At 63.8% G+C, this 53,644-nt stretch carries 61 protein-coding genes, 1 tRNA gene and 2 pseudogenes; 28 read left to right on the top strand and 36 right to left on the bottom strand.

Annotation, left to right across the window (positions count from 1 at the left end; all coding sequences use genetic code 11):
- Positions 1–48 precede the first annotated feature (48 nt).
- From ACFQ2S_RS01225 to ACFQ2S_RS01255, 7 genes and pseudogenes are all read right to left on the bottom strand, one after another.
- Positions 49–663, bottom strand: a complete 615-nt coding sequence (locus ACFQ2S_RS01225) for a hypothetical protein (RefSeq protein ID WP_386072050.1) — start codon at positions 661–663, stop codon at positions 49–51.
- A gap of 153 nt (positions 664–816) precedes the next feature.
- Positions 817–1,101, bottom strand: coding sequence for a hypothetical protein (locus ACFQ2S_RS01230; protein WP_386072052.1), 285 nt, complete (start codon positions 1,099–1,101; stop codon positions 817–819).
- Between the two features lie 95 nt (positions 1,102–1,196).
- Positions 1,197–1,331: pseudogene (locus ACFQ2S_RS01235) on the bottom strand (DUF3955 domain-containing protein); the annotation flags it as partial.
- Positions 1,332–1,487: 156 nt separating this feature from the next.
- The gene (locus ACFQ2S_RS01240; protein WP_386072054.1) at positions 1,488–1,958 is read right to left on the bottom strand and encodes a hypothetical protein; all 471 of its coding nucleotides are present in this window, start codon (positions 1,956–1,958) and stop codon (positions 1,488–1,490) included.
- 50 nt (positions 1,959–2,008) lie between these two features.
- A complete protein-coding gene (locus ACFQ2S_RS01245) occupies positions 2,009–2,788 on the bottom strand; it encodes a hypothetical protein (protein ID WP_386072056.1) in 780 nt (259 codons plus the stop codon).
- 116 nt (positions 2,789–2,904) lie between these two features.
- Positions 2,905–3,216 carry a hypothetical protein gene (locus tag ACFQ2S_RS01250; protein ID WP_093164042.1) on the bottom strand — a complete coding sequence of 104 codons (312 nt, stop codon included), beginning with the start codon at positions 3,214–3,216 and terminating at the stop codon, positions 2,905–2,907.
- A 975-nt stretch (positions 3,217–4,191) separates the two neighbouring features.
- Entirely contained in the window at positions 4,192–5,394 is a 1,203-nt protein-coding gene (locus ACFQ2S_RS01255; protein ID WP_386072057.1) for a serine hydrolase domain-containing protein, read from the bottom strand.
- A 413-nt stretch (positions 5,395–5,807) separates the two neighbouring features.
- Here ACFQ2S_RS01255 and ACFQ2S_RS01260 point away from each other — a divergent pair, with 413 nt between their 5' ends.
- Positions 5,808–7,067 carry a tyrosine-type recombinase/integrase gene (locus tag ACFQ2S_RS01260; protein ID WP_068318140.1) on the top strand — a complete coding sequence of 420 codons (1,260 nt, stop codon included), beginning with the start codon at positions 5,808–5,810 and terminating at the stop codon, positions 7,065–7,067.
- A 27-nt stretch (positions 7,068–7,094) separates the two neighbouring features.
- On the opposite strand, the gene ACFQ2S_RS01265 is transcribed toward ACFQ2S_RS01260, so the two are convergent.
- Positions 7,095–7,691 carry a hypothetical protein gene (locus ACFQ2S_RS01265; RefSeq protein WP_068318143.1) on the bottom strand — a complete coding sequence of 199 codons (597 nt, stop codon included), beginning with the start codon at positions 7,689–7,691 and terminating at the stop codon, positions 7,095–7,097.
- Between the two features lie 700 nt (positions 7,692–8,391).
- Between ACFQ2S_RS01265 and ACFQ2S_RS01270 the strand changes: the two genes are divergently transcribed.
- On the top strand, positions 8,392–8,646 hold the full coding sequence (locus tag ACFQ2S_RS01270; RefSeq protein ID WP_068318147.1) for a helix-turn-helix transcriptional regulator: 255 nt from the start codon (positions 8,392–8,394) through the stop codon (positions 8,644–8,646).
- A gap of 11 nt (positions 8,647–8,657) precedes the next feature.
- Here the strand turns inward: ACFQ2S_RS01270 and ACFQ2S_RS01275 are convergent, their stop codons facing one another.
- Positions 8,658–8,900 carry a hypothetical protein gene (locus tag ACFQ2S_RS01275; protein ID WP_156461663.1) on the bottom strand — a complete coding sequence of 81 codons (243 nt, stop codon included), beginning with the start codon at positions 8,898–8,900 and terminating at the stop codon, positions 8,658–8,660.
- Here ACFQ2S_RS01275 and ACFQ2S_RS01280 point away from each other — a divergent pair.
- The 7 genes and pseudogenes from ACFQ2S_RS01280 to ACFQ2S_RS01310 all read left to right on the top strand — a co-directional run bounded on the left by ACFQ2S_RS01280 (position 8,894) and on the right by ACFQ2S_RS01310 (position 13,774).
- Positions 8,894–9,304 carry a VRR-NUC domain-containing protein gene (locus tag ACFQ2S_RS01280; RefSeq protein ID WP_386072059.1) on the top strand — a complete coding sequence of 137 codons (411 nt, stop codon included), beginning with the start codon at positions 8,894–8,896 and terminating at the stop codon, positions 9,302–9,304. The genes ACFQ2S_RS01275 and ACFQ2S_RS01280 overlap by 7 nt on opposite strands.
- Positions 9,301–10,179, top strand: coding sequence for a helix-turn-helix domain-containing protein (locus ACFQ2S_RS01285; protein WP_068318156.1), 879 nt, complete (start codon positions 9,301–9,303; stop codon positions 10,177–10,179). The genes ACFQ2S_RS01280 and ACFQ2S_RS01285 overlap by 4 nt, the downstream gene beginning before the upstream one ends.
- A pseudogene (locus ACFQ2S_RS01290) lies at positions 10,176–10,826 on the top strand (hypothetical protein). The gene ACFQ2S_RS01285 and the pseudogene ACFQ2S_RS01290 overlap by 4 nt, the downstream one beginning before the upstream one ends.
- Before the next feature lie 286 nt (positions 10,827–11,112).
- Positions 11,113–11,568 carry a DsrE family protein gene (locus tag ACFQ2S_RS01295; protein ID WP_386072061.1) on the top strand — a complete coding sequence of 152 codons (456 nt, stop codon included), beginning with the start codon at positions 11,113–11,115 and terminating at the stop codon, positions 11,566–11,568.
- Between the two features lie 197 nt (positions 11,569–11,765).
- On the top strand, positions 11,766–12,194 hold the full coding sequence (locus ACFQ2S_RS01300) for a c-type cytochrome (protein ID WP_082739342.1): 429 nt from the start codon (positions 11,766–11,768) through the stop codon (positions 12,192–12,194).
- Positions 12,195–12,400: 206 nt separating this feature from the next.
- Positions 12,401–13,108 (top strand): c-type cytochrome, encoded by a 708-nt coding sequence (locus ACFQ2S_RS01305; protein ID WP_068318164.1) that lies wholly within the window; start codon positions 12,401–12,403, stop codon positions 13,106–13,108.
- Positions 13,109–13,180: 72 nt separating this feature from the next.
- Positions 13,181–13,774, top strand: coding sequence for a NapC/NirT family cytochrome c (locus ACFQ2S_RS01310; protein WP_386072063.1), 594 nt, complete (start codon positions 13,181–13,183; stop codon positions 13,772–13,774).
- Between the two features lie 206 nt (positions 13,775–13,980).
- Here the strand turns inward: ACFQ2S_RS01310 and ACFQ2S_RS01315 are convergent, their stop codons facing one another.
- Entirely contained in the window at positions 13,981–14,976 is a 996-nt protein-coding gene (locus tag ACFQ2S_RS01315) for an AI-2E family transporter (protein ID WP_386072065.1), read from the bottom strand.
- 208 nt (positions 14,977–15,184) lie between these two features.
- Positions 15,185–16,069 carry a transglutaminase-like domain-containing protein gene (locus ACFQ2S_RS01320; RefSeq protein ID WP_129635423.1) on the bottom strand — a complete coding sequence of 295 codons (885 nt, stop codon included), beginning with the start codon at positions 16,067–16,069 and terminating at the stop codon, positions 15,185–15,187.
- Positions 16,070–16,162: 93 nt separating this feature from the next.
- Here ACFQ2S_RS01320 and ACFQ2S_RS01325 point away from each other — a divergent pair, with 93 nt between their 5' ends.
- A complete protein-coding gene (locus tag ACFQ2S_RS01325; protein ID WP_386072067.1) occupies positions 16,163–17,068 on the top strand; it encodes a transglutaminase family protein in 906 nt (301 codons plus the stop codon).
- A gap of 431 nt (positions 17,069–17,499) precedes the next feature.
- Here the strand turns inward: ACFQ2S_RS01325 and ACFQ2S_RS01330 are convergent, their stop codons facing one another.
- From ACFQ2S_RS01330 to ACFQ2S_RS01360, 7 genes are all read right to left on the bottom strand, one after another.
- On the bottom strand, positions 17,500–17,979 hold the full coding sequence (locus ACFQ2S_RS01330; protein WP_386072069.1) for a hypothetical protein: 480 nt from the start codon (positions 17,977–17,979) through the stop codon (positions 17,500–17,502).
- Positions 17,976–18,254 (bottom strand): hypothetical protein, encoded by a 279-nt coding sequence (locus ACFQ2S_RS01335; protein WP_386072071.1) that lies wholly within the window; start codon positions 18,252–18,254, stop codon positions 17,976–17,978. The genes ACFQ2S_RS01330 and ACFQ2S_RS01335 overlap by 4 nt, the downstream gene beginning before the upstream one ends.
- Before the next feature lie 43 nt (positions 18,255–18,297).
- Complete coding sequence (locus ACFQ2S_RS01340) at positions 18,298–18,690, bottom strand: phosphate-starvation-inducible PsiE family protein (RefSeq protein WP_386072072.1); 393 nt, start codon at positions 18,688–18,690, stop codon at positions 18,298–18,300.
- 23 nt (positions 18,691–18,713) lie between these two features.
- Positions 18,714–19,802 (bottom strand): protease modulator HflC, encoded by a 1,089-nt coding sequence (gene hflC, locus ACFQ2S_RS01345; RefSeq protein ID WP_386072074.1) that lies wholly within the window; start codon positions 19,800–19,802, stop codon positions 18,714–18,716.
- The gene (gene hflK / locus ACFQ2S_RS01350; protein WP_386072075.1) at positions 19,799–20,866 is read right to left on the bottom strand and encodes an FtsH protease activity modulator HflK; all 1,068 of its coding nucleotides are present in this window, start codon (positions 20,864–20,866) and stop codon (positions 19,799–19,801) included. The genes hflC and hflK overlap by 4 nt, the downstream gene beginning before the upstream one ends.
- 107 nt (positions 20,867–20,973) lie before the next feature.
- Entirely contained in the window at positions 20,974–21,318 is a 345-nt protein-coding gene (locus tag ACFQ2S_RS01355; protein WP_115395229.1) for a hypothetical protein, read from the bottom strand.
- Complete coding sequence (locus ACFQ2S_RS01360) at positions 21,315–21,629, bottom strand: hypothetical protein (RefSeq protein ID WP_386072078.1); 315 nt, start codon at positions 21,627–21,629, stop codon at positions 21,315–21,317. Before ACFQ2S_RS01360 ends, ACFQ2S_RS01355 begins: the two co-directional genes overlap by 4 nt.
- 272 nt (positions 21,630–21,901) lie before the next feature.
- On the opposite strand from ACFQ2S_RS01360, the gene ACFQ2S_RS01365 reads away from it, so the two are divergent.
- Positions 21,902–22,327: a hypothetical protein gene (locus tag ACFQ2S_RS01365; protein WP_386072079.1), complete on the top strand. Its 426-nt coding sequence runs from the start codon at positions 21,902–21,904 to the stop codon at positions 22,325–22,327.
- Positions 22,324–23,364 carry a helix-turn-helix domain-containing protein gene (locus ACFQ2S_RS01370; protein WP_386072080.1) on the top strand — a complete coding sequence of 347 codons (1,041 nt, stop codon included), beginning with the start codon at positions 22,324–22,326 and terminating at the stop codon, positions 23,362–23,364. The genes ACFQ2S_RS01365 and ACFQ2S_RS01370 overlap by 4 nt, the downstream gene beginning before the upstream one ends.
- Positions 23,365–23,760: 396 nt before the next feature.
- On the opposite strand, the gene ACFQ2S_RS01375 is transcribed toward ACFQ2S_RS01370, so the two are convergent.
- Positions 23,761–24,660: a bestrophin-like domain gene (locus ACFQ2S_RS01375; RefSeq protein ID WP_386072082.1), complete on the bottom strand. Its 900-nt coding sequence runs from the start codon at positions 24,658–24,660 to the stop codon at positions 23,761–23,763.
- A gap of 232 nt (positions 24,661–24,892) precedes the next feature.
- Between ACFQ2S_RS01375 and ACFQ2S_RS01380 the strand changes: the two genes are divergently transcribed.
- Together ACFQ2S_RS01380 and ACFQ2S_RS01385 are read left to right on the top strand one after the other, a co-directional pair.
- Entirely contained in the window at positions 24,893–25,021 is a 129-nt protein-coding gene (locus ACFQ2S_RS01380; RefSeq protein ID WP_386072083.1) for a hypothetical protein, read from the top strand.
- Between the two features lie 533 nt (positions 25,022–25,554).
- A complete protein-coding gene (locus tag ACFQ2S_RS01385) occupies positions 25,555–26,346 on the top strand; it encodes a hypothetical protein (protein ID WP_386072084.1) in 792 nt (263 codons plus the stop codon).
- Between the two features lies 1 nt (position 26,347).
- Here the strand turns inward: ACFQ2S_RS01385 and ACFQ2S_RS01390 are convergent, their stop codons facing one another.
- The 3 genes from ACFQ2S_RS01390 to ACFQ2S_RS01400 all read right to left on the bottom strand — a co-directional run bounded on the left by ACFQ2S_RS01390 (position 26,348) and on the right by ACFQ2S_RS01400 (position 29,378).
- Positions 26,348–26,995 (bottom strand): response regulator, encoded by a 648-nt coding sequence (locus tag ACFQ2S_RS01390; RefSeq protein WP_386072085.1) that lies wholly within the window; start codon positions 26,993–26,995, stop codon positions 26,348–26,350.
- Positions 26,992–28,374, bottom strand: coding sequence for a sensor histidine kinase (locus tag ACFQ2S_RS01395; protein WP_386072086.1), 1,383 nt, complete (start codon positions 28,372–28,374; stop codon positions 26,992–26,994). The genes ACFQ2S_RS01390 and ACFQ2S_RS01395 overlap by 4 nt, the downstream gene beginning before the upstream one ends.
- Positions 28,375–28,481: 107 nt before the next feature.
- On the bottom strand, positions 28,482–29,378 hold the full coding sequence (locus tag ACFQ2S_RS01400) for a LysR family transcriptional regulator (RefSeq protein ID WP_386072087.1): 897 nt from the start codon (positions 29,376–29,378) through the stop codon (positions 28,482–28,484).
- Positions 29,379–29,525: 147 nt separating this feature from the next.
- Here ACFQ2S_RS01400 and ACFQ2S_RS01405 point away from each other — a divergent pair, with 147 nt between their 5' ends.
- Positions 29,526–29,948 carry a DoxX family protein gene (locus ACFQ2S_RS01405; protein ID WP_386072089.1) on the top strand — a complete coding sequence of 141 codons (423 nt, stop codon included), beginning with the start codon at positions 29,526–29,528 and terminating at the stop codon, positions 29,946–29,948.
- 49 nt (positions 29,949–29,997) lie between these two features.
- Complete coding sequence (ygiD, locus tag ACFQ2S_RS01410; protein WP_386072091.1) at positions 29,998–30,819, top strand: 4,5-DOPA-extradiol-dioxygenase; 822 nt, start codon at positions 29,998–30,000, stop codon at positions 30,817–30,819.
- A 202-nt stretch (positions 30,820–31,021) separates the two neighbouring features.
- On the opposite strand, the gene ACFQ2S_RS01415 is transcribed toward ygiD, so the two are convergent.
- Positions 31,022–32,482 (bottom strand): hypothetical protein, encoded by a 1,461-nt coding sequence (locus tag ACFQ2S_RS01415; RefSeq protein ID WP_386072093.1) that lies wholly within the window; start codon positions 32,480–32,482, stop codon positions 31,022–31,024.
- Positions 32,482–32,877, bottom strand: coding sequence for a TadE/TadG family type IV pilus assembly protein (locus ACFQ2S_RS01420; protein WP_386072095.1), 396 nt, complete (start codon positions 32,875–32,877; stop codon positions 32,482–32,484). The genes ACFQ2S_RS01415 and ACFQ2S_RS01420 overlap by 1 nt, the downstream gene beginning before the upstream one ends.
- A gap of 520 nt (positions 32,878–33,397) precedes the next feature.
- Between ACFQ2S_RS01420 and ACFQ2S_RS01425 the strand changes: the two genes are divergently transcribed.
- The 9 genes from ACFQ2S_RS01425 (at position 33,398) to ACFQ2S_RS01465 (ending at position 41,184) form a co-directional block, all read left to right on the top strand.
- On the top strand, positions 33,398–34,363 hold the full coding sequence (locus tag ACFQ2S_RS01425; RefSeq protein WP_386072096.1) for a class I SAM-dependent DNA methyltransferase: 966 nt from the start codon (positions 33,398–33,400) through the stop codon (positions 34,361–34,363).
- A 183-nt stretch (positions 34,364–34,546) separates the two neighbouring features.
- Positions 34,547–35,080, top strand: coding sequence for a cysteine dioxygenase family protein (locus ACFQ2S_RS01430; protein WP_386072098.1), 534 nt, complete (start codon positions 34,547–34,549; stop codon positions 35,078–35,080).
- A gap of 212 nt (positions 35,081–35,292) precedes the next feature.
- Positions 35,293–36,552: a flavin-containing monooxygenase gene (locus ACFQ2S_RS01435; RefSeq protein ID WP_386072099.1), complete on the top strand. Its 1,260-nt coding sequence runs from the start codon at positions 35,293–35,295 to the stop codon at positions 36,550–36,552.
- A 25-nt stretch (positions 36,553–36,577) separates the two neighbouring features.
- Complete coding sequence (locus tag ACFQ2S_RS01440) at positions 36,578–37,720, top strand: aromatic ring-hydroxylating oxygenase subunit alpha (protein WP_386072101.1); 1,143 nt, start codon at positions 36,578–36,580, stop codon at positions 37,718–37,720.
- Positions 37,721–37,736: 16 nt separating this feature from the next.
- A complete protein-coding gene (locus ACFQ2S_RS01445; RefSeq protein WP_386072102.1) occupies positions 37,737–38,153 on the top strand; it encodes a RidA family protein in 417 nt (138 codons plus the stop codon).
- A 4-nt stretch (positions 38,154–38,157) separates the two neighbouring features.
- Entirely contained in the window at positions 38,158–38,832 is a 675-nt protein-coding gene (locus tag ACFQ2S_RS01450; protein WP_386072104.1) for a DUF1028 domain-containing protein, read from the top strand.
- Positions 38,833–38,878: 46 nt separating this feature from the next.
- Positions 38,879–39,814 carry a LysR family transcriptional regulator gene (locus ACFQ2S_RS01455; RefSeq protein WP_386072106.1) on the top strand — a complete coding sequence of 312 codons (936 nt, stop codon included), beginning with the start codon at positions 38,879–38,881 and terminating at the stop codon, positions 39,812–39,814.
- Positions 39,815–39,817: 3 nt separating this feature from the next.
- Positions 39,818–40,957, top strand: a complete 1,140-nt coding sequence (argE, locus tag ACFQ2S_RS01460; RefSeq protein WP_386072108.1) for an acetylornithine deacetylase — start codon at positions 39,818–39,820, stop codon at positions 40,955–40,957.
- A gap of 152 nt (positions 40,958–41,109) precedes the next feature.
- Positions 41,110–41,184: transfer RNA gene (locus tag ACFQ2S_RS01465), tRNA-Glu, on the top strand.
- Between the two features lie 160 nt (positions 41,185–41,344).
- Here ACFQ2S_RS01465 and ACFQ2S_RS01470 read toward each other — a convergent pair.
- The 5 genes from ACFQ2S_RS01470 to ACFQ2S_RS01490 form a co-directional block, all read right to left on the bottom strand.
- A complete protein-coding gene (locus tag ACFQ2S_RS01470; protein ID WP_386072110.1) occupies positions 41,345–42,409 on the bottom strand; it encodes a GGDEF domain-containing protein in 1,065 nt (354 codons plus the stop codon).
- Complete coding sequence (locus ACFQ2S_RS01475; RefSeq protein WP_386072112.1) at positions 42,406–43,005, bottom strand: heme NO-binding domain-containing protein; 600 nt, start codon at positions 43,003–43,005, stop codon at positions 42,406–42,408. Before ACFQ2S_RS01475 ends, ACFQ2S_RS01470 begins: the two co-directional genes overlap by 4 nt.
- Before the next feature lie 76 nt (positions 43,006–43,081).
- Positions 43,082–44,665: a trimethylamine methyltransferase family protein gene (locus ACFQ2S_RS01480; protein ID WP_386072113.1), complete on the bottom strand. Its 1,584-nt coding sequence runs from the start codon at positions 44,663–44,665 to the stop codon at positions 43,082–43,084.
- Between the two features lie 94 nt (positions 44,666–44,759).
- Positions 44,760–45,455, bottom strand: coding sequence for an HAD family hydrolase (locus ACFQ2S_RS01485; RefSeq protein ID WP_386072115.1), 696 nt, complete (start codon positions 45,453–45,455; stop codon positions 44,760–44,762).
- A gap of 32 nt (positions 45,456–45,487) precedes the next feature.
- Positions 45,488–45,766 carry a DUF3572 domain-containing protein gene (locus ACFQ2S_RS01490; RefSeq protein WP_386072117.1) on the bottom strand — a complete coding sequence of 93 codons (279 nt, stop codon included), beginning with the start codon at positions 45,764–45,766 and terminating at the stop codon, positions 45,488–45,490.
- Positions 45,767–45,868: 102 nt separating this feature from the next.
- Between ACFQ2S_RS01490 and ACFQ2S_RS01495 the strand changes: the two genes are divergently transcribed.
- A complete protein-coding gene (locus tag ACFQ2S_RS01495; RefSeq protein WP_386072119.1) occupies positions 45,869–47,365 on the top strand; it encodes a diguanylate cyclase in 1,497 nt (498 codons plus the stop codon).
- Positions 47,366–47,455: 90 nt separating this feature from the next.
- Here the strand turns inward: ACFQ2S_RS01495 and ACFQ2S_RS01500 are convergent, their stop codons facing one another.
- The 4 genes from ACFQ2S_RS01500 to ACFQ2S_RS01515 form a co-directional block, all read right to left on the bottom strand.
- The gene (locus ACFQ2S_RS01500; protein WP_386072121.1) at positions 47,456–48,031 is read right to left on the bottom strand and encodes a periplasmic heavy metal sensor; all 576 of its coding nucleotides are present in this window, start codon (positions 48,029–48,031) and stop codon (positions 47,456–47,458) included.
- A gap of 19 nt (positions 48,032–48,050) precedes the next feature.
- Positions 48,051–48,470, bottom strand: a complete 420-nt coding sequence (locus ACFQ2S_RS01505; RefSeq protein WP_386072123.1) for a hypothetical protein — start codon at positions 48,468–48,470, stop codon at positions 48,051–48,053.
- Positions 48,460–49,059: an RNA polymerase sigma factor gene (locus tag ACFQ2S_RS01510; RefSeq protein ID WP_386072124.1), complete on the bottom strand. Its 600-nt coding sequence runs from the start codon at positions 49,057–49,059 to the stop codon at positions 48,460–48,462. Before ACFQ2S_RS01510 ends, ACFQ2S_RS01505 begins: the two co-directional genes overlap by 11 nt.
- A 104-nt stretch (positions 49,060–49,163) precedes the next feature.
- Complete coding sequence (locus tag ACFQ2S_RS01515; RefSeq protein ID WP_386072125.1) at positions 49,164–49,733, bottom strand: EF-hand domain-containing protein; 570 nt, start codon at positions 49,731–49,733, stop codon at positions 49,164–49,166.
- Between the two features lie 242 nt (positions 49,734–49,975).
- Here ACFQ2S_RS01515 and ACFQ2S_RS01520 point away from each other — a divergent pair, with 242 nt between their 5' ends.
- Positions 49,976–50,398: a DUF983 domain-containing protein gene (locus ACFQ2S_RS01520; RefSeq protein WP_386072127.1), complete on the top strand. Its 423-nt coding sequence runs from the start codon at positions 49,976–49,978 to the stop codon at positions 50,396–50,398.
- A 6-nt stretch (positions 50,399–50,404) separates the two neighbouring features.
- Positions 50,405–51,076, top strand: a complete 672-nt coding sequence (locus tag ACFQ2S_RS01525) for an NUDIX hydrolase (RefSeq protein WP_386072128.1) — start codon at positions 50,405–50,407, stop codon at positions 51,074–51,076.
- 12 nt (positions 51,077–51,088) lie between these two features.
- Here ACFQ2S_RS01525 and ACFQ2S_RS01530 read toward each other — a convergent pair whose 3' ends face one another.
- The 3 genes from ACFQ2S_RS01530 to ACFQ2S_RS01540 all read right to left on the bottom strand — a co-directional run bounded on the left by ACFQ2S_RS01530 (position 51,089) and on the right by ACFQ2S_RS01540 (position 53,534).
- The gene (locus ACFQ2S_RS01530; protein ID WP_386072130.1) at positions 51,089–51,997 is read right to left on the bottom strand and encodes an EamA family transporter; all 909 of its coding nucleotides are present in this window, start codon (positions 51,995–51,997) and stop codon (positions 51,089–51,091) included.
- 27 nt (positions 51,998–52,024) lie between these two features.
- Positions 52,025–52,366 (bottom strand): hypothetical protein, encoded by a 342-nt coding sequence (locus ACFQ2S_RS01535; protein WP_386072132.1) that lies wholly within the window; start codon positions 52,364–52,366, stop codon positions 52,025–52,027.
- 124 nt (positions 52,367–52,490) lie between these two features.
- Positions 52,491–53,534: an aldo/keto reductase gene (locus ACFQ2S_RS01540; protein WP_386072134.1), complete on the bottom strand. Its 1,044-nt coding sequence runs from the start codon at positions 53,532–53,534 to the stop codon at positions 52,491–52,493.
- Positions 53,535–53,644 lie beyond the last annotated feature (110 nt).

The following is a 53,644-nucleotide window of genomic DNA, read 5'->3' on the forward strand; positions in this document are numbered from 1 at the left end:
GTTCGCCATTCTCTGTCCTCCGTTTCCTAAACATAACGGTGGACCAGTTCAGATGGGGCACTCCACAGCTGCCTGTAAGGCATTAATCTGGTCGGCTGGGGCATTGTTCTCGAGGGCCAGCACGAGGCATTCTTCAAAGCCTAGACGCTGACTGACTCCGACACCGCGAATGTCGAAAAAGATGATGTCGCGCTCAGTCCGTACACGCTCATATTTATCGAAATTTCCTGCAAGGACGCCAGATGCACCGGGACCACCCGCCAGAAAGATCAGAGGGTCTGGTTGCGGGGTCTCGCCAGTCGCCCTCGCCACCAGAAATCCTAGATCGAGGTTGCGACCGTCCGGGCTGCCCCAATTCTGCGGCACGGTAAGAACGCCGCAGGTATAGGTCGCACCCTCCACTTCGATCGGGCTTCGAACGGTTCCAGGCAAACAAGAGATTGTGTGCAGACCAGGCTCCCGATCGGAGAGCCGAGGTGGCGGTGCAAGAGCTGACAGCTGTTCGAGGGCCCCTTCCAGATCGTGACTATTTGTATTCACAGACTCCTTGTCCGTGACTTCGGCGCTTTCTTCAGGGGCATCTAGAGTTTCGGCTGCACCGAAATTCGGGCTGACAAGCGAGGCCACCAGTAGAATAGACGTCAGATATGCGCATTTTTTCATGGGATACCTCCTGAATTCGTAAGAACCGTGCCGGACTCGTCGGAGGCCGGGTTATTTGAGTGACGCACAATGCCAGTTAACCAGATCTCCAACCCGGGTGAGGTATGACCTGCCACTTGTGCCGGAACCACCAGCGCGGTGCTCTCGCAATACTCAGCGGTAGGCCAAGCTGAAGAACGTGAAGCTGTTCGTCTGGGTGACCATCTGTGCCCCCGTCTCCACCATCAGCGTCTCCATCGCCGAACTTCCCGTCGGGCAGGCTACAAGATCGGAGGCGTCATCCAGAAATTCGACAGTGAATGCGCTTTCACCAACAAGCTGGCATTCGTCGGACGGGTTCCGGTAGCCACGGACGAATACGAGATCGGGATCCGGTTCGCTGATCGCAACCTCAACCGGCGGCTCTGTACATCCTGCAACCAGGAGGCCCGAAGCCATGGTGCATCCGGCTGCGAACGATCGCACGCTACTCGATCCCGTAAATTTGTTTTTGGGTGTCGTGGCTGGGATCGGGTTCACCGCATTTCGAATTCTCATTTCTGCCTCCAAATCCGACTTAGCACCGCAACGCCGGCTGCAAACACCATCACGGCCCCGCCCGCGAGCACGAAAAACCACCCCAATGCCAGGAGATGAAATGGTTCGCGCAAGACACCGTCCGTATCGACATAAGATCCCTGAGAGGCGTATCCCGCCTAGAGTGCGGCCCCAATCCCCAACAGCACCAGCGAAATTAAAATCGACCTTCGCATGAGACTACCCCTGTCTTGTACCCGCCCGCCGTCCTGGGGCGCAGTGCGATCTGGGAATGTCCGTCCCGAGAGCTATTCCCACTCGGCTGTCGTGCTCCGCCATTGCGCCGTTTCCTTGTCCCACATGCTTGCGGTGACGCATGGAGTTGGATCGATCCCACCGCATTGCGACCCGTGAACATCTGTCAGTAGAACACGGTTGGGACCAAGATCCACGACATCCCAACCTCGATTGAGCAGAGAGGCAAACTCGTCCCCGACAAGGAAATGCGACATGCACCCGCCGGTTCCGCAATAAAGGGACACGGCGGACGAGCAGGTAAAGAACATCTCGTTCAGTACCCAGTCCGATCTCAGATCCCCGTCGAGATCTACGCGCGTGACTGCACCCCATTCCAGCGAGAACTGGCCGTCTTCGAAATCAGAGCAGGCCTGTTGGGCCTGGACGACCTTTTCCTGAAGCTTCTCCGGAAGTTCCGATATCTCGGAAGCAAAGGCTGGCACCGGAAGGGCCGTTATTGTCGCAAGAAGCGCTGCGGCCAAGATCCTGCCAATCCCGAAGGAGACACATGACGCGGTATCTGGTCTCGGCATCAGTTGCATTGGTCGTACCGATAATCGCCGAACTCCAGCCAGTTTTCCATCCGATTGCGGAAGATCAGAAACTCGGACCGGTCCTCTGCCAGCAAGGCAACCACGAAATCCTTGACCAGTTCGGAGTTGCCGAAATAGCTGTAGGCCGTCATCGCCCGCTGCGTTTCGCCGTTCACGGTGACGCGCGCGTCCCATTCATCGCTGGCATCATCGAGGATCTCAAACTCGATCTGCCGTTTGATCCCACCGCCGCCGCAATAGACCACACCTTCTGGTGCCTCCATGGGCGCGGAGGTTTGGTCCAATGCACGGCATTCGGCCCGGAGCGACTGTATGGCTGCACCCGATCCCTTGAGATCAAAAATGCCGTAACTGACGTCTTGATCGACCATCGACAGGTTCAGGGTGGCGTTTGCGGCAATCTGGTCGAGGACGAACGCATAATCCGCCTCGTCGCTGAACTGGATCTCAACAGGATAGTTGTCCACGATCTGGACGAACGAGTTTTCGCGTCCCATCTGGAAAGAAGCGACTTCCTGCGATCCGTTTACCAGAAAACGAAAGGAAAGGCCGTTCTTTCGCACGATATCCTGCGAATCCTCATACCCGGCCGGAGCAAACCTGATCCTGTCGCACTGCACCTCAAGGGACATGTCGTTTGTCTGGATCGTGGCATTGGGGTACGGAGGCCCGCTATAGGTCCAGTCCGCCAATGCCGTGGTGGCAAGAAGGATGCCGCCAAACGAAGCCAGTATCGCTGCATTCAGTATGTTCCGCATCAGCGCGTCGTTCCCTCTGCATTCAAAAGTTTTTTTGATGGCCGTGCAGTGTACGGGGCCGTTATGACACTCGACGCACTCGGACCGCACGGCCTATGTCTCGCTATCCTAGCAGATTACTTGCTTTCACGAAGGCTAGCCATGACCTCTTCGCACTGAGCGATAGAACCGACGATCATCTGGTCGTCTGTCAAACTGGCCTGTCCGGTCGCATCCAGCGCCGCCTTGGTCAGCACTTCGTCAACTTGTTCGGCGGTCATGATACCCAGCTCTTCTGCTGCGGTTACCGTCGAGCAGATTCCGGCTGACAGGCCGGTGGCAATGCCCGCACCGGCGCCGACCCCCATCAAAGCGCCGCCGCCAAAGAAGAGTGCGCCCGCTCCGCCGACGACGATACCTACAAGCAGCGTGAGTATTGTTTTTCCCATTTCGCAGTTCCTTCTTGTTGAATTGTTTTGTGCAGGAGGCATTCAGCTTTCGAAAGATCGTCAAATGACGACCAGAAGCACCATCGTCAGATTTGGGTGGAAACAGATGCACGTGCACATAGATGAAAAAGGAAGCGTTTCATGGCATCATATCCACCAAGTGTTTCTGATGCCGATCAGAGGGCCGGCATCAGATTACGCGTTGCGACGCTCCAGAGCGCTATCTGTTGGCAGCCCAGCAAGCCTCATAACCCTGCCGGAAATAGGGTTCAAAGCGCGTGTCATACTGGTCTGAATACCGCTGATAGACGCTGCTCATGCTCGCTTTTCCATCCTGAGTACCTGCGACACAGCCATCGTCATAATATGCTTGCTCGGTGGAGCCAGGTGTCAGACCGCTGGAGGTAGGAGGGCTTGCGGATCCCGTGTCTTCTACGCATCCGGCAAGTGATGCAGTTGCCAAGATTGCTGCGAGCAGCACAATCCGATTGTTCATTGGTTCTCTCCCTGGTCCAAGTTTGTCTGTAGAACTGCCTTGCCTTTGGCTGATTTCTATTTACCGCATTGAACGATGCGCCATGTGCGCCGCAACGACATTGACCCATGTCATTCACTTGTGCGGTCCGCCGGACCATTCGCCCGTGGAAAAGAGCATCCATGCAAATTGGACATGTGAGGCGGCAATCCAACTTTGGCGCAGACCTGTTCTTGGGGCAAGGCTTCAGAACCTGCAGTCGCGTTTGGGGCAACCGGTTGGCAATTTGTCTCGGCTGGGGCCTTCACTCTGGCGGAAACCGTCGGCATTGCCCTTTGGAACCGGCCTCGGTCGTCTAAGCGAAGTCGCGGAGAGATCCGCCGCAATCAGGATTACACACTTGGTGCGGCAATTTCGGCTGTGGGCGAACGGCGGTGGGAAAGCCGTCCACGGATGCCACGGGTTGAACCGTTGCCGCCCCCGCAAACTCTACGGACTGCCTACTGCACCTTTGCCCCATCCAGCGCCATCGTTATCAGCGGCACCCCAAGAACGGCTGTACTGCTTGCAGAGTTTGTCCAGAAGACAATGGTCGTCCCACTTGTAGCCGAATGCGCTGTATCGCTTTCAAATCCCATGGTCTGGCCGCCATGCCCAAACATATCGCCTGGCTTGCCTATCAGGCCGATACCGTAGGACAGATTTGGATACGGCGCCGGTACGCCATCGGCCATGGCGTCGAGTGTACCGGCTTTAGCGAACAGCGACCCGGCCATCAGCCGTTCGATAAAGAGAGCCATGTCCGGCGCTGTCGAGATAATGCCGCCGGCCGCCCAGCCCTGGGATAGGTTCCAGCCGGTCGTCTCCAGGTCGAAAGGCGCCTTGTACCAGGCCCGCGACAGGCCGAACTCAGGAGACGGAACGTCATTCCACAGGAACGTGTTCGCCATTCCTGCAGGTTCAAACACGCGTCTCTTGAACACCTCCGCCAGCGGTGCCTGTTCCAACTTCTCGATGATCAATCCGAGCAGGATGTAGCCGGTGTTTGAATAGGACCAATGGCCATCGGCGCCTGCTTCAAAGCTCGGTTCGCCGTGGGCAATGGCGAATTCCACCAGTTCCGCAGGTGTTCGGCTCACGGCCAGCATGTCCGGGTTCTTCAGCGCGCCTTCCATTATCCCGGGCGTCCCGTCCGGAGCGTCGTCGGTGTAACTGAAGACACCGGAGGTGTGGGTCGCAAGGTGCCTGAGCGTGATAAGGTCGCCGAATGGCAATCGGCCGGCGATCTCTGGCAGATGTGCTTGCAGCGGATCGGTTAGGTTAAGACGGCCTTCTTCCTGCAACTGCATCAGGACCGTTCCAGTCACCATCTTGGTGGCGCTGCCGATCTCGAATGGCATCTCGCACTCAAGCTGCGCGCTGTTGTCAAAGTCGGAAATACCCGCCGCCTTGAAATACGCCCAGTCGGTGGATCGGACGAGCAGGACGGCACCGGGCGCGTTCATTCCGTCTTTGGAATAGGCACCCACTGGATCCACCGTGTCTTTCAGCAACTTGTCCAGTGCCTCGACCAAGGCACCAGGTGGTTCAGGTGCATCGCCACAAGTTTTAAGGTCCACCCCGACGAATTCACAAAATGCTGCCGTCGCCAATAACCAAGAGAGGATACCACCCGTCAGCATCGACGTTTCGACAGTTCTCATTGGCTTCCCCACGGATTTCCCAGGTTCTCCACGTGGCCCAATCACACGCGTCGTTCGACCGTATCACCGACGCCGTGCCGGTTCATAGACCCGTGGCCTGAACCATAGAGAATGCCCGCTTCCCGCCTTCTTGACGGTTGCTGAAAAGGCAAACCTTGAGAGTTTCGCTCGTGATGAAAGGCAGAGCGATCTGCGTTTGCAGCATTTTCTGCAGCTTCAGAGATTGTCCACGAATCAGGTCGGAGACTGCACTGGTAGAGGCTGGCGTTCGGCCGCATCCCTAATCGTCCAAGGGTGGCGCGCCCTCGTTAACCCTCCGCCACCCTGCGCCACCCCGCCACCCCTTGCGGTCTGCTTCGCTTGCAATGGGCGCGAATCTACGCGTCATGTCAAAAGCGAAGGAGGCGAGTTGCATGGTCAACCGACTGCGATTGAACGAGAAAGCCGTGCGGGACGCGGAACCGGCCGAGGGGCGCGACTACCAGGTCTTTGACACCGATGTGCGAGGGTTTGCGGTCTGCATCTACCGCTCGGGCAGCCGGGCGTTCACGCTGGACTATCGGCATGCCGGCCGGCAGCGGCGGATGACGATCGGACGCTGGCCGGAGTGGACGACGACGGCGGCGCGGGAACGGGCGAAGGAGCTCCGACGCGAGATCGATGCCGGAGAAGACCCGCTCGCCCAGCGCGAACAGGGCCGCGAGGCGCCGCGCTTCCAGGATCTCATTGATCGGTACGTCGAAGTGCACCTGCCGAACCTGGCTCCGACCAATGCCTCGGATCAGAGATCGATGCTGAAGAAGCTGGTGGCCCCGGACTGGGGCAACAGGCTGGTGACCGAGATCACCCCCTACGACGTCGAGAAACTGCTGAACAAGATCGCCGCCGGCCGGGCCCGGCCCTCGAAAGCCAAACCGAACAACCGGGCGCGCAAGCTGCAGGGCTCGAAGCCCACGCCGATCCGGGCCAACCGCACCGGCGAGGTGCTGCGCAAGATGTTCACCTATGCCCAGAGCTGGGGCTGGCGCGACGACAACCCGGCCTCAGGCTTCCGGCGCCGGATCGAGAATCCGCGTGAGCGGTTCCTGACCCAGCAGGAAATCCGCAGGCTGGCCGCGGCGCTAGAACGGGCCGAAGACCGGCGAGCCGCCGATATCATCCGCCTCTGCATGCTGACCGGGGCCCGGGTCGGCGAAGTGCGGCAAGCCCGGTTCGAGCATTTCAACCTTGAGCATCTCAGCTGGACGAAGCCCGCCAGCATGACCAAGCAGCGCAAGATCCACCGGCTGCCGATCTCCGACGAGGCGGCGGCGATCGTGCGCCAGCGCCAGATGCTGGTGCCCCGCGGTTCCCCGTGGCTGTTTCCCGGCGATGTGCCGGGCCAGCCGGTGAAGGAGATCCGCCGGTTCTGGATCCAGATCCAGAAGGAGGTCGGAATCCCGGACGTACGCATTCACGACCTGCGACACACCTTCGCCTCTCTTCTGGTGAGCGGTGGCGCATCGCTGGAGATGATCGGCAAGCTGCTGGGACACAGCCAGACCCAGACCACCCAGCGCTACGCCCACCTGATGGACTCGCCGCTGCGCGCTGGGGTGGACGCCGTGGCCAGCGCGTTCCGGCCGCGGCCGAAGCTGGTGCACGATGGCGTAGATGAGCGGAGGACCGGGTAGGTCCTCCATCCAAACCATTTCAAGCTCTCAGGCGGATGCCCGCAGCGATTTCCAGATCGGATTTAGCCGCCGCCTGATCGTCCGCTCGTCCGGAACGTCGCCGCTCTCCGTCTTCATCGCGAACCATTCCTGAATCCGGCCGATCCACTCGGCTTGGGTCCCCGGAACGCCGTGTTCGTGGATCCGCAGGATCTCGGCCGAGAGCGCTGCTTCCCAGTCATAGGTTGAACTGGCGCCGATGTTGACGGTCGGGCGACGCAGCAGATCGCAGTCTTCCTCGAAACGATAGACATCCTCACCGCGGATCATCAGGTCGGCGATCGTGACCTCGATCCCCTCCTCGGGCTCTGTGATGAAGCGCCAGTCGGTCTCACCGGCGCCGCGGATATTCTGCAATCTCCCGGTCGACAGCGCGGTCCCCTGCCGTCGGAACATCGGCAGAATGTCCGCCACCGAAACGGATACAAAGCCAGCAAATGCCCTTGATCCACAAAGCGCCCGGCGAATCCCCGTCACGATGTCGAAATACCCGACAGCGGCCCATCCGGCGATATCGGCCATCGCGCAGTCCCAGCGCGCGGTGACTTCGTTCAGGGAATAGAATGCTCTCCGAGGCAGTGCCATGCTCAGTTCCTCCTGTCGGACACACGCAGGCAGCCCGGTGAAGCCGGGAGCGATGCGGTGTCCATGCTGTTTTGGGGCCAGCCCTCTCGCGTCCTGTTCCTTCGCCGGAATGCGCGGCCTGTTCGGGATCTGGCTGAGCCGGAATTCAGCGCCACCAATTTGATTCTGCAAGCCAACTTATCGACCGGGATTCCCAACTTTGTTCTTGACGTGTTCTGTCGTTGGCTTCCCCAGCTTGCAGGACGTTCGATCTGCGGCCAGAGGTCGCCCCTGACATCGGAACGTTAACAAAGGTTAACGATTTCAAAGGGCAAGGTAAGCCTTGCGTGGCTGCCATGCCACGTCCTCAACAAAACAAGGGGTGGTACAGGGGGTGGCGCTTTAACGCCACCTTGCGCCACCCCGCCACCCCTCTTTTCTGCCATAGGGATTCGCCGTTGTTCGCCGGCGCTGGGCGGCGTTGAACGAGGCAAGTTTCCCGCAATTCACATCTGTCCTCCCCGCGATCGGGCCTCCCATGTCGGGCATCCGCAATGATGCCGGGCCTCAAACAGCCCCGAATGCCAGAAAGCCTTGAAAACAGGGGGTGGCGCGGGGGTGGCGCCTTTGCGCCACCCTGCGCCATCCCGCCACCCCTGCCGATCTGCTCTCGCTGTCTCACGTCATCCGTCCGTGTCGGGCGGCAAACAGGAGGACAGAAATGCTTCCGGAACATCACGAGCAGGGAACGACAAATCCCAGACTTCTCTCCGGCTGGATCGGTCGCGGAGAGCTCGCCGCAGAACTGGGCGTCAGCGTCGATACCCTCGGGCGCTGGGCCGCGAGCGGTAAAGGGCCGAAATGGGTGCGCGCCGGCCGCAAGGTGCTCTACCGCCGGCGAGCCGTCGTGGACTGGCTCCAGAAGCAGGAAGAGCCGCCGGTCAAGCCGGCCCCGAAAAAGCGGGGGCGGAAATGATGCGGGCCGTGTCACTGCACCATCAGGCACCAGCCCAGCGACGCGATGAGCGGTCCCCGGCCCAGAGAGAGTGGCGCGACGACCGCCTCCGGGAAGCCAGAGGCATTCTCGCTGACGTCGCCCACCATCCGGAGAGCCTCGTCCTGCTGGCATGCGGGGTCATCGAGACCCACAGCGACGATCGTGTCGAGCGGATCGGAGCGTACGTCCTCGCAGACCTGCTGCAGTCGGAACGGGAGGTGCGGCCATGACAAAACACCGTCATCCCGAAGCCGACGCCCAGCGCGCCATCGTGCATGTACTGCGTGTCGTGCTGCCCCGCGGCTCCATCGTCCATCATTCGGCCAACGAGGTCACTTCCCACAATCGCAGCGCGAAGGCCCGGCAGGCCATCCTGCAGGGCATGGGCGTTCATCGCGGCTTTGCCGACCTGATCGTCCTCTCCGGCGGACGGGTGCTGTTCCTCGAGGTCAAGAGCCAGACCGGGCGTCTCAGCCCGGCACAGGCAGACTTCCGTGACGCCGTCCAAGACCAGGGCTTCGCCTGGGCGCTGGTGCGGTCGGTCGACGAGGCGCTGGGCGCGTTGGCCGAGCACGGCTTCACAACGCGGGCGACAACATCGCCTTCACGATCTCGTCTTGGGAGGGCTGCGCGATGAGCCACCAGGCCACCAACTGGGCGATCCTTCAGCGCGGCCTCAAGCCGACGACCAAGATCGTGCTCTGGCACCTGTGCGACCGGTATAATCCTGACTTCGGCTGTTTCCCCTCTCAGGAGCGGCTGGCCCATGACTGTGAGATCTGCCGGTCGACCCTCAACGTCCATCTCGAACATCTGGAGATGGCCGGGCTGCTGCGCCGGGTTCCGCGGACCGACCCCATCACGAAACGCCAGTTGACGACCCGCTACATCCTCGGGTTCGAGGACGGTTTTCCTGTGGATAACCCGGACTCATGTCCGGATTCCGGACAGGGAGCCGTGTCCGATTTTTGCGCCGAGCCGTGTCCGGAAAACAGCGAAAGCCGTGTCCGAAATCCGGACACTAACCCTGTAAGAGAACCTATAAGAAAACCTGTAAAGGAGGCGGGGCGCGCAAGCGCGCCTGTGGAAATTTCCAATGAGTTTTTCTCGGCGCTGCTTGAGGCCCTGGGCCACGACCCGGCCGGGGCGCTTCCCGACTGGTGGCAGGGCTGGCCTGCCCGGGAGCATGTCCGGCGGTGGCGCGACGATCTCGGGCTGACGGAAGAGCAGATCCTGACGATCGCGTCAGCCACCCGAAGGCGACATCCGATACCACCCGATGGCCCCAAGGCCCTGGACCGCGCCATGGAAAGGGCGGCCCAGCACAAGGGACAGCCCGACGGCCGGAAGCAGTCCGCGGCGAGCAATGAAGAGATCATCGGGTTCTACGCCGACTGGATCAACTCCGACCGGTATCTCGTTCCCAACTCCATCAGCGCCTCCATTCGCGATGCGCTGCTGGCGCGCGGCCTGGTGACGGAAGACCGGCTCCGCGAGCGGGGTGTGCTATGACGGTGCACCAGAACATCCCCGGCCGCAGTACGAAGGCTCGTCGGGCGCTGGGAGTGCAGGCGCTCCTGGAATGGGCCTTTCGCGTCGAGAAAGCGCAGCTCGAGCTCCCCATGCCACCGGACGAGGCCAATGAGGGTCACGGATTCGGCCTCGAATACGTCCTGCTCCAGCGCGCGCAGCTCGGCTGCCGGATCGACGGTGGTCGCTACAAGCCGGAGGCCAGCACCCACGAAGACGCCGAGACCATCGCGGCGATTGTGGCCGGCCTTCCCGATGGTCTCGGCGGCCGGCGTATGGCGATCCGTGTCGCCGAACTCGCCCGCGCTGGGCTGACCCCAGACTGGATGCCGGGCGCAGTCCCCCGCTGCGTGCCCGTCTAGACACGCCGCAACCAGCATGGTGAACCGTCGGTCACCGTCGTCGTTGGCACCGAGCAGGTATTCAACCGTGGGCGACGGCGGACGGTCGAGGTGTTGGCCTGTCCGGTGGCATGGTCGCCGCATCCCGAGCAGATCGCGGCAGCACGGCGCGCCTACGTCGAATGGTGGCAGGCGCTGGGCTGGGTCAAAGATGGCATGGCGCAATGTGATTTGCTGCGGCACCACAAAGTGACTGAGGTAATGCCCAAGGTCGATCCTTGGCAATGATTTTGTCAAGTAGATGGACATGACGGATATCGCGCAGCCAGCGCCGACTGGTCGGCGCATGGCAGCAACGGGTTCGAGCTCGATTGGACCTGCCGATCGCCGTAGCCGGCACAAGGGCCGGTCAGCGACCTCTGCCGCCGTTCCCCGAACCTGTCCCGACAGTTCCCTACTTCGCACTGCCGGGATTGGTGGAGACTTGGCCAACGCCCGCTCTCTTCCGTCCAAGATTACCTAGACATATTCATATGCAGGCACCTAACATCGACCCATCAATCGGGAGGACACAATGAAACTTACGCGCAGATCCCTGATCGCTATAGGAATGATCGCATCCACGATTTCTGCCCCAGCCTTGGCGGGCCAGTCTGATGACGGAGTCAAGCGCCTGGCCCTGCAGATCAGTGACAACGATCCGGCGACCTTCAACAAGGCCCTGAATGTGGCGACGAACTTTGCGCGGGGTATGAGCGAAGCCGGCGACATGTATGAAATCGAAATCGTTGCGTTCAACGCTGGCCTGCACATGTTTCGGACCGACACGTCTCCTGTACTGGACAGGCTGCAAAGCATCTCTGAGAGCGTCCCGGATGTGACGTTCAGCGCCTGTGGAAATACTATTGCGGGGATGACCAAGAAAGAGGGTTCCGAGCCGCCGATCTCGCAACATGCCGGGGTTGTGCCCGCCGGAGTTGTCAGGCTGATGGAGCTTGATGATGAGGGTTACTACGTCATTCGGCCTTAGAACCCTGCAATTCCGTCAATCATGCTCGCACGCGCTGATCCCGGAAAGGGTATGGTCCCAGATTGGGAAAGCCCGTTGGTTGCGCGAAGCGTAACCTGGTTGGTTTCATCGAAGCTCCAGTTTGCGCGACCCCTCAAAACCCACCTGAGGGCGGACAGGTGGATGGATCGACCAAACCCGTATAGAGGCCTTGGATCATGAAGGGACATTTTTTTTCGATACTGGTTTGCATCGTCGGAGGTGCAGTTCAAACGACCGCAGATGAAGTACCTGCGGACGGCGGAATGCTCTTTGAGAAGCATTGTGCAAGATGCCACGGAACCGACGGCACGGGAAACGGAAACGCTTCTGGCAACTTGAATACACGCCCGCCCGATCTTACCAAAATAGCTGCCCGACGCGATGGTGTTTGGCCAATGCTTGAGGTCATGTCGATTGTCGATGGCTATACAAAGCAGACGACCCCACGCGAAGAGATGCCGCTTATCTCGGCTCTTACGGACGGACCGGTGGTCGAGTTCGATACAGGAAACGGTTTATTCACAGAGGTACCGGCCCGCCTCATTGCTGTGGCAAACTACCTTGAAAGCATCCAGTCGCCGAAACCGGAACGCTACGTACCGTAGGATCAGGATCTACAGGTCTTCCACCGAGGCGACAGCCGACTGCTGCGCATTCCGGTCTCGCAGGTCGGTTCCTGAAATGCCCGCTTAGCGGGCCCGTCGGCCTTTCGATGCCGCTCTTTCGTGTTGATATCGATCAACGACAGGCCCGCGCAATCGACCAAACTGGCGGCCTTTAGGTACGTGCAACCAAAAATGGGGAGGATACTATGAGGATTTTTTCAGGGATTGCTGCAATTTCTGTTGCTGCTACGGTGCTCAGCGCGATGCCGGTCCAAGCTGAAGATCTGGCGCTCGAGAATGCTGCCAGCATAGTGCGCGGAGGCCAGATTTACGACAAATGGTGGAAGGTGGTGAAGGCGGAAGAGCCCAGCAGTACCCACAGTGCTTACCCCGAAGACGGACCCAGAGACGGTTCTACCACATGGCGCTGCAAGGAATGTCACGGCTGGGATTATATTGGGCCCAAGGGACGCTATTCCTCCGGCTCGCATTTCACCGGCATCGTTGGGATTGAGGGCGCGGCTGGTGGAGATCCGGCGACAATTGCCGCAGCAATGCGTGACGAGCCACACGGCTTCGGAGCCGACCTGATCGACGATGCTGCAATGGCTGATCTGGCGAATTTCGTCTCGCATGGGCAGTTCGACATGTCGTCCTACATTTCTGACGGCAAGTCCACGGGAGATGCGGCAGTGGGTGAACCGCTCTACGCCACGCTATGTGCAGGCTGCCACGGCGCGGATGGCGCCAAGATCACCGAGATGCCACCGCTTGGCGAGATCTCCAGCAATCCGCAGGAAACCATGCACAAGATCCTGTTCGGCCAACCCGCTGAGTCTATGCCAGCGCTCTACGTGTTCGGCCCGCAGGTAGCCGCCGACATCACGGCCTATCTTCACACATTGCCGCAGTAATATGCGTTGGGCCGGGGCTTCAGCCTCGGCCTGTCCAGGCGCCGTATCGCGCCGCGTGAAGGAGCAAGCAGGGTGGCAAGCGAAACGACCCGCCAACCGGGTGTGACCCGTCGTATGTGGCGATGGCTCTGGAGTCCAACGGCCCGGTTCGGTTGGGGCGTGATTTTCGTTGCCGGCGGTATCGCCGGGGTCATGTTGTGGGGCGGGTTCAACTGGGCCATGCAAGCCTCCAACAGCCCAGAGTTTTGTCTGAGCTGCCACGAAATGGCTGACAATGTCGGTGAGGAGTGGATGCGCTCCACCCATTACAACAACCCCTCGGGCGTGCGCGCCACTTGCGCGGATTGCCACGTTCCAAAGGATTGGTTCCCCAAGGTGGTCCGCAAGATCAAGGCGAGCCGCGAGCTGTACGGCCACTTCACAGGCGTGATCGATACACCGGAAAAATTCCGGGCTCACCGTGCGGAAATGGCCGAACGGGTCTGGGCCGAGATGACCGCGTCGGATAGCCAGGAATGCCGCAACTGCCACAGCGAGCACGCGATGAACTTTGAGGAGCAATCTGCACGCTCGCGCGAGAAAATGGTTCCGGGCATCGAAGAGGGCAAGACCTGCATTGAGTGCCACAAAGGCATCGCCCACCGGCTTCCGCCGCGCGACGACTAGAGATTGCAGATCCGCCTTGGAGCTAGACTTGATCATCTTGATCTTCTTGTCGGATGACCGGTTGGTCGGAAAATGTGCCGGACATCGTGGCTGCGAGGAAATGGTAGTGTGGGCACGAAGCCGTCGATCGCTTCAATCCGTTCAAACGACCGAAATGGCCCGAACTAAGTCATTGACATTGCTGCCCCTCTTGACTCATACATCAATCATCGCAGGAGAACGCCCGGAGAACAACGCTCCGGGCGTTTTGCGTTACCCCCCCTCCGAGGGTTCCTCCTGGGGCCGAGTGTATGCGGGGGGGCTGAGATCCCGACACCCAGCGTGACCAGCATCAAAAGGGCGATCCCGATGAAGGGCATGAAATTCAGGAGCGCCGCGGCCACCCCCCAGAGCGGGGCGTTCGACACGCCAAGCAGCTGGAAAGCAACGGCGACGCACACCCCGAGCCCCAGGTTGATTGCGGTGATTGCCAGCAGGTAGCGGGCGACATTGATGCGCACGTCGCGCATGGCCCGCCCGACCGCCCGTCGCGCCGAGGCCCCGGAAACCACAGACATGCCCCAGCGGGCCAGCATCACGCGGTCGCGGAGCAGAAAGAATGTCAGCATGGCCCAGAATGCGGCTCCTGCGGCAATCCTGGGCGCGCCGATCGCCAGGTCGGTCAGCAAACGCTGTCCCCCCTCCACAAGCCTGCCAACGGCGTCGTCCCCCAATTCCGGCTCGGCCGGATCTGCGGGTTCGGCCGACAGTGCCACTCCCGGATCGGCGGCCGGTGCGACAGGGGCCTCAACGTCCAGCGTGCGCGAGATGCCGGAAACGATCTCGCGGGTGCGCCGTTCCGCATCGCGCAGAACCTGCGGTGCGCGGTCGTTCCAGGGCTCTGCAGAAGGGGCCAGCGCATAGGCGGTGAACGCCGCCCCAAGAAGCAGGCCGCCCACCACGAAGGCTGCGCAGAGCGACGCGGGGGCCATGGTCCGTTCCAGCCATCGCATCGCAGGTACAAGGGCTATCGCGCACAGAACGGCCAGCACCGTTGGCACCGCGATCAGGCTCGCACCGTCCAGCGCGGCGAGGATCATCACGCCTGCGATGATGCTCAGCAACACGGTCTGGAGCGCGCCCCGATCGAGCCTGGAAGACCAGCCAGCCGATGTCGTCCGGAGCGCCGGTTCAGCCGCCGGCTTCAGTTTCTCGTCATGCATGTAACGTACCTGCCTTTCCGACAAGACCGGCGCACAGAACAAGCGGCCCGGCACACATCCGGCGGAGCCCAGGAATGGCTTCGAGCCGGGATGCCGGGGACATGACGGACGCGCCAGGTCTGCCAGCCACCGCATGCTCTATCCGAGGCTGCCGACCGGCGCGCTGACGCAGGTTGGTGCGTGCCGGTGAGTCAACGAAAGTTCACCCTCAACCGGACGGGGCGAGCGTGAGCGCCTCGGTCCTTGGCAGGCTTGTCAGCATGTCGCGCAGCCTGGCATCGTCGGGCGCGCCGGGCACTTCGTCGGTCCAGACACGGAACCCCTTCAGGTCGTAGGCGCCGAAAGAAGTGATCATCGCACCATCGGCGGCGTCACGGCCGCGGACCATCAGGACCCGGCCAATCCGTGGGGTGTTGTAGCGCGCGTCAAACGTGTACCAGCGACCGCCGAGATAGGCCTCGAACCATGCGCAGAAGTCACCGGCCCCGGAATAGGGCACGCCGATGTCGCCCAGATAGCCGCTCGCGTAGCGGGCCGGGATGCTCATGGCGCGGCAGAACGCGATCGCGAGATGCGCGAAGTCGCGGCAGACACCGGTCTTTTCGCGCTGCGCGTCGCTGGCGGTCTTGGTGGGCCGGCCAAAGCCGTATCCGAAGGTCAGGTGATTATGGACGTGGTTGCATATTGCCTGCACCCGTGCCCAGCCCGGCGGGGTGGCGCCGAACAAGCGGAGCGCCTCGGGGGCAAGCACATCGGAGTCGCAATAGCGGCTGGCGGTCAGGAACTGCAACGTCTCGGGCGGCAGGTCGCCCACGTCGTGCTGGCATGCGTTCCAGTCAAACACGTCGGGCTGGCCGTCAACGTCCACGATGCAGTCGGACCAGAGCCTGAGCCGCCCCGCCGGCGCCCTGAGCCGTGTCAGCCGGTTGCCGAAACTGTCAAGGAAGGTCTCGAGCGGAAGCTCTGGTTCCGCCCGCACCGCGTACGAGCCGATGATCCGTCCGTCGAAACTGGAATGCGGCGACAGGGCAAGGATCAGGACAGTTTCCGCCTTGCTGTCAATATGGATCTCGTGACCGATGCGAATGAACATTGCCGCCCTTTCTACAATGACGTACGTTGGTCTTCAGGTTTGGCGCGTACCGTTCTTCTCTTGCCCTGCGTCCTTCCGGTGCGATTGACCGGCGTGCACGGTCGAGACGAGGATACCCCGATCCGAACCCTGCGCATCCTGCATCGAACCCGATATGCCTATGACCGCCCGGTGTCCTTCGGTGAGCATCGGCTGATGATCCGCCCGCGCGACGGGCACGATATGCGCATTCTGGAATCCAGCCTGACAGTGTCCCCCCGCGCAAATGTGCACTGGACTTTTGACACATTCGGTAACTCCGTCGCGCTTCTTTCGTTCCAAGAAGCGGCTGACGAACTGGTAATCGAGAGCGAGCTGCTGCTGCGCCGCTACGGCCTCGATGAGCCGCTGACACGGATCGAGCGCTATGCCGGCACCTTTCCGGTACATTACAACGTCGACGAGTTCATCGACCTCGGCCCCTACCTTGTTTCGGACCAACCGCAAGACCAGGACGTGCTGGCGGCGTGGGTCGCGCAGGTGTTGCCGCACCCCAACGGCAGCAGCCTTGAGGTTCTAGGCGCATTGGGAACCGCAGTCCACGGCGCTTTTCGATATGCAAGGCGCGAGGCAGAAGGCGTGCAGACACCTGCCGAGACGATCGGGCTTGGCACAGGCACGTGCCGCGATTTCGCGCTGCTGTTCATGGACGCTGCGCGCCACCTCGGTTTCGCTGCGCGGTTCGTCACCGGCTACCTCCATGACGAGGGCGCTGGAAACGAGTCCGGCGAGGACATGACCGGCGGCGGTGCGACCCATGCCTGGGCGGACATCTTCGTCCCGGGCGCGGGCTGGGTGGAATTCGACCCGACCAACCACATCATCGCGAGCCGCAACCTGATCCGCGTGGCGACGACCCGCACGCCGGCACAGGCGCTTCCGGTCAGCGGGACCTTCGAGCACGAGGGCGGATCACTGCTCGGATTGCAGGTGGCAGTTCGCGTCATCGAAGTTGCATAGGATAGGCATGCTCGGGGATATCGAGTGCCAGGCGTTTGGTGCCCTCCACCCGGCAACCAAGATCGCAGAGCCACCCGATACCATAACTGAACGGCGGAGCAATCTGAGGCATCGGGCCGGCGTCATCCTTCGCAGAAACGGGAAAGGCGGGGGACGTGATCACACCGCACACGATGGCCATCCGAGAGATCGGCATTGCCAGCGGGTGTCTCATCGGTTCCTTGTGGTGCATCATCGGCGCTCCCTGGCGGACCAGAAGCTATCGGTTTTCGCGCGTATCTTCGATAGCCCAAGCTTGAGCGTTCCGGTCAACCGCCGAGTACGCGCGACCGTTGGCATAGAGCCCTTGGGACTAGGTCTCGATGGCATGCCTTCGTTCTCGGCCACCTGGATCGCGAAGTCCTGCGGGACTGTCGGTTGGGTGCTACCGGTCATAGTGTCGACAACTTGACCAGGGCCGCGGCCGCAAGGGCAAGTTCCTTCTGGTGGTAGTCACCGTGAAACTTGCCGTCGACCTTCACTTCCCAGATACCGCTTCGCTGACGGATCTGCACTCGATCCGGCCGCGCAGAGCGGTCCATGTCCGACACCTGTCCGTCTCCGCGTCTCGGCGGCACTGGTTGCTTCTCGGTCGTGTCCGGCTCCATCGCTTTGGGCGCACGCTCTTCTCCGAGGAGCATCACGGCGCGAATGAATTCCTCCGCGTAGTCGTCGGTTTCTCGGTGGTCGTGTTCGCGCCGGGCCATACTCATTGGCTCGACGAAGCGTTCCCGCAGGTGGTCGACGAAACGCGGCTCGGTACGGGCCATGTAGGCGATCAGGGCCTGCAGGATCCGTTCATGGGCTAGGACGCGCCGTTCGAGATCGGTCGTTTCTGCTGCCGCCCCAGTAAGGTATTCAACTGATGTCATGGCTTATCATCCTTCGCGCTGCGCATCGCGACGGCGCATGTCTTGTGTTCGAGCGCGGGCACGCAGGCCATCGCCTCGTCACGATCCAGCTCTTGCCATCCGCCTACCAGCCAGGCGGACATCGGGTGCTGACGCAGGTTAGGGGCACGGAAATTAAGTGTGCGTGTCTTGCTCAGAAGCGCAAAGAAACCGGCCTCGGCAGTCCAAATGCCATTGAAGGGGCTTCCGCCATGAAGATAGCTGTCCGCTTTCAGTGGAGAATAGTTATTTACCATTATGGAAGCTCAAAAACGCGCGCCAAATCTTTTTCGCGCATCATCATGTGGCCGCCTCGATCAGAATGTTTTCCGGCGCCATTTCCTTGCCCTGCAGGACGGCCAGCCGTCCGACCGCAGTGATGGCGATAAAAATCGGATACACGAATGCGGAATTGCGTTTGGCATAATGCACCGCAACCATTCCGATCACTTCAAGATAGAGAAACATCAGCAGAATATCGGCCAGCAGGATGGTTCCAAGGCGATAGATGGCCAGGACTGCGAGCGCGACGGCGAGGAGGGTCAGGGCCACGATCACAACCAGCAACAGACGCTCGATGAAGTGAAGCAGACCCAGGGCAAACAGCCTTTCGCCGCGCCCCGCGCTGTCGTCTTCCTGTTGGGGCACCGCCGTGTCGACCGCTGCCGCTCCCGCTTGATGCCCTCTATTCATGATTGCGGCCTTCGGCCATGAACCTATCGGCCTGCTTCGGCCTCCGTCTGTGTCACGATCGGTGTCGCGGCTTCTTGCACTGGTATGGTCCTGCCGTTTGACGCGACGCCTCCGTCGCCCGAGACGCTGCCGGGGTCGCGGACGGCGTCTGCCTCGCCCTGCATGCCGCGCAGGAACCGGAACAGATCGCTGTCCGTCGTCAGGACAAGCGTCGTGTCGTCGGAAATCATGTCGCCGTAGGCCTGCATGGTTCGGGTGAAGTCGTAGAATTCGACCGAAACGGCATCGACGTTGTAGGCGCCCGAATAGATGTCAGCCGCAGCCGCATCGGCCGCGCCACGGATTTCCTCGACCGCGCGATAGGCTTCGGACTGGATCTTGTTTAGATCCCGCACCCGATTGCCTTGGATCCGGGCTGCTTCGCCGTTGCCTTCCGACAGGAAGCGTTCGGCGATCTGCCGCCGCTCCGAGATCATGCGATCGTAGATCTTGGGTCGCACGCTTTCGTTGTAGTTGATGCGTTTGAAGCGGATATCGAGAAGCTCGATCCCGAAGACGCGCACCTTCTCCACCGCCGCCTCAAAGATCTGCTGCTCGACCAGCGCCCGCCCCTTCGTGATGGGAACGAGGGCGCCAATGTCCTGCGCAAGCTCCTGGTCGGTCAGAAGCGTGTCCCTAAGCGGTGTCCGTCCCTTGGTGGTGCGCACGATCTCGATGAGCTCATGCTTGGCGACGGCATTCCGCGTCTCGCTGCCGAGAATGTCGTCGAGGCGCGACTGGGCACTGCGTTCGTCGCGCAGGCGCAGGAAGTATTGCAGCGGATCCGTGATCTTCCAGCGCGCGAAGAGATCAACCGAGATGTAGAGCTTGTCCTTTGTAGGCATGTCCGACGGCGAGCCGTCCCATTCGAGGACGCGGGCGTCGATCCGGTTGACCTCCTGAACGAAGGGCACTTTCACCTTGAGACCGGCCTCGGTGATCGGCGCGCCGACCGGCTTGCCGAACTGGGTGATGATGGCTTGCTCCACCTCCCCGACCGTGTAGACGGCGGATGACGCCGTGACGACCCCGGCGACCGCAACTCCGGCGGCGATGAGCGAAATGGTCTTCATGGTTGCACCCCCATTTGTCGATCGAGGTTCAGGAGTGGCAGGATACTTGCCGTGGACCCGTCGACAATGATCTTGGAACCAATTCCCGGCAGAACATCCTGAAGGGTTTCGATGTAGATCCGGCGCCGGGTCACCTCTGGCGCCCGGCGGTATTCCGTCAGAAGCGCCGTGAAGCGGGCAGCATCGCCTTCGGCTTCGTTGATCCGCCGCAGGCGATACCCATCGGCTTCGCGGATACGCTGGTCCTTTTCGCCTTGGGCCAGAGGTATGACGCGGTTGTATTCGCGGCGGGCCTCGTTGATGATCCGTTCCTTCTCTTGCTGCGCCTGATTGACCTCGTTGAACGAGGCTTGAACCGGCTGGGGCGGATTGATGTTCTTCAACTGCACTTGGTCGATGCTTATGCCCATCGCGTACTTGGTCGCGAGCGCCTGCATCTTCACCAGGGCTTCGCTTTCGATTTCCTGGCGCCCGACGGTGATCACCTCGTCGACCGTGCGGTCCCCCACAACCTCGCGCATGACGGATTCAGAGACGTAGCGCAGGGTCGCGCTCGGCTCGCGCACTTCGAACAGGAACTTCCGGGGTTCGGAAATCCGGTACTGCACCACCCACTCCACCAGCGCCGCGTTTAGATCGCCCGTCACCATCTCGGTCTCGCGGCGACCGTCTGTCGGGCTCTGATAGGGGTCGGTGGCGCCCGGAGTCGTGAATCCGAATTCCTGTTTCAGCTGGCGCTTGACCGGGACCAACGTGGTCACGTCGATCCCGAACGGGATCTTGAAGTGCAGTCCTGGAGGAACCTCGGCCGAGTACTTCCCGAACCGTTGGACAATCGCAACGGAGTCGCTCGGCACCGTGTAATATGAGGACCACGCCCCATACGCCGCAAGCGCGATGGCGGCCCCGATCGCAAGACGCTTCACCGGCGGCAGACCGTCCGGCAGGATGCCGTGCAACCGATCCCGGCCCCGCCTGAGAATTGCGTCAACCTCAGGGGGAACGCGGGTCCGCTTGTTTTTCCAAGGTCCGCGATCTTCCGGTCCATTGTCATCAGAAGGCATCGCAAGCTCCTGTCTCGATTTCGGCGCTCGAGGCGATGCGTGGCTCGCGCGTTTGACGGTGCGACCGGTGTTGCGCCATCACATCATCGGCTCTGAACAGCATGACCTCAGAGGTCCAGTTCCTTCAGGCAGGCTTGCGCAATGTCTCGGTCTGGGGCATCGGTTCCTGGCATCGTCGCCCAGCCGGCTGTCATGAGAGCGTCGCGCCGCTGGTAGGTCGAGGCTGCCCGGATCGTTGCAAGCTTGTCCGCCCGAGCCGGGTCTGACCGCGCCATGTCGAGGCAGACCGGTACCATTGAGGCGACGACATCGTCACGGGACATCGCCATCGCCCGGTCATTCGAAGTGCCGCCGGTTACCCAGCCGCCCCACGTGAAGCCGACGACACCGACAAAGACAGCACCGATCACGGCGCCATAGATGCCGGGTTTGAGCCATTCGGGAGTATTCATTTCAAGTCCTCCTGCGGAGAAAGCGCCGCTTCGCTGTGGTTGTTCATCTCAGTCGGAGCCTGATCCCGGCTCAACGCCTCATTCAGGTCGCGCTCTGATATCGTGTGCAGTTCCATCCAACCCGCCCGATCACCTCTGCCAGGAACGGTCATATGGGTCGCCGTCCTCTGATAAGTTTCGAAACCTTGCCCGCGTACAAGTTCTTCCTGAATCAGGACTTCGTAGTCCCCGGCCGGAAGTTCGTCCGGAAAATCGGCTAGGCTGAACGGGTGCAGGAAAGTCACCCTCACACTGGATGAACGCACGCTCATCTCTGGCCTCCACGATTTTGGCAGATCCGTCGCTCACCACTGCTGACGGCCCCTCAGATCCCGGGCCTGGCCAGTTGAACGATTTCTTCTCTTGTACGTCGGGAGCATCTAACTGGCGCTGACGCATGTTAGTCCCGGGCGCCGAACCGGTTGCGACCTCCTTGGCGGCAGTCGCCAGCACTGACCTGCGTGAGGGCGGCGAGACCGACCTGCGCGTATTCTTTGGGAAACAGGGATGATCTGCGTTCCTGCAACCCTTGAAAGGATTGGCGATGTCCCAAACCAAAATTCGCAACCCGCACCCGCCCGAGTTCGATCGGTTTCTCCAGGCGTCGGTCGGCGAGGACCGTAACGGCTATGCCGTGACTGTGCTCTCCACGCTCGCGCGGCTTGGCCTCGATCCTTGGAAGGAGACCGCTGATCTGGTCACGCTGGGGCGCGACGCGGCGCACGCGCGGTTGGGAACGCTGCTTGCCCGATTTCGGGACGTTCCTGCGCTCGCAAGCGATCATGGCAGGGTCGCACGAGACTTGAGCCAGCTGCTTCCTGAAGGCCGGACGTCAGGTGCCCTGCAGCGCGCTGCTTCAACGGTGGCCGATGGCCGCCCGGGAACCAGCGGCGCGATCTGGACGGCGCTCACGATCATCCTTGTTCTGTTTCAAATGTTCATGATTGGCGGGTCAGGGTCAGGCGAATGACCGTTTCCACCAAGACAGCAAGAGCACCGGCCCATGCAGCGCACCGCACCGGTACCCTGTCCCCAGTCGAACGGGATGTTCTCTGGGACATCGAGGAACACTTCTGGACCAGTGACGCCGACAACGCGCGGGCGACCACGGCGACCAACGCAGTGATGATCTTTCCCTATCCGCCCGGCATCCTTCAGGGTGACCAGATCTGGACCCATCTTCGGCAGAGGACTGGCTGGCGTTCCGTCGTCATGGCCGAACGGCGCGTGACGCGGAGCGGTGACCTCGCCATTCTCACCTACCGTGTTTCGGCGGCCCTTGTACGCGGAATTCGCGCTCTCGGGTTTCTGCAGTCCGGCTCCTCTGCAGAGCTGCGAGACGATGGGGACTTCCTGATCCTGCAATTCCGTTCCGGCATCGGTTCGGTAGTCGGGGCAAGACATATCGATGAAGGTACCGTTGTCCTGCTCATTGATCTCGTACGCCACTACGCGGGCCCCGACTGGCTGCCGAAGTGTATCGAACTTCCTGGAACCGCCCGCAGCGACGCGACACTCGATGCCAGCCTCGGAGCCGCGATCCGGTGGGGCGCATCTCTTCCCGGCATAGCCATTCGTGGGGACGTCCTGCGCGCTCTCAATCCGTCCCCAAGAGATGCGCGAACTGCGCCGGTCTATCGAGACCTCAGGGCGATGGTGCGGAGCCGTCCGCCGAGCAGTCTGGCGGAGTTCGTACGGGATACATTGAGCATCCTGGCGCCGACAGGCGACGTCTCGGAGGAAGCAGTCGCGAAATGGCTCGGCCTCGGCAGGCGAACACTTCAACGGCATCTCGCGTCAGAGGGGTGCCGATTCCGTGACATCCTCGTCGCCTTTCAGATGGAGCGAGCCGCGACCCTGCTCGAAGAAACGGACCATTCCGTGGAGGAGATCGCCGCGGCTCTGGGATACAGCGAGGTGAACAGCCTTCGCCGGGCTTTCAGGAAGTGGACCGGCGTTACGCCCACCGAGTATTGCGCCAGACATGCAGCGATACGAAGTGCCTGACCACACCGGTCACACGCGGTCCTCCGGACCATTCGGTTGTCGCGTCGGCGCACATAGCGGCACCGGCAATTTTTTCGTCACGGCCTGACCTTGATTGTTGACGACCGGATTTCTGCGCGCGCAGCCTACGGTCGCGCCCGTCTCAACATTCAACGTGGGGGCGTCTGTTCAGGCGGAGGTCACGAAGGCGCCGTACGTTTATCGGTTGCCGCTCGAGAAACGCTGATTGCATGATCCGCCATCCGCCATCCGCCAACCGCCATCCGCCATGCGCCAACGCTCTTGTGCTTGGACGCCTTCCAGATGCCACCAATCCGAGGGGGCAGCCTGTCCCGGTTGGCCCCAGATTCTACCCGTCGGTTTGACCGGATCGCGCATCAGACGCGCCGAAGCCTGTCAGTCGGCGGCATTTCCCAAGGCCGTCTCCATCTCCCGGATAGTGGCGATCAAGGTGTCAGGGTTGACCCTCATTGACCCCTCCAGTGCTCGATCGAGGTCGAAAATCACGATCATCACGACAGAAAGAAGGCCTGCAAAAGCAAACACGTGCCACGTTAGCTCTCTGCCCTGCAACGCAGTCCGGTTGCCCACAACAAAGATCGCAACGACGGAGGCCAGAAAGATCATGAGCTTGGCCGGGGGCGGGATCTGCTCGGCTGCTGCGGCGAGGCGCAGGGTATGGGCGTCGAGCATGTCGGTCACACTGCGCACGACGGCTGCCCGGATCGGATCGGAAGTTGCTCCGCCGATGGCCTGCATTGTCGCAGGCCAAATCTTCGTCTGGGATTCAAATGTCCGTTCCAGAAACGCGTTCCATGCAGTCTTCGTCCGAATGTCCGCAGGGTTCGCGATGCGAGTCCGCGCGTATGCGAGTATCTGGGACTGGAGAACCGTGCGCCCGGGTTCATCGACGAGATTGGCGGTCAAAAAGGCCGTGCTGATTGCCGCCGCCTCCCGGACCAGTGCTCCCTGCCGCTCCTCGCGCCAACCGAGCGCCGAACTGAAGGCGAAACCGAGCAGAAGCCCGAGGAGTGCCAGCATGGCTCCGAGTGAGGTGGCGCCTGGCGCCTGCTCGGGCTGGCCTTTGTTGTTCTGATTGCGTCGGTGTGCGATCTGGCCGACCCGGAATCCGAGGAATGCGGCGACCGGCAAGACGACGAGCGTCAGAACCGCGAGATAGGAAAAGGGCAACAACGGTTCGGTGAAGCCCACAAAGAGATCCGCCGTCTCAGTGCCAGACATCTGATCACACCATTGCAGGTTAAGGCCATTCAGACTGAAGCAAAGGGTCAGCACCGTATCCGAGTCCCGTCAATGACACTGGTCAAAGCCCGGCGGTCTGGAGGTGCCGTCAAATATTGACGTGCCGTTGATGTAGGACGGGAGATCAAAAACTGATCGGTCGAAGTCGACTTTAGAGCATTGATAGTGTTTAAGTGCTTCGCTTTCGGGGCTCGCAGTCGGCGTTGTCGAACGCAGTTGGCGTATCCTGCAGCAATTTTCCGAGATCGACCTGACTTCGAACCAGGTGGGCATATTCGACCGGTTCGGCAAGCTGTCGGCATTGGTGAATGAAGGTGAGCAGATCGAAATCCATCGTCCCATCTTCCCCGAAGCTGAACTTTTGAACGCCTCGCGTGAGGTGAAAGGAGCCTGAGGCTTCCTGCCTGAAAGGATTTTTCGCCGGTCGTACCGCACGCGATGTGAGGCAATTCTGGCAGGACCGAAACCAGAGATGAACTTACCGAAAATACGCTGTCCAGTCACGACGTGATTTCTGCGAGCACACATTGTATCGCCACGATACAACGTTCAACGTCCGGACTTTTCAATGCGTCATCGAATCAACGGACTGAACCAACGGGCGTGGGGCCCCACAATTCGAAACCTGAGTTTCCGACAGGTCGACCGGTCAATCCTTGGGCTACATGCACCTCGGTCTTGATGGCCTTCCGATGATTGCCGGAATCTCCCTGCGGACGACACCTGGTTCTCTCCGACAGACGAACGCCTTCAGATGGTTCTGGCCGTCTTTGCCATTCGAAAGCGATGCCGGCCGGACCAAATCCGTGACGTCGTCCGACCTTGGTCCGAAGAAACACTGTCTCCTGCAGGGTTAGCTGGTTTCATCGGGCCTTTGCCTATCACACCTTTGCCCCGCTGAACCGGGGCCAAAACGGGAGACACCACATGTCGAAAGAACTCAGGAAACTTTTGTCCTCCACCGCAAGTCTTGCCCTGGCAGTGGCCATTCTCTCGGCCGCGCCGTTTCACCTGCGGCTGGAGAAAGACGGGTTCGTCGCCTCGATCGACACCTCTGCGGCCTGGGCCAAGGGCAGCGATGACGACGACGATGATGACGATAATGACGACGACGACGATGATGACGACGATGACGATGATGATGACGACGATGATGACGACGACGATGACGATGACGATGACGATGACGATGACGATGACGATGACGATGACGATGACGATGACGATGACGATGATGACCGGTCAGGCAAGGGGAGTGGCAAAGACGACCGGAGCGAGCGCGGTGACGACCGCGGACGCGGCCAAAACGGCGGCATGAGCGATGACGACGGCATCGAGGTGACGTTCCGGGACGGCAGCAAGATCGAGATCGAGAACGGCCGGTACGAGCGCAAGGATGCCAGCGGACGCACCGTGGAAGAACGCCCGGCGCGGCAGAGCGATTACGCCCGGCTTCAGCAGGCTGGCACTGCGTCGGCCGCGCGCACGAATGGCTCCGCAGGGGCTCAGAGAGCGGCGGGCAACGGCAAGTTCCGCGGCGGCGGCGTGGTCGCGAAGCTTGAGACCACAGGCCAAAACATCGAGATCACCTACACCGACGGATGGAAGGAAGAGATCGAGAACGGGCGCTACGAGTTGAAGGACCCGCAGAACCGGACGGTCATCGAGCGCCGCGCACGGCAATCTGACCGCGCCCGGCTGTTCAAGGCGGTTCGGTAATTCAAGTCTCCGGCCAGCGGCCGTGTGCGATGAGCGCGGCCTCTGTCCGGTTCCGGACCTGAAGTTTCTGAAGAATGATGGTCATGTAATGTTTGACCGTCTTTTCCTGGAGGTCGAGCGCAAGCCCGACCTCCTTGTTGCTGCTGCCCGTGGCAACGAGCCGGAGGATTTCCTCCTCCCGCGCGGTCAGGCTGTCCAGCGGGTCCTCCCTCGCCGGTTTGGCCGGACCGCCCCGCATCGCCTGCAGCACCTTCATGGCGAGCCCAGGCGAGACGTAGCTGCGACCGGCGGCCAGATCCTCGATGGCGGCCAGCAGGTCCCTGCCCCCGATCCCCTTCAGGATATAGCCATCCGCCCCCGCCTGCAGCGCCTTGAAGACGTCGCCATCCTCCTCCGACACTGTCAGCATCGCTACGACGGGCGGGTTCTCCAGGGCCTTGATCTCCCGGAGTGCCCAAAGTCCCCCGTCCGGCATGGAGAGGTCGAGCAGAACCAGGTCGGGTTCGAGGGAGCGGACCATTTCGAGCGCGCGCCGTCCGGAATCCGCCTGCCCGACGACAACCGTTCTCTCATGTCCGTCCAGCAGCACCGCGACCCCTTCTCGAAACAGTGGATGATCGTCAGCGATCAGGATACGCAGCGATGTCATTTCCATTCTCCCAGATCAAAGCTCAGCCGGAGGTCGCTCCCGGGGCCACTTCCCCGCCCGGCATGAAACGCCCCCCCGAGGCTCTCGATGCGATCCCTGAGCCCCGACAGACCGAGGCCGAGCGGCGTGTACGCCGGGTCGAAACCGGGCCCCGCGTCTGTTACGGCAAGGGTCAGCCGATCGGCGTCACAGGCAAGAGATACCCCCATCCCGGCGGCTTCGGCATGTCGGCTGGCATTGTTCAGCCCTTCCTGGACAAAGCGGAAGAGACAGAGCCGGGCGGCGAACGGCATGTCGACCGGGCCGTCGCAGGCCAATTCCATCGCGACCGCATTTCCGGTGCGGGAGCGGTGCTCCTCGACCGCCATCTCGACGATCCCTGCGGGCGTCTTGTCGGCGACATCCGGCAATGACAATCCGCGCGAAATCGTTCGAATCTCGGTCATTGCATCGGCAATGGCACTGTTAATCCGGTCGATCTCTCCCTGTCGAGCCGCGACCGTCTGCGCCTCCTGCAACGCATCGAGCCGTAGCGCGGCAAAGGCCAACTGCTGCGCCGGCCCGTCATGCAGATCGGCGCCGATCTGGCGCATCACCCTGTCCGCACGCTCCGCCGAGCGCCCGGCGGCGTCGCGCACCCGCCGGCGAAGATCCTGGTTGTTCGCCGACAGTGCCTCCAGTTCAGCATACTGGTTCAGGAGGCGCCTCTGCTGGCGGTCGATCACGCGGCTGCCGCGCAAGACTATCAAGTAAAGGATGACGCCAAGCCCACCGAAGGCGCCGAACACCACCAGCCATGCATCACGGCGCGCCCGGGCGAGGTCGGCGGCAAGCTGTTCGTGCACCTCGTAGAACTCGACGACCGCGATGATCTCGCCGGAATAATACTCCCGGATCGGGCTGTAGACTTCGAGCAGCGGCAGGCCGAGCGCCTGCTCTCCAGCGTCCTCGGCATCCCCGAGCGCCTCGAAATCGGCGGCCACGTGTCCCTGCCAGGCGAATTGAAGATCGTCGGTCACCGGAAAGACCTCTCCGACGATGGCCGGGTCGGAGGCTTCGACGATCCGACCGCCGGGTTTCCAGAACTTGTAGGAAATCACCCGCTCGCCGATCGGGGTGTTCTCGAATATCTCCTCAAGCGCGCGCCGGGCGCCGGGCGACAAGGTTTCCTGATCCGCGAATTGCTGGGCGATCGGCGCCAGCACGCTTTCCATGAACATGGCGGTGGAATTGGCGCTGTTGCGGACGACATTTTCCTCGATCCTGCGAGACACCACCGTCCCCACGAGGATCGCGGCCACGACAAGCACAGCACTGCTGGCAAACGCGTATTGCGTTGCCAGAGACGCGCCTCTCCACAGGAATTTCTCGTTCCGCACTCGCTCCATCCCGCCATTTATGCGACGTTACCAATGCGACGAACACGGGCTTTGGTCCGAAGACGGGGTGATTTGCGGTCGCAGGGTGCCCGGGCCTCTTGCAGGTTCTAAAGGACGCCTGCGCTGCGAATGTCCTGCTGTGCGAAATCGATCAGCGCGTGAAGCTTGCGCGGTAGCGTCCTCCCTTCGAGGTAGACCGCTGAGATCGGGCTTTCGTCGCCCGCGTAATCCTCCAGCAAGGGGACAAGCCGTCCGTCTTCGATGGCCTCGTGCAGCGCGAATTTCGGGCCATAGACGATCCCCTGTCCGGCCACGGCAAGCTCGCAGGCAGCACGGGCCGAGTTGACCATGAACCGTCCCGAGACCGGCACGGCGACCTTCTGCTCGCCATGGCGAAAGACCCAGCGGGCCGGGGTCCGGCGATTGGTGTCGAGGATGCAGATGTGGCGCGCGAGATCGTCGGGGTGCTCGGGGCGCCCGTGTGTCTCGAGATAGGCCAGGCTCGCCGCAACGCATCCCGCAACGGCGCCGAGCTTGCGGGCCTTGACCGAGAGCATCGCGGTTGTGCCTATGCGAAAGGCAAGGTCGATCCCCTCGCTGGCAAGGTCCGAAAAGCGGTCGGTCAGGCGCAGGTCGATGGAAAGGTCGGGATGCAGCGCGGCGAAGCGGCCGAGCATGCCGTTCACGTAGGTCTCCCCGAGGATCACCGGGGCCGAGATGCGGATCGTGCCGGTGAAGCCGCGCGTGTCTTCCGTCACCTCGGCCAGCATGTCGTCCAGCTCGTCGATCAGGGCCGGCGCCCGGGCCATCAGGTCTTCGCCCGCCGCCGTGAGCCCGACCTTGCGCGTGGTCCGCTGGAAAAGCCGCACCCCGAGCTGGGCCTCCAGCGCACCCACGTATTTCGAGGTGAGGCGGTTGGAGATGCCCATCTGCTCCGCCGCCGCGGTGAAGGAGCCGGTCTGGGCGGTCGCGACAAAGGCCCTCAGGCCGTCAACGAGATCCAAGGTCGCCTCCAATTGAGAATGAAATGACGATAGTCATACACCACCTTCGCCATTTTGTTGACCACGGGCAAGTCCTACGTTCGGTTCAGATCGAAACACACCGAACGCCAGCGTGCGGACGGATTACCGACACAAGGACCTGACACGATGATCGACCAGACCACCGCACCCTACGCCGCCCTTGCCCTGCGCATCGCCACCGGCTCGGCCTTTCTCGCCCACGGGTTGCTCAAGCTCTTCGTCTTCACCATCCCCGGCACGGTCGGCTTCTTCGAGAGCCTCGGCCTGCCCGGCATCTTCGCCTACCTGACCATCATCGCCGAGATCGGCGGCGGCGTTGCGCTGATCCTCGGCGTGGCGACGCGGCTCGTCTCGCTGGCGGTCCTGCCGATCCTGCTCGGCGCCGTCTGGGTGCATTCGGGCGCCGGGTGGCTGTTCTCCAACGAGGGCGGCGGCTGGGAATTCCCGCTGTTCTGGGCGGTCGCCCAAGCCTCTCTCGCGCTGCTCGGCAACGGCGCCTACGCCCTCAAGCTGCCCGCCGTCGAAAAGGCCCTCGGCCAGTTCGCCTGATTCAACGGCGCCGCCTACCGGGCGGCGCCCCCTGCCACAGGTACCTGCCATGAGCGCTGTCCAATCCCTGCAATCCCTTCGCGACCGGCTCCACGCCTCGGACCGGTTGCCCGTGGTCTTCCTCGGCCATGGCAACCCGATGAACGCCATCGAGGATACCGCCTATAGCCGCAGCTGGTCCGATCTGGGCCGGACCCTGCCGCGCCCGCAAGCGATTCTGGTCGTCTCGGCGCACTGGATGACCAAGGGCACCACCCTCGTGGATGTCTCGGCCATGCCGCGCATCATCCACGATTTCTACGGCTTCCCGCAGGAGCTCTACGCGCAGCAATACCCGGCGCCGGGCAACCCGGAGCTCGCCCGCGATGTCGTCGCGCTGCTGTCGAGCCATCACGCGCAGGAGGATGACAGCTGGGGTCTGGACCACGGCGCCTGGACGGTGCTGAAGTTCCTCTACCCCGGGGCCGACGTGCCGGTCTTCCAGCTTTCGATCGACATGTCGCAAGACCTCGACTGGCATCTCGAGATCGGCCGGACGCTGTCGGAGCTGCGCGACCGGGGCGTACTGATCCTCGGCTCGGGCAACATCGTGCACAACCTGCGCGCGCTCAGCCAGACCGGAACGACACCGGATTTCGCACTGGAATTCGACAGCCTGTTTGCCGAGCGTCTGACGGAGCGCGATCTGGGGGCGCTGGCGGATCGCAAGTGGCTGGGATCGCTGCTGCATCAGGCGCACCCGTCGGTCGACCACTACCTGCCCGCGCTGACCATTGCCGGCGCGTCGGACGCGCGCGACGAGCTGACCTTCATGAACGACAGCTTCGATCTCGGCTCCGTCTCGATGCGCTCCTTCGTCTTTCACGGTTGAGACGAGATGCGGAGCGCTGTCAGACCCGCATCAGTTGCCACGTCCGCGACCGGACCACAGCGAACCACTATGCCAGCGTCACCCCTGATGCGCTTACGGTTCCAGCAACGGCCCCTCAGCGCAAATCGCGCCGCATGAAACAGAAGGCCGCGCATCGCGCGGCCTTCGTACGTTTCGGATATCACAGGGCTACCGTGACCAGTCAGATCGCCGACGCCACGTTGCTCATCTGCGGGGGCATCACGAGGCGCAGAACCTTGGCCGTCGGCGTCAGGAAGGCGTCGGGCGTGCCGCAGGTCCGGAACGTGTGCTGGGCGGAGAATTTCACCCGCTGCGACGAGTAGATCGACAGCCCTTTGGAGATGATGCCCGAGGAGGTCGCGGAAGCGATATCCACATCGTCATCGACGACCATGGTGAGGTTGGAGATCGTGAACTCCGCCGGCACGCTGACCTTGGACTTCGACATCAGGATCGTGCGTTCATCCTCGTTGCAGGCCTTGCTCGGATCCGCAACAGTGACGGAGGAGCCGGCTTTCACGGTCGCATTCGAACTTTCGCGCGTTGTCACGATCACCGAGCCAACCGCCCGCGCGCCATCGCCGAAGTTGATATTGCAATTCGTCATCAACGCGGCGTGGCTCATTTGCGCGGTGGTGGCACTGAAATTGAGCCAGGTCTTCGCGCCCGATCCGCCGGAGGTGCAGGTCACGACGTAGATCAGGCCCGAGGGCAGCTTTTCCACGGAATTGAACTGTTCCTGGTTCATGGTAACGACCGACCCGAGCTGTACGGACGAGGCGATGATCTTCTTGTCGATCAACTCGGTCTGATCGCCGACAACGACACCATCGAAGAACTCCTCGACGATCTCGGTTTGGCCGATCACGCCCGCGTAAGCGAAGGCATCGTAGGTGTCCTGGATCCAGGCGGCGATGTCGGGAATGTGCATGTAGCTTTCGACCGCGACGATCCCCGGGTTGGCCGAATCCTGGCATTTGTCCTCGCAAAGTGCGAGCTTTGGCATCGAGACATAGGCGCCGGGCTGGAAGGTGTTCTGCTGCGGCAACCAGACCTTGTCGTTGGAATGCACGCAGAAGCCTGCCCCGATATCGGTCTGGCTCGTCAGTGTCACGGTGCTCTGCGCGTAGATCCCGTCGGACGAGGTGCATTTGCCGTTGGTATCGAAGACGGCGGCACTGAAGATCGTGGCCTCCAACGAGGAAACGTTGGCGAACTTCAGCAGGAAAGTGCGGATATCGTTGCCGCGCGCCCGCGTCCTCTGGAGCCGCACGATCACCGTGTTCGGGTCGTTCGTTCCGTCGAACTGGTTCGTCTTGATGTCATAATGGACGAGCGCCACGTCCACGGAGCTGTCGATGACCTGTCCGAAGATCGTCCGGGGCATGTTTTCCTCGACGATCGCCGCCACATCCGACTTCAGCTGCGCCTCTGGCACGTTGTTGGCGATCGCCACCGCGCCGGCATGCGCGCCAATATCCGCGGCAGCCGCGAGCCTTGTCTTGTTCCACCAGCCCTGCGTGCTGTCCAGCATGATGCCGAGGATGCCGAGCACGACGATGAGCATGTAGAGCGAAAAGACCGTGCCGACCCCGGAGTCGTCTCGGCCAAAGCGGCCGGCGGCGCGCAACACCCCTTTCATCATGAGGCCTCGTAGGTTGGCTCCAGCGCGTGAGTGACACGCACTTCGAGCTGTTCGCCATAGATCCATCTGAGCACACCGAACGGAGCGAGCCCCTCGAGCGGCATCGCCATGTCGACCGTCACCCGTGCCGAGGCCATCGACACATCGACCGTGGGCACCAGCGTTCCAACGCTGCCTGCGGAGGCGGCGTAGGCTTCGGCTGTCAGTTCGTCCATGCCGTGGCGGGCAATGACGCGGGCAGTCTCGCGAGAGATCTGCCACATCTGGCTTTGTCGCATGAACACGAGAGTCGCGTCCGCCGCGAACAACAGAAGAAAAGCGAAGAACGGCAACCACATAACAAACTCAATAGTTACCGAACCTCGCTCGCTCTTGAGAAATCTGCGAGTCATTTGATAACACTTTCAGTCTGCATATCAGAATTTAAGTATCCATTCGGCCTGTGTTCGGGATTGGGCCCAATTGCGGCACAAATGGGCACCCCCGGCTTGTACGCGATGTGAATCGAGCGTTTGCCGCTGCAGACTCGGCAGGTAGATCGAAATAGGCATCTCAGCGTTCGGGAAAGCAGCGAGCATCGGGGCCAGCGACCGGAAGACAGCCGCCCGACGCATCTCAAAAAGTCCCAGGCCGACACTCTTGCGAACGGCACACAAGGCATTGACCTGTCGCCCGCGAACACACAGATCTTCAAACCTGCGACTCCGGATTGAAATCGACTATCGGCGGCAACTTTCAGACTGTGGTTCCTGACGCCGCGATGGACATCGCCGCTCCAACCGGATGCCTGCACAGACGCAGACGGTGGCAACGCAACAAGGCTGTGCCGTCCCGACTTGACGCTATTGGGAAAAACGATCAATCGCCCGGACGCGGACGGAACCAGTCCGTTTGGACATCACGCGACCCATCATGAACCCAGTTATACTGTCGTCGGGAGATCTGCTTGCGGATCGCCGGGCGCAATTTGCCGAAGCCCTCCGTGGCGAGAGCCCGCAGGCTGCATGTGATCTCTATCTCCAGGCGCTCGACCTTGCCCCCGGTTGGGCTGCCGGCTGGTTCCGGCTCGGCGAGATCCGCGCCGAGGGAGGTCTCGACGAGGCGGCGGAAGCCTTCGAACGTGCCATCGAAGCCGATCCCGAGGACAGGCTTGGCGCCGGACTGCGCCGCGACCTGCTGCGCAAGCGGACGCTGAGCGTCGACATGCCGACGGCTTTCATCGAAACCATGTTCGACCAGTACGCCCCGGAGTTCGATGCCGCGCTCCTTGGCCGGCTGGACTACCGCGCGCCCTGCCTGCTTGCGGAGCGGCTGCGCCCGCCCTTTGGGCGCGTGCTGGATCTCGGCTGCGGCACCGGGCTGATGGGGCGGGAACTGCGCGACAGCGCTCTCTGGCTCGAAGGGTGGGACATCTCGGTCGAGATGCTGCGCGAAGCGACGGCCAAGGGGCATTACGACGCGCTGAACCGGCGCGATCTGTCGGGACTCGAACCGTCGGGCGCAAGCTGGGACACGATCACGGCGGCGGATGTCTTCGCCTATCTGGGGTCGCTGGAACAGATCGTTTCCTGGGTCGCGCAGGCGCTTCGGCCCGGCGGACAGTTCGCCTTCACGGTGGAACTGCATGAGGGTCTGGACGCCTGGGTGCTGCGCCCGAGCCGCCGCTATGCCCATTCGGAGCGCTACCTGGAGCAATTGCTCGCCAAGGCCGGATTCTCGTGCAGCATCTCGCGCGAGGTTCTTCGCCAGGACCGCGGCCGGCCGATAGAGGGACTGGTAATCCATGCGGTTCTTTGCAGCGCCGCCCATGACGGATCAGAGGCCTTGGGGCAGCAGATCCCGGATGCTGCGATCCGCGTGGAGCTTTCCGGTTCGTGAGCCGGACACGCGGTCACGCCCCGGGATCGTTCGTGGTGTAGGTTCGTCGCATTGAGGTCGGCGCTCGAGGCAGCAACCGTCTCGAGCGCGGCAACGGCGAAGGGCGGCGAGCCAATCCTGCGCCCCAACGCGGCAAGATCGGCCGGTTTGTGATAGGATGCCCCCCCAGAGGAGGCGCATTCGATGTTCAACACCGATCATTTCATTGCCGATTGTCTCGCCGCCGTGCACCACGATCCGACCCACAAGAGCGTCGAGGAAGTGGTGCGCCGCGCGATGTCCGACCCCGACGACGTGCTGGCCGCCCTCGGGGAACCCACGGAGCCGGGGATCACGCCGCTCTACCAGTCCGACAAGCTGACGATCGTGAACCTTGCCTGGAAGCCCTCCACGACGATCCCGCCCCACAACCACGAGATGTGGGCGGTGATCGGGATCTATGGCGGGCGGGAAGACAACATCTTCTGGCGGCGCGTGAAGGACCACCCCGACGGGCTCATCGAGGCGGCGGGCGCACGGGCGCTGACCACCGGCGATGTCTGCCCGATGGGGCCGGACATCATCCATTCCGTGACCAACCCGATCCCCCGGCTGACCGCGGCGCTCCATGTCTACGGCGGCGATTTCTTCGAGGCCGAGCGCAGCGAATGGGAGCCCGAGGGGCTGACCGAGCAATTGCTGGACATCGAGGAAGTCCGGCGCCGCTTCTCCAACTGAAGGGCCTTGGGTCACGGGCAGCGCATGCCGACACCCGAACAGAGGCGGCGCGGGCAAATTTAGTCGCCTTCGTCCGAAGAGCCTTTTGACGGCCATGGGGATTGAGCAAAACCTAATCAAGGATGACGAAAAGAGTTCTTTCCTCCAAACTCCCAACCCGTGAAATCGGCCGGGAAACGCGCAGCGGCCAGGGCGCCGCGAGAGGACAGGACATGACGACCGAACGGATCGACACGCTCGTAGTGGGCGCGGGCCAGGCCGGCGTGGCCGCGAGCGAGCATCTCGGCAGGAACGGCGTGCCGCACCTGGTGCTGGAGCGGGCCCGGATCGCCGAGCGCTGGCGCTCGGAGCGGTGGGATTCACTCGTGGCGAACGGGCCGGCCTGGCACGACCGCTTTCCCGGCATGGAGTTCGGCGGCTTCGGCGGCGACGATTTCGTGCCGAAGGAGGCGGTCGCCGACTATTTCGTCGCTTACGCAGAGAAGATCGGTGCGCCGGTCCGCTGCGGGGTGGAAGTGCGCGAGGTCCGCAGGCTCGACGGGCGGCCGGGCTTCCGGGTGAGGACATCGGAGGGCGTGATCGAGGCCACGAACGTCATCGCCGCGACCGGCGCCTTCCAGCGGCCGATCATCCCGCAGCTCGTGCCCGAGACGCCGGGGCTGACGCAGATCCACTCCACCGGCTATCGCAACCCCGGCCAGCTTGACGACGGCGCCGTGCTGGTCGTCGGCGCCGGCTCGTCCGGGGTGCAGATCGCGGACGAACTGCTGCGGGCGGGCAAGCGCGTCTACCTTTCCGTCGGCCCCCACGACCGGCCGCCCCGCAGCTACCGCGGACGCGATTTCGTCTGGTGGCTCGGCGTCCTTGGGAAATGGGACGCCGCGGCGATGGCGCCGGGGCTGGAGCACGTGACCATCGCCGTGAGCGGTGCGCGTGGCGGCCACACGGTCGATTTCCGCGGGCTGGCCCATGACGGCATGACGCTGGTCGGCCGCACCGAGGCGTGCCGGGACGGCGTCCTGACCTTTGCGGGCGACCTTGCGGAGAACATCGCGCGGGGAGACGCCAACCTCCGGGCGCTTCTGGACGAGGCGGATGCCTACGTCGCCCGCAACGGGCTCGACCTGCCTGAAGAGCCCGAGGCGCGCGCCACCCTGCCCGACCCGGACTGCCTCACCCATCCGCTCCGCGAGCTGGACCTGAAGGCGGCGGCCGTCAGCACGATCATCTGGGCCACCGGCTTCGCCGCCGATTACGGCTGGCTCAAGCTCGACACCTTCGGACCGGACGGCAAGCCTCGCCATCAGCGTGGGGTGTCCGCCGAGCCCGGCATCTATTTCCTCGGCCTGCCGTGGCAATCGCGCCGGGGGTCTTCCTTTATCTGGGGCGTCTGGCACGATGCCCGGTATGTTGCGGATCACATCGCGACCCAGCGGGTCTATCGGGACTATGCGCCCGACACCGCGCGCTGAGCACAGGAGCAAAGAGGAACCGGGAATGGCCAGAGATCACGTTGACACCGATCCCGCAGCCCTGCTTGCAGCCAACACCGCCCTGCCCTTCGAGCGCGCCGAGGCGATGCCGCCCGAGGTCTATACCTCGCAAGCCTTCGTCGAGGCCGAACTGGAGCACATCTTCGGCAAGGAATGGTTCTGCGTCGGCCGCGCCAGCACCCTGCCCGAGCCGGGAGACTACACCACGGTCGACCTCGCCGGTCAGCCTGTGGCGGTGGTGCGCGACCGCGACGGCGCGCTACGCGCTGTCTCCAACGTCTGCCTGCACCGGATGTCGACCATGTTGCAGGGCCGTGGCCACACCCGCGCCATCACCTGTCCATATCACGGCTGGACCTACAACCTCGACGGCCGGCTGCGCGGCGCGCCGGGCATGGGGCTGAACGAAGGGTTTTGCAAGCAGGACTACAGGCTGCCGCAGGTCCGCTGCGAGGAGTGGCTCGGCTGGGTCTTTGTCTCGCTCGCGCCGGATGCGGCGCCGGTGGCCGAGCGCTACGGCAAGCTGCTCGACCTGGTGGGCGATTTCGACATGGGCGGCTATGTGGAGAGCTTCCAGGAAACCCATGTCTGGGACACCAACTGGAAGGTGCTGGCCGAAAACTTCATGGAGAGCTATCACCTGCCGGTCTGCCACATGGGCACCATCGGCGGCCAGGTGAAGCTGGAGGAGATGGTCTGCCCCGAGGGCGAGGAGAACTTCAATTACCACTGGATCCTCAAGGACGACTCGCTCGACCTTGCCCTTGCCCACCCGACCAACACCGCGCTCAAGGGCGATGCCCGACGCACGACCTGGCTGCTCTCGCTCTATCCCGGGCTGTTCATCACGCTGTCGCCGGGGTATTTCTGGTACCTCTCCCTGCATCCCGAAGGCCCGGGAAAGGTGCGGATCCTCTACGGCGGCGGCATGGCCAAGGAATTCGCCGCCGACGCGAACGCACAAGTGCACTTCGACCGGCTGAAGGCGCTGCTCGACGACGTCAACGTGGAGGACCGCGGCTGCACCGAGCGGGTCTACAAGGGCCTGCTGTCGGGGCTGTCCCGGCCGGGGCACCTGAGCCACCTGGAGCGCCCCAACTACGAGTTCGCCCAGTATCTCAACCGCCGGATCAACGGCGCCGCCTGACATAACGGAGTGCCGCATGGCCCACACCCGGATCCGCACCTTCAACACCGCGGACACCTATCCCGAACAGAACCTCGACAACGACCTCTGCCAGGCCGTCGTGACCCGTGGCGGCCGCACCGTCTGGCTGCGCGGGCAATGCCCCCAGAACCTCGACGACGCGCGCTCCATCGACAGCCACGACCCGGTGGAGCAGACCCACAAGGTGATGCAGAACATCCGGCAGCTCCTCGAAGAGGCCGGCGGTTCGATGGAGCACCTGGTGAAGGTCGTGGTCTACATCACCGACGTGCGGCACCGGGAGGCGGTCTACCGGACGATGGGCGAATACATCCGGGGCGTGCATCCCGTCTCCACCGGGCTTGTCGTCTCGGCGCTGGCCCGCCCGGAATGGCTGGTCGAGATCGACGGTACCGCCGTGATCCCGGATTGAGCCGATGACCTTCTCCCTCGTCGCCCGCTGCGCGGAGACCGGCATGTTCGGCATCGCCATCTCCTCGTCTTCTCCCGCCGTCGCCGCGCGCTGTTCCCACGTGCGCGCCGGAATCGGCGCGGTGGCGTCGCAAAACGTGACCGACCCCGCGCTCGGCCCGCTGGCGCTCGACCTGATGGAACGGGGCCTGACGGCGAGCGAGGCCGTCGAGCACATCGTGTCGCTGGGTCGGTTCATGGAATACCGCCAACTCCTCGCGGTGGACCGCGCCGGGCTGACGGCGATCCACTCCGGCACCCGGAGCCTCGGCACCTGGTCGGAGGCGCGTGCCGAGAACGTCGCCTCCGGCGGCAACCTGCTGGCCGACCCGGGCGTGCCGCAGGCCATCGTGGAGGGATTTCTCTGCGTCAAGGGCCATCTGGGCGACCGGCTGATCGCAGCCCTCCGCGCGGGCCTTGCGGCCGGCGGCGAGGCTGGCCCGGTGCATTCGGCGGGTCTCAAGATCGTGGACAAGGTGCCCTGGCCCGTGGCCGACTTGCGGTGTGACTGGACGGAGAATTGCCCCATCGAGGCGGTTGCGACCGCCTGGGAGGTCTACAAGCCGCAGCTCGACGCCTATGTGCAACGCGCCCTCGATCCCCGCGAGGCTCCGTCCTATGGCGTCCCCGGCGACGCGTGAAGTGGGCGGGCTTGATCCGGCCCGCGGGCTTCGGCTAGCTGCGCCCATGCCTTTGCGCTTTACCCTCCGCCAGCTCGAATACTTCGTCGCCGTGGGCGAGGCCGGCTCGATCGCACTGGCCTCGGAACAAGTCAACGTCTCCCCTCCCTCGATCTCCACCGCCATCGCCCAGCTGGAGAAGGAATTCGGCATCCCGCTTTTCGTGCGCAGGCACGCGCAGGGCCTGTCGCTCTCGCAGGCCGGACGACAGTTCCTGGTGCAGGCGAAGAAGGTGCTGGACGAAGCGGATGTACTGAACCACCTCGCCGGCGACGTGTTGGGCAAGGTGCGCGGGGCGCTCTCCGTCGGCTGTCTGCTGACCTTTGCGCAGCTCGTCGTGCCCCGCCTGCGCCGCTCCTTCGAGACGCGCTTTCCCGAGGTCACGGTGCGCCAGAACGAGCTGACCCAGGCCCAGATCTTCGACTGGCTGCGACGGGCGGAGATCGACCTAGCGCTGACCTACGATCTCGAAATCCCTGCCGATCTGGATTTCCTGCCGCTCGCGGAACTGCCGCCCCATGTGCTGCTGGCCGAGGATCATCCGCTGGCCGGACGGGCTGAGATTGCGGTCGCGGACCTTCAAGACCTGCCGATGATCCTGCTCGATCTGCCCTATTCCTCGGATTATTTCCTGTCCCTGTTCGACGAACTCCCGATCCGACCGCGCATCGCGGAGCGAACCCGCGACATGGCGGTGATGCGCTCACTCGTCGGCAACGGCTTCGGCTTCTCGCTTGCCAACATCCGCCCGCTCTCCGACACCTCTCCCGACGGGCGCCGGGTGGTATCGGTTCCGCTGACCGGGACGGTCCGGAGCCTGCGGCTGGGCCTCGCCATGGCGCCCGGCGCGCGATCGATCCTGAACATCTCGGCCTTTGCCGAGCATTGCCGGGAGGTCGTGACCGCCGAAACGATCCCCGGACTGAAGGCGCCAGGGACCTGAACGATGCATAGCCTCGATCTCCTCGATCGTCTGGTCGCGTTTCCGACCGTCAGCGGCGATTCCAACGTGCTTATGATCGATTTCGTGGAGGACTACCTTTCGCAGCGTGGCTTCGAGGTGCACCGGATTGCCGACGACACCGGCACGAAGGCCGGCCTCTTCGGCCGGATCGGGCCGGCCGGGCCGGGAGGCGTGATGCTCTCGGGGCATTCGGACGTGGTCCCGGCGGATGGCGAGGCCTGGAGCGGTGACCCGTTCCGGCTCCGGCGCGACGGAGACCGGCTGTACGCTCGCGGGACCACGGATATGAAAGGGTTTCTTGCGTCCGCCCTTGCGCTGGCCGACCGGATCACGGGTCGGCGACTGCGCGAACCGCTCAAGCTGTCGATCTCCTGGGACGAGGAGGCCGGATGCCTCGGCATTCCTCAGATGCTGCGGCATCTCGGACCGACCATCGGCGCGCCCCGGCTCTGCATCGTGGGAGAGCCGACGTCCATGCAGGTCGCGACCGGGCACAAGGGCAAGGCGTCACTGCGCGCCATCTGCCGCGGCGAGGCCGGCCATTCATCGATGGCGCCGGATTTCATCAACGCGCTTCACCTCGCCGCCGATTTCATCACGGGCGTGCGGGAGATCCAGGCCGAGCTCGCCCGGACCGGCGCGCGCGACGAGGGCTACACGGTGCCCTATTCCACCGTCCATGTCGGCCGGATGCAGGGCGGCACGGCGCTGAATATTGTCCCGGAGCAGGCCGTGATCGACCTGGAGTATCGCCACGTGGCAGCCGAATCCTCCGAAGCGATCGAAGATCGGCTTCGGGAAGCGGCACGACGGGCCGACCCCGGCAAGGCCGACTGTGGGGTGTCGCTGGAGCGTCTCGGCGGCTACCCGGGGCTCGATCATCCGCCCGACACAGATTGCGTCCGCGAGGGCGTGACGCTCTCCGGCCGCCGTCAGACCATCAAGGTCGGCTATGGCACCGAGGCCGGCCATTTCGCGGCTGCCGGTATCCCGACCGTCATCTGCGGCCCGGGTTCGATGGACCAGGGGCATATTGCGGACGAGTTCCTTGCGATGGATCAACTGGCCGCCTGCGACGCCTTCATGGACCGGCTGGCCGATCGTCTCCGCGACGGCACTTGATCTCGGGGCAGGCGTTTTCTCTCACCCTCGCGGCATTCGAGGCGAGGTCTGTGGCGAGGGCCGTGTATCCGTTCGGATCATTGAGGCATTCAGATCGCAAAGGCGCTTGCAATGCCCCGAATCCTTGGCTACTAACCGCGCCACGCTGGTACGGTCCGTTCGTCTATCGGTTAGGACGCCAGGTTTTCAACCTGGAAAGAGGGGTTCGATTCCCCTACGGACTGCCAGCGATTTCCCGAGATTTTTGGTATGATCCCAAGCCTAAAGGCCTACTGGGTGTGATGGCGTTTCACACCATCGGGTTTGCATCTAGCTGCGGCCAGACACGACTGCGCTGCAGATCGCAAAATCAACATTGCGGGGCCGGCTGTATGATCGATTGCGATTTCACGCCCCAGCGGCCGAGCCGGCGTCCGGATTGGCGAGCATACAACGCCCTCTCCCCGCATGTTTGGAGGCGTATAGAGCCTTGTCCGCCTCATCCAGAAGGCTGTCGGCTCCGACGCCCGGATGCGAAACGCTCGTCGCGATGCCGATGCTGCAGGAGATCCGGCAGGCATCGCCACCATACGGCACCGGCTCCTCGAGGCGCGAAATGATCCGATGGGCGATTGTCTGCAGTACCTCCGTATCGACCAGCCGCTGGAACACCAGCACGAATTCGTCGCCCCCCACCCTCGCCACGGTATCGCAATCGCGGGTCTCCGAAACGAGGATGCGGGCCACGACCTGGAGCACCTCGTCGCCCGCGGCATGGCCGAACCTGTCGTTAACCTGCTTGAAGTAGTCGAGATCCACCTGCATCAGACCGAACGGCACGCCGGTCGCCTCGAAACGATCCAGGACGTGACCGAGCGCACGCCTGTTTTTTAGGCCGGTGAGCGTGTCCGTGAACGCCTGCTCCTCTGCCGCGACCTTGGCGCCCTGCAGTCTCTGGTTGAGCATTTTCGATTCGCTCATCGCCGCGGATTTTGCCTCGAACAGGTAGAGCATTTCCACGGCCAGATCGGTTGCCGCAAAATCGCGGGACGACAGGTCGTAGGCCTCGACCGCATCGACCACCGAGATCCCGAACGACAGGTTGACGAGCACACCGCGCCCACAGGAGAGGTTTGCGGCCAAGGCCTTGAAGTGGCTCCGCACCCCCTCCCTGAAGATAACCAAGAAGCGGCCACCGTCCTGCACGGGCAGCAAGGCGATGTGGGTCACGCCGCGCGGCCGGCGCATCTCGAACACGTCGAAGAACATCCCGCCAATCAGCCCGCCTTCGGGGCGCAGCTTGAGCAACGTCGGGCCTGCGCGCAGGATACGGCCGTCGTTCGCGACGACCAGATGCATCGGCATGAAGGCGGAAAGCGCCTCCATGTCGAGCAGGTTGAGCTTGCGCAGCAGGTCCGGATTGCAGGTCTGCGGCTGGCAGGTCTCAAGGTTGACGCGGGCGCCGACGTTCATGTGATCACCTGCTGTGGGCGCCGGGCCAGCGAGAAGCGTCGCCCTTCGGCAAAGGAGGAGTCGAGCACTCCGATTCTCACCGCCATATTGCCGTCGCCTTCGCGGTGCTGATCCAGGAGCACGAGCGCGCCGTAATCGTCTGCCATGGTTCGCAATACCCCGACCAGCACGAAGGCAAAGCCCGGGTGAACGCCGCGCACATGCAGCGTGAAGTTCGCCTCGTCCTCGTCCGTAAGTTCGAGTTCCGGCAGTTCCAGGTCGGCAACCGCCAGCTTGGCGCGGTCCGGCAGATCGTCGAGCGAGTGCAGGAAGTCGGCAAAGGTCTCCCCGCCAAAGCGCAACAGGCGGCGAATTGCCTCCGTATTCTCGTGACTCACAAGGTAGGTGCCCACGTCCTCCAGAACCATCTCCTCCGGCTTGTCGAGTTGCAGCACGACCTCGCGAAGAAGCGCGTTCCCGAGAGCGTCGTCATAGACGAGCATGGCTTCGAAGCCTTCCGGTCCGATGCCCACCGCCTCCGCGATCGACAGCCACCGCTCGACACCATATGTGTCGCGCACGAAGCATTGGATGGAACGATTGATCAATCCGTGCATAGCTTGGCCTCTCCTTGCGGGTAGACGCTAGGCTTCGACCCTTAAGAAACGGCAAACGCGAGCGGCAGGCGCCCGATCAGAAATCCGTCGGTGCCCCACCCTCGGCCTTGCGGCGCAACACGAAGTCGGCCAGCTCGTCGGCAATCGCGGCCTCCATGGGCGGTGCCTCGAAGGAATTCACGATTTCTTTCCACAGGAGATGGGCGCGTTCGGAGACCCAGGCGCCACCCGTCAGCGACCATGCCTCGTAGTTGCGCCAGTCCGACAGGAAGGGCTGGTAGAACGCCGTGGTGTAGCGTGACTGGGTATGGTCAGCGCCGAAGAAATGCCCGTTGGGGCCGACGTCCGCGATCGCATCGACGGCAAGGTCCTCCGGCCCGGTCGCGGTCAGCGCCGGCTCGAAATACCGCTGGATCTGCTGGAGGATCTCGCAATCCATCACGAATTTCGCAGGGCTGGCGATCAGCCCGCCCTCCAGCCAGCCGGCCGCGTGATAGACGATGTTCGTGCCCGACTGCACCGCCGACCAGAGCGCGTTCGAGGTTTCCCACATCGCCTGCCCGTCCGGCACGTTGGCCGCGCAGGAGCCGCTGGCGCGCAGCGGCAGGCCGTAGAACCGCGCCATCTGGCCGGTCATCTGGGTCGCCCGCATGTATTCGGGCGTGCCAAACGCAGGAGCGCCGGATTTCATGTCGACGTTGGAGGTGAAGGTGCCGAGCACGCAGGGGCACCCGGGCTGCACCCACTGGAAGAGCGCGATGGCGGAGAGCGCCTCGGCGATCGATTGCGCCACTGCGCCGGCCATGGTGACAGGCGCCATTGCACCGGCCAGCGTGAAGGGCGTGACGATCACCGCCTGGCCGCGACGGATCAGCCGCAGGCAACCGTCGATCATCGGGATGTCGTGCTTGAGCGGCGAGGTCGAATTGATGTTGGTGTACATGCGCGGCGTGGCGCGGAATTCCTCCTCGGTGAGTCCGCCGGCGATCCGCACCATCTCGGCCACGTCGTCCACCCGCTCTGGGCCTAGCGCATAGGCGTGAACCACCTTGTCCGACAGCATCAGCTTGTCGTGCAGCACGTCGAGATGCCGCACCGATGGGTGAATATCCACCGGCTCCACCGGGTAGCCGCCGGCGAAATGGATGCAATTGAAATACTGCGTCAGCTTCAGCAGGTCGCGGCACTGGACGCGCGTGCCCGGGGTTTTGCCAAGCTCGACGTCCCAGTAATTCGGCGGCGAGGAGACGTTGCCGAACAGGATCGTGCGGCCGCCGATGGTGATCTGCCGCTCCGGATTGCGCGGGGTGATGGTGAATTGGGCTGGTGCCCGGCCGACCATCTCCATCACCCAGTCACGGCCCATGCGCACGTTGGTCCCCTCGACCTTGCACCCGGCCTCGGCGAATAGCGCCAGCGATTCGGTGTTCAGAAACTCTATCCCGATCTCCTCGAGGATCCGCATCGCCGCGTCGTGAATTGCCGCGACGCCCTCTTCGCCCAGCGGTTCAGTGGGGCGATCAGTGTTCTCCGGCAGGCGCCAGGGCATCTGTTCGATCACCGCGGCCTTGGTCCGGCGCGCATTGCCCGCGCGGCCGCCGCCCCGGGCCCTGCGGCGGAGCGGGGCGGCATCGGAGGCTGGGGGTGTGGCGTCGGTCATGGCTGTGCTCCCGCTGGGTTCCGTCAGGATGGCAGGGAGATCGGATCGCCCGAGCGTCGGAATGCGACCGGAAATGTCGGAAAAGGCGCCCGCCTCAGGCCAGACCGAGCCAATCGGGCAGATGGCCGATGTCGGGCAGGACGACGTCGGCGTGCGGCGCCAGTTCGTCCTCCCGAGCCAGACCGGTGAGCACGGCGATGGTTGTCATCCCCGCTGAGCGACCGGCGTACAGGTCGTGGGTGCTGTCGCCGATCATGGCGATCTGCTTCGGCGCGAGCGCGACATGTTCGGCAAAGGCGAGGCACTGGCCCGGCGCTGGCTTGGCGCCGTGGCCGCTGTCGGCCCCGATCACGACCGCAAAAGCACCGAGAACACCAAGCCCATCCAGCTGGGCGCGCGCGGCCTCTTCGGCGTCGTTCGTCGCCACCCCGAGCGCCAGCCCGGCTCCGCCGAGCCGTGCCAGGAGCCCGGCTAGCGGTACCGCCTGCACCGGTTCCAGCGTCAGCGAGCGCTCGATGATCAACGCACGCAGCGCCAGGGCTTCCATCCGCGGCAATCCGGGCAGGAGAACCGCGACCGACTCGTCGATGGTCCCGGCGATGATCGGGCTGTGCGGCAGGAAGGCCGCCGCCTGACGGTCGAGCCCCGCGCGATCCGCGAGGTCATCGGCCTTCGCCGCGTCGCCGCCCGCCAGCTCCAGCATCAGCGCCGCCGCCCAGCCGCCCCAACTGCGCTGGAAATCGAAGAGCGTGCCGTCCTTGTCGAAGAGCAGGCCGCGAATCTCTGTCATGGGGGCTCCCTCGCTTGCCGTGCGCGGCCGGGTCAGGTCCAGTTCGGCAGCGCGCCGCCGGGCAGCGCCTGGCGCGCGATCATCGGCTGATCGAATCCGAGCCCTGCCGCCTCGCAGAATCCGGCGACCCAAGCGTCATCCATGGTCAGGAAATCCAGCACCGCGGCAAGGAATTCCGGCTCGCCGGCACGCGCCTTCACATCCTCCAGAGAGGCCCCCGTCGCGCCGAGAAACACCGGCAGCAGATCCTCGTTGCCGGCCAGCCAGGCCAGCGCCTGCAGACCGATGGTTTCGGCGGTTTCCGTCTTCATGCACGCCCCTGTGAAATGCCGGGAAAGGTTTCCTTAACCAATCTCAACAAAGACTGACCTCGACAAGTGTTGGCGGGGGCCATCAAACAGGAGTGCGGCGCAATGCCCGGGCGAATTCTGATCGTTGATGACGTCGCAACCAATCGCATGATCCTCAAGGCCATGCTGGCCGGCGCCTGCTACGAAGTGCTTCAGGCCGATGGCGGCGCCGAAGCGCTGGTGGTGGCGGAGCGGGATCGGCCGGACCTGATTCTCCTCGACATGTCGATGCCCGATATCGACGGGCTGTCGGTCTGCCGGAAGCTCAAGGCCACGCCCCGGACCGCCGATATCCCGGTGATCATCGTCACCGCGCATGACGACACGCCCTCCAAGCTGGCCGCGCTCGAGGCGGGTGCCGAGGAGTTCCTGTCCAAGCCGCATGACGAGATGGTTCTGCTGGCCCGGGTGCGCAGCCTGCTCCGCGCCCGCAGCATCGAGGCGGAGCTGGCGCTCCGGGACGGCACCAGCCAGGCGCTCGGCTTCGCCGAAGCGGGCAGCGAGTTCGTCCCCGCCGGGCGTGTCTGCCTCGTGGCCGACGCGAATGCGGAAGCCCTGAGCTGGAAGACCCGCATGAGCGAGCGCCTGCACGACACGGTCGAGATGCGCAGCCGCGAGACAGCGCTGGCCGAGACCGGCCCGACACCCGACATCTTCGTCGTGAACGCGGATCTGGGCTCCGCCGGCGGCGGATTGCTGCTGCTGTCGGAGCTGCGCTCGCGCCCCGAGACCCGCCATTCGGGCATCATCGTCATCGTGCCCCCGGGAAACAGCGCCCATGCGGCCATGGCGCTGGATCTCGGCGCCTCCGACGTCGTGCGGGCCCCGATCGACATGGACGAGATGGAACTGCGACTGAAATCCATGATGGCCCGCAAGCGTCAGGCCGACCGGTTGCGCCGCAAGGTCCGGGACGGGCTGCAGATGGCAGTGACCGACCCGCTCACCGGTCTCTACAACCGCCGCTATGCGCTGCCGCATCTGGAGCGGGTGCGGGAACGTGCGCTCGAGACCGGGCGCAATTACGCGGTGATGATGATCGATCTTGATCTATTCAAGTCGGTCAACGACGCCCACGGCCACGGTGCGGGAGACCGGGTCCTGAAGACCGTCGCCGAGCGATTGCAGACCAATTTGCGGACGGTCGACCTGGTGGCGAGGGTCGGCGGAGAGGAATTCGTCGTCGTCCTGCCCGAGATCAACCCGGAGGCGGCGCTGAATGCCGCCGAGCGACTGCGGATCGCGATCTCCAAGACGCCGGTCACGCTTCCCGCCGGCCCGGCCCGCCCAATGCCGGTAGACCTGACCCAGACCGTCTCGATCGGGCTGGTGATCGGCGGCGCGGCGCAGGGCGGACTGGACGACGACGCGGAACAGCTCCTCGAAACCGCCGATTCCGCACTCTACCGGGCAAAGGCGAGCGGGCGGAACCGAGTTGTGCTCGCAAACGGCGTGCGGCGGCGCGGCGACCGGCCGAAGCCGGCTGTCGCTCCGACGACCTATCCCACGCCCTCCGCGCCCTCCATGCCAGCGCAACGCCTGACGGTCGAGATCCGCTGACAGGGACCAAGCCTCGATCAAGCGTCTGGATGGTGCCGGACAAGCTTTTTCGGATCAGGCGTTTTTTCAGGACTGGTGCGAAAGCACGGGTCACGGCCGCGGCTGACGTTCCCCATCATTATGGCGGCCATTGCCCATTGCAGAGGACGGCTTCGCCTTGTCGGAACGCTCTCCGAAACGCATCGTCCGTTCGAGCCGGTCGGCAAAGGCGTTGCGTTCCTCCGGCGACATCGCCGCGAGCCGCAGCGTCAGTTCTTCCTGCCCGATCATCCGACCGCGCGCGGCAATCTCTGCCTGGCGCTGGACCAGATGCAGGAACCGCTCCCGGTCGAAAGGTTCCTGACGCAGCAGCAAGATCGACTCACGCAGTGCGTCCCGCCATTCGGCCCGGCCGGCGGCGAGATCCTTATCGCGGTTGCGGCTGGCGTCGCGCAACGCCTTGCGGTTCTCTTCGTCCAGCGCGAACAGGAACGGGCCGAGCCCAAGCTCGCGGGTGATCCTGTCCGGCCGCGCGTCTTCGACCTTGCGGACCTGTAAAACGGTGCCGAGCACCACCCCGGCCACGGCGAGGTTCAGGGCAAGCGAAACGAACAGCAGCACTCGCAGCCAGAGGCGGCTGCGCGGGGCGTTTTGCGGCGTGGCGGGCGTGGGCGAGTTCTCGGTCATCTCGGGTCGATCTCGGGCGTCAGCTGTCGGATAGCAGGAACGCGTAGTCCGGCAGGGACGACGCCATCGAAAGGCTGTCATCCGCCGTCAGCGCGTAGCTGTCACCGACAAAGGTCTCGGAAAGCGTGTCGAACGCGGCGGGCGGGTTGTAGCCGATCCAGATACCGGCCGCGGTTGCGGTGACCAGACCGGCTATCGCTGGCCAACCTCCCACCCCCTGGAACAGCCCGGCCAGCAGACCGCGGCGCGGAGTGTCCGGCACGGCAACCGCGCCCGGTATGGTTTCGGAAGCGGTCGCCGCATCCTGTTCGGCATAAGCATCCGCCAGCACGCGCGACAGCAGGGCTGGCGACGGTTTGCCGCCGATTTCTCTGGCCGACTGGAAAAACGCTTCCAACTCGGCATCGAGTTCGCGGGACTTGTCCTGTTCAGTCGTCATCGCTCAACCCCAGTTCTGCGCGGCGGCCGGACAGTCGGGCGGCCAATGCGCGTTTGCCCCGTGCGGTGAGGCTCTCCACCGCTTCTACGCCGATGTCCATTACGGCGGCGATCTCGGGGTTCGACAACCCCTCCAGATGCCGGAGCACGACGGCCTGTCGCTGTCGCTCGGGCAATTCCTCCAATGCGACCTGCAGCGCGTTGGCCCGTTCGGCCTGCCGCAACCGGTCGTCCGCCCCCGGTGTCTCGTCCGGCGGCTCCACCCCGTCGCCAAAGGCCTCGTCCAGCCCGGTGCTCCGGCGCCGCCGCAGACGGTCGGTGCACAGGTTCATGGCGACCCGGTAGAGCCAGGTGGAAACCTGCGCCTCGCCCGCGCGCCAGTCCGGCGCGATCTTCCACAGCCGCAACATGGCCTCCTGGGCCACGTCCTCGGCCTCCGCCATCTCGCCCAGTATGCGCTGCGCCAGCGACAGCACGCGCGGCGTCAGCCGCACCGTCAGGGCGCGGGCCGCTGCGCGGTCGCCATCGGCGTAGCGTATCAGAAGGGCTTCGTCCGAGGTTTCGGACTCGGCGTCGTAGGGCATGGTCATCGCATCCGTGGCCTAGCCTTGTTCCCGCCTCGGGCGCAATGGCCCCGGCGATCTGGCATGCACGGCCTCGCGCCGTGCATGCCGGTCTTGCGGCCGAACCGGCCTCAGTTGCGCCAGAACGGCATGCGGTCATTGTTCCGGCCGTCCCAGCCGCCCTTGCCGCCGCGGCCCTTCTGATCGCGGTCGGAGCGGGCGTGGCGCTCCTCCATCCGCTCGGCAGCGGCGGCGAATTCCTCCTCGGAGACCGCGCCGTCCTTGTCGGTGTCGGCCATCGCGATGAAACGCTCGCCCGGGCTTGCCTTGCGGCCTTGGCCCATGCTGTCGAGCATTTCCTGCTCGCTGACCGCGCCGTCCTTGTCCGCGTCGAAGCGGGAGATCATGCGCTCTGCGCGCTCGGCATCCCGGTTTTCCCGCTGCTGCGTGATGGCGGCGGCCAGCTCTTCCTTGCTCATCTTGCCATCCCCATCGGTATCGGCGGCCTTAAAGCGTTCCGCGGCCATGATCGCCGGGAGGGCCTGCATTTCGGCCGCTGTCAGCTTGCCATCGCCATCGGTGTCGATCTGCGCGAAGCTCGGACGCTCCAGCGATCCCTGCGCGCCGCCAAAGGCATTGGCGCCCGTGGTGACCATCAGGCCGGTGACGATTGCGGTGGTGAGAAGTGCGATGCGTGTCATTTCCTGTATCCTGTCTCTGACTTGCGTCTTCTTGAAACGCGACCTGTCTTCGCCGCGTCATGCATCTTTCACGCCGCCCTCCGGGTTTTCCGTCGCCGCCCGTACATTTTTTTATCTCCCCCCGATTTCGCGACATCCCGACGCACTGACAATCCGCGGCCTCGCATCCTCTGGCGAAACTGCCATTGTAGCGCCCGCGAACGGAATTCGGCCGCCTCCGGGCGGCATTGGAGCTTCAGGAAATGCAAACACCCGACCAGCGAGGCGCCGTATCGGGCGCCTCGGACGAACGGCCATTGAAGCCGGCACTCAAACACGGCTGGCGCCGGCGCTGCCCGAATTGCGGCAGCGGCCCCTTGCTCTCAGGCTATCTTAAGGTGGCCGACCACTGCCCCGTATGCGGACAGGAATTCAGCCATCAGCGCGCCGACGACGGCCCCGCCTACGTGACCATCCTGATCGTCGGCCACCTGATGGCGCCGCTGATCCACGTCCTTTACGCCCAACTCCGGCTCGAGCCGCTGGTGATGGCCTCGATCCTGACGGTGATCTGCGTGGCCCTGTGCCTGTATCTCCTGCCTCGTATCAAGGGGGCCTTCATCGGCCTGCAATGGGCGCGGCGGATGCACGGGTTCGGCGGGCCGAACGGCTCAGTCGAGAGCTGACGGCCCATGGTCGACAAGAGCGCATTGCGGGACGCCGCGACCGTGATCCTCTGGCGCGAGGGCGCTGGCGGCCCGGAAGTGCTCATGGGCCAGCGCGGCTCCTCCGCCGCCTTCATGCCGGACAAGTTCGTCTTTCCCGGCGGCGCGATCGATGCCGGCGACGCGGCGGTCACGCTGGCGGCACAGCCGGGCGCGACCTGCCTGCGGCGGCTGGCGATCAACACCGACGCCCGGCTGATCCCGGCGCTGCTCGCCGGCGCGGTGCGCGAGGTCTGGGAAGAGACCGGCCTGATCCTCGGCCGCCCCGGCCACTGGACCCCTCCGGATGCCGATTGGGAGAGCTTCGCGGCCACCGGCCACGCGCCCTCGGCCGAGGGCTTCTCCTTCGTCTTCCGCGCGATCACCCCGCCCGGCCGCCCCCGCCGCTTCGACGCCCGCTTCTTCCTCGTCCCCGCGACCGCCGTAAGGGGCGACCCGGAGGATTTTACCCACGCCTGCGACGAGCTCCGTCACCTGCAATGGATCCCGCTGGGAGAGGTGCGCAGCTTCGACCTGCCCTTCATCACCGAGGTCGTGCTGGCCGAACTGGCGCCGCTGATCGGGCGTGGCGGCGTCCCGGAGAGCGTGCCGATGGTGCGCAACGACGACATCGTCTCCGGCATCACACGGCTGCGCTGACCTGATCCGCCGTCAGGTCACGAGGACGAGCACCACGAGGCTGATCGCCAGAAGGCCGATCCCGAACACCTCCCGCCGCGACAGGCGTTCGCCGAAAAAGAGCGCTCCGCCGGCCACCGAGAACAGCAGCTCCACCTGCCCGAGCGCATAGACATATGCCGCGTTCTTCAGCGCGAAGGCGGTGAACCAGCAATAGCTGCCGGCAAGGCTCGCCGCCCCGACCGCCAGCCCCGGCCGCCAGGCCTGCAGCACCAGCCGGATCTGCGCCCGGTCCTTCCACAGGAACCAGAGCAGCATCAGAAGCGATTGCGTCGCGGTCACGAGCGCCAGCGCCAGTGCGGCGCGAAACGCCACCGGGCCGTCCCCGAGAGAGAGCGTCGCCCCCCTGTAGGCGACGCCTGCCAGCGCGAAAAAGGCGCCGCTGGTCAGCCCGAGCAGGACCGAGGGGCTGATGAGGCGGTTAGCCGCCCTGCCCGCCCCGCGTGGCCCCGGCGGCTCGGCCAGCACGAGGAGTGCCACGAGCCCCAGTACCAGCGCGCCGAACCCCGCTGGCGAGACGGTCTCGCCCAGCAGGAGCCAGCCCACGAGGACCGTCTGCAGCACTTCGGATTTCTTCAAGGTGATGCCGACGGCGAAGTTGCGGAAGCTGAACAGCATCACGACGCAGATCGTCGCCAGGATCTGTGCCACCCCGCCGGCCAGCGCAAAGGCCCAGAACCGCCCGGTGAGCGGCGGCATCTCCGCACCGCCAGCCAGGATCCAGCCGACAACGCCCGCGGCGATCGCCGGCGCGGACCACAGGAAACGCGCCCATGTCGCCCCGGCGGCGGAGAGGCCGGCCTGCTTCAGGCGCTTCTGAAGCGCGAACCGCAGTGTCTGGAACAGCGCGGCTGCGAATGTGACGGCGATCCAGGTTTCCATCTCCGCCCCTTGGCAGGCCGTGGCCGGTCAGTCCAGACAGATCTCCGCCCGGATGCCACCGTCGAGCAGCACCTCGTTGCAGCCGAACATCGGGACGACCGGCGTGCAGGTGCGGGACCGCGCTAGGCACATGCCTTCGCAATCGGAATTCTGCGAACAGGTCTCGTTCGCATCGCGCGTCGTGATGAAGCAGACGCTTGTCGCGCCCCCGGGCGCCTTGCCGAACTGCCCGCCCCGGGCCTCGCAGGACGCCTTCTGCTCCTGGAAGAACTCCGGCGTGCCGGGCGCTGCCTGCGGTCCGGGCGGGCTGCGCTCGGGCAGGCAGGCGGCAAGGGCCAGCAGGCAGGCAAGCAAAAGAAAGTGACGCATCGGGCGCTCCGTCGGGCGAGTCTCGGCGGCACGAAACGCCATGCGGCCGGGCGGCGCAAGCCCACGACCGCGTGAACGGCGCAGGCTTGCCGGCCCGCGGCTGTTCGCGGGCGGTGTGCCTGTCTCAGTAAGGCATCGGATGATCGCGCTGGATCTGGTTGATCTCGGCCAGGACCTCGTCCGACAGATCGAGGTCGATCCCGTTGAGGATGCGCGCGAGCTGTTCCGTGGTCGTAGCCCCGAAGATCGCCGACCCCATGAACGGCCGCGCCCGGCAGAAGGCCAGCGCCATGTGGACGGGATCGAGGCCATGCCGCTCTGCCAACCCGCAATAGGCCTCGACCGCGGCATCCGACCGCGGATTGGCGCGCCCCGACAGGTTGGCGTTGAGCGACATCCGGCTGCCTTCCGGCACCACGCCGCCAAGGTACTTGCCGGTGAGCAGCCCGGCCCCGAGCGGCGAATAGGCCAGCAGCGGCACCTTCTCGTTGACGCTGAGCTCCGCCATGTCGGTGTCGAAGATGCGGCAGAGGAGCGAATACTCGTTCTGGATCGAGACCATGCGCGGGGCGCCGGTCTCCGCCGCCAGCCGCAGCCATTCCGCCGTGCCCCAGGCGCTTTCGTTCGACAGGCCGAAATGGCGGATCTTGCCGGCGCGCTGCAGCTCGGTCATCGCCGCGAGCACCTCGCGCATATTGGCCTCGGTCTCCGCACGGTCCTGCCCGGAGGGGTCGTAATCCCAGTACTGGCGGAAGTGGTAGGAGCCGCGATTCGGCCAGTGGAGCTGGTAGAGGTCGATCACGTCGGTCCTGAGCCGGGCCAGCGAGGTCTCGACCGCCGCGACGATGGTCTCGCCATCGATCCCGCGCCCGCCCCGGCAGATGCCCTTGTTGGAACCGGTGATCTTGGTCGCCAGCACGATATCGCCGCGGCGGCCGGAGGCGGCGATCCAGTCGCCGATGACCTCCTCGGTCCGGCCGATGGTCTCGGCGCGCACCGGGTTGACGGGATACATCTCGGCGGTGTCGATGAAGTTGATTCCGGCGTCGAGCGCCATGTCGATCTGGCGGTGACCGTCGGCCGCCTCGGTCTGGTTGCCGAAGGTCATGGTGCCAAGACACAGGTCGGTCACCTCCAGATCGGAGGTTCCGAGAGGTTTCTTCTGCATGGTGATCCCTGGTTTTTCGCTTGCGCCCACAGTCGCGTTGCAGGCTGGCGGGAGCAACCCCCAATCGTCGGCCTCCCGCCCGTCGCCGACGCATCTTCAGATGCGCCGCC

Origin of the sequence: Tropicimonas aquimaris (genome assembly GCF_042676185.1) — a bacterium.
GTDB lineage: Bacteria > Pseudomonadota > Alphaproteobacteria > Rhodobacterales > Rhodobacteraceae > Tropicimonas > Tropicimonas aquimaris.

Bases quoted from the DNA above. Each gene is read 5' to 3' on its own strand.
- ACFQ2S_RS01340 (WP_386072072.1), bottom strand. From the start codon at position 18,690: ATGAATAGAGGGCATCAAGCGGGAGCGGCAGCGGTCGACACGGCGGTG.
- ygiD (WP_386072091.1), top strand. From the start codon at position 29,998: ATGAGCGCTGTCCAATCCCTGCAATCCCTTCGCGACCGGCTCCACGCC.
- ACFQ2S_RS01300 (WP_082739342.1), top strand. From the start codon at position 11,766: ATGAAGGGACATTTTTTTTCGATACTGGTTTGCATCGTCGGAGGTGCA.
- ACFQ2S_RS01265 (WP_068318143.1), bottom strand. From the start codon at position 7,691: ATGGCACTGCCTCGGAGAGCATTCTATTCCCTGAACGAAGTCACCGCG.
- ACFQ2S_RS01535 (WP_386072132.1), bottom strand. From the start codon at position 52,366: ATGCGTCACTTTCTTTTGCTTGCCTGCCTGCTGGCCCTTGCCGCCTGC.
- ACFQ2S_RS01320 (WP_129635423.1), bottom strand. From the start codon at position 16,069: ATGTTCATTCGCATCGGTCACGAGATCCATATTGACAGCAAGGCGGAA.
- ACFQ2S_RS01480 (WP_386072113.1), bottom strand. From the start codon at position 44,665: ATGACCGACGCCACACCCCCAGCCTCCGATGCCGCCCCGCTCCGCCGC.
- ACFQ2S_RS01520 (WP_386072127.1), top strand. From the start codon at position 49,976: ATGCAAACACCCGACCAGCGAGGCGCCGTATCGGGCGCCTCGGACGAA.
- ACFQ2S_RS01500 (WP_386072121.1), bottom strand. From the start codon at position 48,031: ATGACCGAGAACTCGCCCACGCCCGCCACGCCGCAAAACGCCCCGCGC.
- ACFQ2S_RS01390 (WP_386072085.1), bottom strand. From the start codon at position 26,995: ATGACATCGCTGCGTATCCTGATCGCTGACGATCATCCACTGTTTCGA.
- ACFQ2S_RS01315 (WP_386072065.1), bottom strand. From the start codon at position 14,976: ATGCATGACGAGAAACTGAAGCCGGCGGCTGAACCGGCGCTCCGGACG.
- ACFQ2S_RS01510 (WP_386072124.1), bottom strand. From the start codon at position 49,059: ATGACCATGCCCTACGACGCCGAGTCCGAAACCTCGGACGAAGCCCTT.
- ACFQ2S_RS01250 (WP_093164042.1), bottom strand. From the start codon at position 3,216: ATGGGAAAAACAATACTCACGCTGCTTGTAGGTATCGTCGTCGGCGGA.
- ACFQ2S_RS01405 (WP_386072089.1), top strand. From the start codon at position 29,526: ATGATCGACCAGACCACCGCACCCTACGCCGCCCTTGCCCTGCGCATC.
- ACFQ2S_RS01305 (WP_068318164.1), top strand. From the start codon at position 12,401: ATGAGGATTTTTTCAGGGATTGCTGCAATTTCTGTTGCTGCTACGGTG.
- ACFQ2S_RS01485 (WP_386072115.1), bottom strand. From the start codon at position 45,455: ATGACAGAGATTCGCGGCCTGCTCTTCGACAAGGACGGCACGCTCTTC.
- ACFQ2S_RS01415 (WP_386072093.1), bottom strand. From the start codon at position 32,482: ATGAAAGGGGTGTTGCGCGCCGCCGGCCGCTTTGGCCGAGACGACTCC.
- ACFQ2S_RS01515 (WP_386072125.1), bottom strand. From the start codon at position 49,733: ATGACACGCATCGCACTTCTCACCACCGCAATCGTCACCGGCCTGATG.
- ACFQ2S_RS01230 (WP_386072052.1), bottom strand. From the start codon at position 1,101: ATGGCTTCGGGCCTCCTGGTTGCAGGATGTACAGAGCCGCCGGTTGAG.
- ACFQ2S_RS01385 (WP_386072084.1), top strand. From the start codon at position 25,555: ATGTCGAAAGAACTCAGGAAACTTTTGTCCTCCACCGCAAGTCTTGCC.
- ACFQ2S_RS01330 (WP_386072069.1), bottom strand. From the start codon at position 17,979: ATGACATCAGTTGAATACCTTACTGGGGCGGCAGCAGAAACGACCGAT.
- ACFQ2S_RS01425 (WP_386072096.1), top strand. From the start codon at position 33,398: ATGAACCCAGTTATACTGTCGTCGGGAGATCTGCTTGCGGATCGCCGG.
- ACFQ2S_RS01430 (WP_386072098.1), top strand. From the start codon at position 34,547: ATGTTCAACACCGATCATTTCATTGCCGATTGTCTCGCCGCCGTGCAC.
- ACFQ2S_RS01420 (WP_386072095.1), bottom strand. From the start codon at position 32,877: ATGACTCGCAGATTTCTCAAGAGCGAGCGAGGTTCGGTAACTATTGAG.
- ACFQ2S_RS01335 (WP_386072071.1), bottom strand. From the start codon at position 18,254: ATGGTAAATAACTATTCTCCACTGAAAGCGGACAGCTATCTTCATGGC.
- ACFQ2S_RS01530 (WP_386072130.1), bottom strand. From the start codon at position 51,997: ATGGAAACCTGGATCGCCGTCACATTCGCAGCCGCGCTGTTCCAGACA.
- argE (WP_386072108.1), top strand. From the start codon at position 39,818: ATGCATAGCCTCGATCTCCTCGATCGTCTGGTCGCGTTTCCGACCGTC.
- ACFQ2S_RS01365 (WP_386072079.1), top strand. From the start codon at position 21,902: ATGTCCCAAACCAAAATTCGCAACCCGCACCCGCCCGAGTTCGATCGG.
- ACFQ2S_RS01435 (WP_386072099.1), top strand. From the start codon at position 35,293: ATGACGACCGAACGGATCGACACGCTCGTAGTGGGCGCGGGCCAGGCC.
- ACFQ2S_RS01280 (WP_386072059.1), top strand. From the start codon at position 8,894: ATGACAAAACACCGTCATCCCGAAGCCGACGCCCAGCGCGCCATCGTG.
- ACFQ2S_RS01360 (WP_386072078.1), bottom strand. From the start codon at position 21,629: ATGAGCGTGCGTTCATCCAGTGTGAGGGTGACTTTCCTGCACCCGTTC.
- ACFQ2S_RS01245 (WP_386072056.1), bottom strand. From the start codon at position 2,788: ATGCGGAACATACTGAATGCAGCGATACTGGCTTCGTTTGGCGGCATC.
- ACFQ2S_RS01355 (WP_115395229.1), bottom strand. From the start codon at position 21,318: ATGAATACTCCCGAATGGCTCAAACCCGGCATCTATGGCGCCGTGATC.
- ACFQ2S_RS01455 (WP_386072106.1), top strand. From the start codon at position 38,879: ATGCCTTTGCGCTTTACCCTCCGCCAGCTCGAATACTTCGTCGCCGTG.
- ACFQ2S_RS01370 (WP_386072080.1), top strand. From the start codon at position 22,324: ATGACCGTTTCCACCAAGACAGCAAGAGCACCGGCCCATGCAGCGCAC.
- hflC (WP_386072074.1), bottom strand. From the start codon at position 19,802: ATGAAGACCATTTCGCTCATCGCCGCCGGAGTTGCGGTCGCCGGGGTC.
- ACFQ2S_RS01270 (WP_068318147.1), top strand. From the start codon at position 8,392: ATGCTTCCGGAACATCACGAGCAGGGAACGACAAATCCCAGACTTCTC.
- ACFQ2S_RS01505 (WP_386072123.1), bottom strand. From the start codon at position 48,470: ATGACGACTGAACAGGACAAGTCCCGCGAACTCGATGCCGAGTTGGAA.
- ACFQ2S_RS01285 (WP_068318156.1), top strand. From the start codon at position 9,301: ATGAGCCACCAGGCCACCAACTGGGCGATCCTTCAGCGCGGCCTCAAG.
- ACFQ2S_RS01490 (WP_386072117.1), bottom strand. From the start codon at position 45,766: ATGAAGACGGAAACCGCCGAAACCATCGGTCTGCAGGCGCTGGCCTGG.
- ACFQ2S_RS01255 (WP_386072057.1), bottom strand. From the start codon at position 5,394: ATGAGAACTGTCGAAACGTCGATGCTGACGGGTGGTATCCTCTCTTGG.
- ACFQ2S_RS01450 (WP_386072104.1), top strand. From the start codon at position 38,158: ATGACCTTCTCCCTCGTCGCCCGCTGCGCGGAGACCGGCATGTTCGGC.
- ACFQ2S_RS01440 (WP_386072101.1), top strand. From the start codon at position 36,578: ATGGCCAGAGATCACGTTGACACCGATCCCGCAGCCCTGCTTGCAGCC.
- hflK (WP_386072075.1), bottom strand. From the start codon at position 20,866: ATGCCTTCTGATGACAATGGACCGGAAGATCGCGGACCTTGGAAAAAC.
- ACFQ2S_RS01295 (WP_386072061.1), top strand. From the start codon at position 11,113: ATGAAACTTACGCGCAGATCCCTGATCGCTATAGGAATGATCGCATCC.
- ACFQ2S_RS01445 (WP_386072102.1), top strand. From the start codon at position 37,737: ATGGCCCACACCCGGATCCGCACCTTCAACACCGCGGACACCTATCCC.
- ACFQ2S_RS01260 (WP_068318140.1), top strand. From the start codon at position 5,808: ATGGTCAACCGACTGCGATTGAACGAGAAAGCCGTGCGGGACGCGGAA.
- ACFQ2S_RS01495 (WP_386072119.1), top strand. From the start codon at position 45,869: ATGCCCGGGCGAATTCTGATCGTTGATGACGTCGCAACCAATCGCATG.
- ACFQ2S_RS01540 (WP_386072134.1), bottom strand. From the start codon at position 53,534: ATGCAGAAGAAACCTCTCGGAACCTCCGATCTGGAGGTGACCGACCTG.
- ACFQ2S_RS01225 (WP_386072050.1), bottom strand. From the start codon at position 663: ATGAAAAAATGCGCATATCTGACGTCTATTCTACTGGTGGCCTCGCTT.
- ACFQ2S_RS01525 (WP_386072128.1), top strand. From the start codon at position 50,405: ATGGTCGACAAGAGCGCATTGCGGGACGCCGCGACCGTGATCCTCTGG.
- ACFQ2S_RS01475 (WP_386072112.1), bottom strand. From the start codon at position 43,005: ATGCACGGATTGATCAATCGTTCCATCCAATGCTTCGTGCGCGACACA.
- ACFQ2S_RS01470 (WP_386072110.1), bottom strand. From the start codon at position 42,409: ATGAACGTCGGCGCCCGCGTCAACCTTGAGACCTGCCAGCCGCAGACC.